This is a genomic window from Agreia sp. Leaf335 (assembly GCF_001423605.1).
Taxonomy (GTDB): Bacteria; Actinomycetota; Actinomycetes; order Actinomycetales; family Microbacteriaceae; genus Agreia.
On the sequence record NZ_LMOQ01000002.1, the window covers coordinates 169,774 to 227,049 of the forward strand.

Sequence of the window (57,276 nt, forward strand, 5' to 3'; positions counted from 1 at the left end):
TCATGGCGATGGCGAGGGTCTCGTGCGCCTCCTGCGAGATGGAGCCGTAGCTCATCGCGCCGGTGGAGAATCGCTTGACGATCGACTCGATCGGTTCGACCTCGTCGAGAGGAACGGGCGGGCGCGCGCCGTTGCGGAGCTTGAAGAGCCCCCGCAGGGTCATGAGGTTCTCGGCCTGCTCGTCGATCAACCGCGTGTAGTCACGGAAGATGTCGTAGCGACGGTTGCGGGTCGAGTGCTGCAGACGGAAGACCGTCTCGGGGTTGAAGAGATGCGGGGGTCCCTCGCGGCGCCACTGGTACTCGCCGCCGGTCGCGAGCGGCTCGTGAGCCGAGGCCGCCTCGTCTTCGGGGTACGCGGCGCGGTGCCGCGACGCGCTCTCGGATGCGACGACGTCGATTCCGATTCCGCCCAGCTTGGTGGTGGTGCCCGTGAAGTACTCGCGCACGAAGTCGGTGCCCAGGCCGACGGCCTCGAAGGCCTGCGCTCCGGCGTAGCTCGACACGGTCGAGATACCCATCTTGGACATGATCTTGAGAACGCCCTTGCCCAGCGCCTTGATGACGTTCTTGACCGCCTTCTCGGGGGTCAGACCGGTCAGGCGACCGCTGCGCACCAGGTTCTCGCAGGTCTCCATGGCGAGGTACGGGTTGACCGCCGACGCTCCGTAGCCGATGAGCAGCGCCACGTGGTGCACCTCGCGCACGTCACCGGCCTCCACGATCAGGCCGACCTTCATGCGGGTCTCCTGGCGGATGAGGTGGTGGTGCACGGCGGAGAGCATCAGCAGCGACGGAACGGGGGCGAGGTCCTTGTTCGAGTCCCTGTCGGAGAGCACGATGAAGGAGGCGCCGTCGTCGATGGCCTGGTCGGCCTCGCGACACATCTCGGCGATGCGCTCCTGCATGGCGAGCGGCCCGTCTTCGACCCTGTACAGACCACGGATCGTCGTCGTGATGCGACTACCCGAGTGGGGATCGATGTGCTGGATCTTGGCGAGCTCGTCGTTGTCGATGACCGGGAAGTCGAGAATGACCTGGCGGGTGTGCTCCGCCGTCGCGGTCAGCAGGTTGCGCTCCGGGCCGAGACCGAGGCGCATCGACGTCACGACCTCTTCGCGGATCGAGTCGAGCGGCGGGTTCGTCACCTGCGCGAACTGCTGGGTGAAGTAGTCGAAGAGCAGGCGAGGTCGCTCGCTGAGCACCGCGATGGGCGTGTCCGAGCCCATGGCGCCCAGCGGTTCGGCACCGTTCTTGGCCATCGGCATCAGGAGGATGCGGATCTCCTCCTCGGTGTAGCCGAAGGTGCGCTGGCGGCGGGTCACCGATGCGGGTGTGTGCACGATGTGCTCGCGCTCGGGAAGGTCGCGGAGGTTGATGCGGCCCGCGTCGAGCCACTCGGCGTACGGGCCGGTTGCAGCGAGCGAGTCCTTGATCTCCTCGTCTTCGATGATGCGGCCGGCGTCGGTGTCGACGAGGAACATGTTCCCGGGACGCAGACGCCCCTTGCGCACCACCCTGGCAGGATCGACGTCGATGACACCGATCTCGCTGGCGAGCACGACGAGGTCGTCGTCGGTGACGATGTAGCGACCGGGGCGGAGGCCGTTGCGGTCGAGCGTCGCTCCGACGAGGTCGCCGTCGGTGAAGACGAGCGCGGCCGGACCGTCCCACGGCTCCATCAGCATCGAGTGGTACTCGTAGAACGCCTTGTGCTCTGGATCGAAATCGGCCTGGTTCTCCCAGGCCTCGGGCACCATCATCATGACGGCATGCGGAAGGGATCGGCCGGCCAGGGTCAGCAGCTCGACGACCTCGTCGAACGACGCGGAGTCGCTGGCGCCGGGGGTGACGATCGGAAGGAGAGGGGCCAGGTCGCCCATGACCTCCGACTCGAGCTGCGACTGACGTGCGCGCATCCAGTTGCGGTTGCCCTGCACCGTATTGATCTCGCCGTTGTGCGCCATCATGCGCAGCGGCTGGGCCAGGGGCCACGACGGGAAGGTGTTCGTGGAGTAGCGCGAGTGCACCAGCGCGAGCTTCGACGCGAATCGCTCGTCGGAGAGATCGGGGTAGAACGGCTCGAGTTGAAGCGTCGTGACCATGCCCTTGTAGGTCACCGTGCGCGAGGAGAGCGACATGAAGTAGACCTCGAGCTCACGCTCCGCACGCTTGCGCAGGCGGTAGGTCAGCCGGTCGAGGACGAGTCCGCTCAGAGGAGTGCCGTCGGCGTCGTGGTGTGTGCTGGTGACGAAGAGCTGCCAGATCGCCGGCATCGCGGCACGGGCGAGGCGACCGAGCTCTTCGGGTCGGATCGGGACCTCACGCCAACCGAGGATGCGGAGGTCCTCGGACTCGGCGATCTCGGCGATGCGCGCCACGATCGTGTCGCGTTCGACCGAGTCCGTCGGGAGGAAGGCATTGCCGACCGCGTACTGGCCGACGGGGGGCAGCTCGGCCGGCCCCACGGCACGGAGGAACTCGTCTGGGATCTGCGTGAGGATTCCCGCCCCATCGCCCGTTCCCGCGTCGGAGCCGATCGCGCCGCGGTGTTCGAGATTGCGAAGCGCGCCAAGGGCGGTGTCGATGATGTCGTGCCCCGCCGTGCCGCGGAGGGTAGCGACCATGGCCAGGCCACAGGCATCCTTCTCTGCGGCGGGGTCGTACAACCCCTGCGCGACCGGGACGGAACTGAAACGGGAGTGCGGGGGCTGTTCGGACTGTGGCTGCTGGGACAAGGAAGTGCCGTCCTCTACGTGATTACTTAAGGATCTGGGACGCCGCTGGCCCATGAAGGAGAGTGCCGCGATGCCCTGTCGGGTCGTGTCGGCTGTAGCGATGTTCGGAAGCTGAGGACGCGAGTTGCGCGACTGTCGAGTTCAGTTCGTGGATGTCGCACCGACGACGCTTGTGGCGTCTGATGCGACGGATTCTTTCTCGCGAGATTCGGTGGCCCCATCGCCTCTGAGCTCGTCGTCCGAGTAAGTGTCGCTCGATTCTACCCCAGCGCCCGCGGGCACCCACTCTGCTCCGGGGCGATACGGTCCGGGCTCGGCGCCCGGGTGCTCTCGGCGCTGGATGAGAATGATGAGGAGGCCGACCAGGATCGCGAGAAGAGCTCCCCACACGTTGGTGCGAACGCCGAAGAAGATCTCGCTCGGGTCGACGCGCATCGTCTCGAAGACGGTGCGTCCGATGCCGTACCAGATGAGGTAGACGCCGAAGGCCTTGCCCCACTGCAGGCGCAGCTTGCGCTCGAGCAGAATGATCACGGCGACACCGGCCAGGTTCCAGATGACCTCGTAGAGGAAGGTCGGGTGGAACAGGGTGCCGTCGGCGAGTCCGACGGGGATCGCCGCATTCGGTTTCGGGATCTCGAGGCCCCACGGCAGATCGGTGGGGGTGCCGAACAGTTCGTGGTTGAAGTAGTTGCCGAACCGACCCGCGGCCTGGGCGAGCAGCATGCCCGGAGCGAGTGCGTCGGCGAAGGTCCAGAAACGGATGCCGCTCAGACGGCACCCGATGTACGCGCCGACCGCTCCTCCGATCAGAGAGCCGAAGATGGCGATGCCGCCCTCCCAGACCGCGAAGACCTTCCACCACTCGATGCCTTCGCCGAAGTAGTCGCCCGGGTGCGTGAGCACGTGGTAGATGCGCGCCCCGATGATGCCGAAGGGAATGGCCCACAGGATGATGTCGAGAACGACGCCCGGCTCGGCTCCACGCGCCGTGAGACGGCGGGAGGTGAGGATGGTGGCGAGCACGATTCCCGCCAGGATGCACAGCGCGTATGCGCGAATCTCCAGCGTGTCTGCGTACTGCGGGAGCCCGAGGCTGTGCAGCCACCCGGTGAATCCGCTGATGTCGATACTGAAGCCCTGCCACGAGGGGCTGGGGATGCTAGTGGGGGCGAAGACCAACGGTTTCGACCTTTCATCGTGTTGTGCTCGTGCGGGCGCCTGTTCGCTCGCCGAAGCGGGAGATCAGACGTAAGAGGGGCTGATGCTTATTGTAGGACGGCGGGAGAGTCGCTCAGCGACCGGTGCCCGTGGCCAGTTGCGCGGCGAGGCGTGCGACCCCGGCGACGCCGTCTTCTGCAAGCGCGCGGACCAGCGCTGATCCGACGATGGCGCCATCGGCATAGCCGAGGATCTCGGCGATCTGATCTGCTGTCGAGACGCCGATGCCCACGCAGGCACTGGTCGATCCGACGGAACGCAGGCGGCCCACGAGCTTCTCTGCCGCGAGGCCGAGTTCGGCACGAGCGCCCGTCGTTCCCATCGTGGAGACGGTGTAGACGAATCCGCGGCTGTTCTCGACCGCGAGCCGCAGGCGTTCGTCTGTCGACGTGGGGGCGGCGAGGAAGACGCGGTCGAGGCCGGTGCGGTCGCTCTCGACCAACCAGTCCGCTCCGGAGTCGACCGTGAGGTCGGGTGTGATGAGTCCGGCTCCCCCGGCGGACAGGAGGTCGTCGGCGAAGCGGGCGACGCCGTACTGCACGACCGGGTTCCAGTACGTCATGAGTAGAACCGGGGCATCGACCCGGGCCCTGATCTTCTCGACGGCAGTGAAGGCATCACGAAGTCGGAAGCCCGCGTCGAGCGATGCTTGCGTCGCCTTCTGGATGACCGGGCCGTCCATGACCGGATCGGAGTACGGGATGCCGAGTTCGAGAACATCGACGCCGTTCTCGACCAGAGCGACGGCTGCGTCGACACTCTCGTCGAGAGTCGGAAAGCCGACCGGAAGGTAGCCGATGAGGGCTCCCGCGCGGGCCTGACGGCTCGCCTCGATAGCGGATGCGACGGGAGATTCGATGACGCCGGCGGCGGTCATGCGCCGGCCCCGGCATCCAGAACGCCGAAGTAGGCGCCCGCGGTCTCGACGTCTTTATCGCCGCGACCGGACAAGTTGATGAGGATGGTCGCCTTCTCGCCGAGCGTGCGCCCGAGCTCGATGGCGCCGGCGAGGGCGTGCGCCGACTCGATGGCCGGAATGATGCCCTCTGTCTGGCAGAGCAGGCGGAAGGCCTGCATGGCCGCGGCGTCGGTGACCGGCGTATACGTGGCACGACCGATCGACGCGAGCCATGCGTGCTCCGGTCCTACTCCCGGGTAGTCGAGACCGGCCGAGATGGAGTGCGAGTCGACGGTCTGGCCGTCTTCGTCTTGCAGCATGATGCTTCGCGACCCGTGCAGCACCCCGGGGCGACCCATGGTGATGCTGGCCGCGTGACGCAGCGTGTCGACCCCGTCGCCGCCGGCCTCGAACCCGTGGAGCGCGACCTCGGGGTCGTCGAGGAACGCGTGGAAGATTCCGATGGCGTTCGACCCGCCGCCGACGCAGGCCACGACGGCGTCGGGCAGAGCACCCGTCATGTCGATGACCTGCTGGCGAGCCTCTTCGCCGATGATCTTGACGAAGTCGCGCACCATGACCGGGAAGGGATGGGGGCCGGCGACGGTGCCCAGGAGGTAATGCGTGTTCTCGACGTTGGCGACCCAGTCGCGGAAGGCCTCGTTGAGTGCATCTTTGAGGGTGCGCGTGCCGGTGGTCACCGGGATGACCTCTGCTCCGAGCAGGCGCATGCGGGCGACGTTCAGCGCCTGCCGTTCGGTGTCGACCTCGCCCATGTAGACGACGCACTCCATGCCGAACAGGGCTGCGGCCGTCGCCGTGGCCACGCCGTGCTGACCCGCACCCGTCTCGGCGATCAGCCGGGTCTTGCCGATGCGCTTGGCGATCAGGGCCTGTCCGAGCACGTTGCAGATCTTGTGCGATCCGGTGTGGTTCAGGTCTTCGCGCTTCAACAGGATGCGGGCGCCACCGGCGTGCTCGGCGAAACGGGGAACCTCCGTGATGATGGAGGGGCGTCCCGTGTAGGTGCGGTGCAGCTCGGCGAGCTCCCGGTGGAACTCGGGGTCTGCCTTCGCGTCATCGTATGCGGCGGAGAGCTCGTCGAGAGCGGCGATGAGGGACTCCGGCATGAACCGCCCGCCGAACTCGCCGAAGAACGGCCCGGTCTCGTCGCGCAGGTGGGTGGGGTTGGCTTCGATCGTCATGAGGATACGCTCAAGAATTCTGTGAGGGTTTCGCGAGGACTGCCGTGAGTGACGAGCGCCTCGCCGATGAGCACCACGTCTGCGCCGGACCGGCGGTAGTGAGCAACGTCGGCGGCGGTCTTCACCGCAGACTCCGCGATGCGGATGGTGCCGTCGGGGATGCTGCCCGCGAGGCGACCGAAGAGATCGGGATCGAGTTCGAAGGTGGTGAGGTTGCGCGCGTTGACCCCGATCACACGGGAGCCCAGGTCGATCGCCCGGCTGAGTTCGTCGGCAGAGTGCGTCTCGACCAACGCGGTCATGCCGAGCTCGGTGATCAGCTTGTGCAGTCGGGTGAGCGTCTTCGTGTCGAGCGCGGCGACGATGAGAAGAACGAGGTCGGCTCCGGCGGCCCGCGCCTCGAACACCTGGTATTCGAGGCCGATGAAGTCTTTGCGCAGAACCGGGATGCCGACGGCAGCGCGCACGGCGCGCAGGTCGTCGAGGGAACCCCCGAAGCGTCGACCCTCGGTGAGCACGCTGACGGCGCTCGCTCCACCCGCCTCGTAGTCACGGGCGAGAGCCTGGGGATCGACGATCTCAGCGAGAGCGCCCTTGGACGGGCTCGAACGCTTGATCTCGGCGATCACCTTGACGCGGTCGGCGGGGGCGAGGAAGGACAGGGCGTCGAGGGGTGCCGGCGCGGAGAGCGCGGCAGCTTCGACGGACGCGAGACTCACGGTCTGCTGTCGCGTCTCAGCATCCTCGATAGCGCCGGCGAGGAGCTGGTCGAGCACCCTCTAGTGTCCTTTGCCGGCGTAGCGCGGGCTGTACGCCCCGAAGCCTGCCACCGAGAGCACCTTGCCGAGGATCGCTCCCACGACGAGAAGGCCGGCAGACGCCCAGACGAGCCACTGCACGTCGAAGAAAAAGGCGACGGTGCCGATGCTGAAAGCGATCAGCATCACGATCACGGCGGTCCAGGCGGCCGGCGAGTGACCGTGTCCAGGTTCTTCAGAAACGTTGCTCATGGAACTCCTCTTGTTCGGGATCAATAGTAGTCGAAAGGAAAAGCGCGTTCCTGTGTCCTCGCGCTACGCGGTAGGGTCTGTCCCCCGGCTCAGGCTGTCCCAGTTGTCGACCGAGGCTGCCTTACGGCGCACCGCCGCGTCATCCGGACTCTCGTCGGCGTGGGGCGAGGCCGAGCCGGCGTCGTCTTCCTCGCTGTCGAGATCCAGCAGGTCGTCGGCGTCGAGAACGCGGCCGTCTTCGGAGGCGAAACGCACTGCCTGGTAGCGGCGGCCCGAGACGGGCCAACGGGTCGTCGTGACGGCCACGGCGACGCCGAGCAGGGCCAGCAAGACGCCCAGCAGGATGGCGACGACGGGCCAGGCCGTGACGGCCTCGCTGCGCGCGATCGTGCGGATCGACTCGGTTCCGGCGACACCGGTCGCGGTGGTCACCACGGGCGCGCCCGAGGAGACCGGGTCGACCAGCGGACCGGTGCCCGAGAGAACGATGCTGGCACCGAGGAGCACCTGGAGGACGCCGAGCACGATGCGGATGACGGGGCCGGCGATGGCGAGGGCCGCGGCGCTGGCCAGGCCGGCCAGGCCGAGTGCGGCCAGGGCGGGCGCGGCGGTCGCCCCGGGGACGTCAAGGCTGCGGGTCGATCCGCCATCGACCGTGACGCCGAGCGTTCCCCACGACTGCGACCACGCGAGGAAGACGAGGCCGCTCACGGCGAGCACGCCGAGGATCATCAGGCCCTTCAGCCGTGCGGATCCCTGCTTCGGCGGCGTGGCAGCGTTGTCGGCGGTCGTCATACGATCCGTCGCATGGCGTTCGCGATGGCGACCGCCCGCAGAGGGGCTGCCGCCTTGTTCTGCGACTCGAGGAACTCGGAATCCGGATCGGAGTCTGCCACCAATCCCCCGCCCGCCTGCACGTGGGCGACGCCCGACTCGATCGTGGCGGTGCGGATGGCGATGGCGAGATCCGCGTCACCGGCGAAGCCGAAGTAGCCGACGACACCCCCGTACACGCCGCGTTGGGCGGGCTCGAGGTCGTCGATGATCTGGAGAGCCCGGGGCTTGGGTGCTCCCGACAGGGTGCCCGCGGGGAAGGTCGCGCTGAACACGTCGATCGCCGTGACTCCGGGCCGGATCACGCCCTCGACGGAGGACACGATGTGCATGATGTGGCTGAAGCGCTCGATGCGCATGAACTCGGTCACCTCGACGGAACCCGGCACGCAGACCTTCAGGAGGTCGTTGCGGGCGAGGTCGACGAGCATGAGGTGCTCCGACTTCTCCTTCTCGTCACCGAGGAGTTCGTGTTCCAGCTCGATGTCGCGCTCGACGGTCGCGCCACGCGGACGCGAACCCGCGATGGGGTGAGTGAAGGCGCGACCGTTGTCGACCTTGACCAGAGCCTCCGGGCTCGACCCGACGATCGTGTACGGGGTGCCGTCCGGGCGCTCGAGGGCCAGCAGATAGAGATAGGGACTGGGATTCAGCGTGCGCAGAACCCGATAGACGTCGATGGACTCTGCGGAGGTCTCGAGATCGAACCGCTGCGAGATCACCACCTGGAACACGTCGCCGTCGCGGATGTGCACCTTGGCGCGCTCGATGGCGTCGAGGAAATCGCCTCGTTCGGTGCGTGCGACGGGCTGGCCGACCGTATCGAAATCGGCGTCGTCGAGCCGGGTGTCGGTGGGTTTCGCCAGCTCGGCCTGCATGTCGTCGAGGCGGGACTGCGCGTCGCGCCATTGTGCATCGGCATCGCCGCGAGGATCCGCGAGCACAGCGGAGATCAGCTGCACGGTGCCCGTCAGATGATCGATCACGGCCAGGTCGCGCACGAATCCCATGGCCTGGCTCGGCACGGAGTAGTCGGCGGGCGGGCGGTGTGGCAGATGCTCGATCTGCCGGATGGTCTCCCACCCGATGAACCCGACGAGTCCCCCCGTCAGAGGCGGGTGGCCGGGGATCATGGGCGTCTGCCAGGTGTGGAAGAGGGAGGAGAGGGCCGAGAGTGGCTGCTCGGGCAGCCCATCGGGAAACGCCTCCGACTCCGAGAGACCGAGGTCGACCCAGACCGCGCGGTCGTCCTCGCTGGTGAGCACCCCGTAGCTCGAGACGCCGATGAACGAGAACCGTGACCAGACGCCGCCCTGTCCGGCGGACTCGAGCAGGAACGAGCCGGCCCGGCCTCGAGCGAGCTTGCGGTAGACGCCCACGGGAGTCTCTCCGTCGGCGAAGAGGGTTCGCAGCACGGGCAGAACACGATGGCTGCCGAGACGTTCGTCGAACTCCTGCCGAGTCGTCGACGCGACGCGCCCGCCGATCATGCCGAGGCTCCGGCCGAGCCGACGACGGGATCGAGCGGATCGACGTCGAAGCATGCCCTTGCACCCGTGTGGCAGGCCGCCCCGATCTGCTCGACCTGCACCAGCAGAGTGTCGTCGTCGCAGTCGAGTGCCGCAGCGCGTACGTACTGCGCGTGGCCGGAGGTGTCGCCCTTCCTCCAGAATTCCTGGCGTGAGCGAGACCAGAACGTGACGCGACCCTCGGTGAGAGTGCGGCGCAGGGCTTCGGAGTTCATGTACCCCAGCATAAGAACGTCCTTGGTGTCCCACTGCTGGATGATCGCGGGGAGAAGGCCGTCCGCAGCGAAGTTCGCGCGAGCGAGGACGGCCTCGACGTCGTCTGCTGTCTGTGTCATCGGATCAGTGCTCCGTCTTGTCTCAGTTCGTCTTTGACCTGGCCTATGGTCAGCTCGCGATTGTGGAAGACGCTCGCGGCGAGCACCGCGTCGGCGCCCGCTCGGATGGCCTCGGGGAAATGCTCGAGACGGCCGGCGCCTCCCGAGGCGATCACGGGCACGCGGCTGATCGAGCGCATCAGGCCGATCAGCTCGAGGTCGAAGCCGTCCTTCGTTCCATCGGCATCGATCGAGTTGACCAGCAGTTCTCCCGCGCCGCGCTGGATGGCGTCGGCGGCCCAGTCGAGTGCGTCGAGTGTCGTCTCTCGTCGGCCTCCGTGCGTCGTCACCACGAAACCGGATGGCACGGTGTCGCTGCGCTTGACGTCGAGCGACAGCACGATCACCTGCGCTCCGAACCTGTCCGCGATTTCGTCGATCAACGCGGGCCTGGCGATGGCGGCGCTGTTCACGCCGATCTTGTCCGCGCCGGATGCGAGGAGTCTCGCCACGTCGTCGGTCGAGCGCACTCCCCCGCCGACCGTCAACGGAATGAAGACCTGCTCCGCGGTCTTTCGAACCACGTCGTAGGTCGTCGAGCGATCGTCGACCGTGGCGGTCACGTCGAGGAAGGTCAACTCGTCGGCCCCCTGCTCCGCGTAGATACGCGCCAGCTCGACCGGATCGCCCGCGTCGCGGAGGTTCTCGAATTTCACGCCCTTGACCACGCGACCGGCAGCCACGTCGAGGCACGGGATCACCCGGATGGCGACGCTCACGGTCAGATCCGGGCGGCGTGGATGGGGCTGACCAGGATCGCGCGCGCGCCGACGTCGTACAGCGCGTCCATCACGTGGTTGGTGTCTGCGAGCGGCACCATCGACCGTACGGCGACCCAGTCGGGGTCGCGCAGCGGCGAGATGGTGGGTGACTCGAGGCCCGGCGTGATCGCAGCCGCCGCATCGAGCTTCGCCAGCGGTACGTCGTAGTCCATCAGCACGTACTGACGGGCGACCAGCACGCCCTGCAGTCGACGCAAGAGGGTATCGGCGCCGGGCTTGTCGATGCCCGACGAGATGACCACGGCTGAGGATTCGAGGATCACGGGGCCGAAGATCGTGAGACCGGCCTTCTTGAGAGTCGAGCCGGTCGACACGACATCGGCGACGGCGTCGGCCACGCCGAGACGAACGGCAGATTCCACCGCGCCGTCGAGGCGCACGAGCTTCGCCGAGACGGAGTGCTGAGCCAGGAACGCCTTGACGAGTCCGGGGTAGCTCGTCGCGACCCGCCGGCCCTCGAGTTCGGACACGCCGGCGAAGCCGCCATCCGGCCCCGCGAAGCGGAACGTCGACTCGCCGAACTGCAGGGAGGCGATCTCCTGGGCGGGCGACTCGGAGTCGAGGAGCAGGTCGCGCCCGGTGATACCGATGTCGAGAGCGCCGCTGCCCACGTACGTGGCGATGTCGCGGGGGCGCAGGTAGAAGAACTCCACTCCGTTCCGCTCATCGACGAGGTGCAACTCGCGCGTGTCGCGTCGGGTCTGGTACCCCGATTCGGCGAGCATCTGAACGGCGGTTTCGGACAGGGAGCCCTTGTTGGGCACCGCGATCTTGAGCATAAGAGTCTTTCGAATTGTCGACTGGCGGGCGAGAGCCGGCGTCAGTCTGAAGAGCTATGAGAACGAACGGATGCGGCCGTGCTCACAGATGTCGGTAGACGTCAGCCGGGGTCAATCCCTTGGCGATGAGGAGCACCTGGAGGTGGTAGAGCAGCTGGGAGATCTCCGCGGCCATATCGTCGTCGGACTCGTATTCCGCCGCCATCCAGACCTCGGCGGCCTCTTCGACGATCTTCTTGCCGATGAAGTGGACCCCGGCGTCGAGCTCGCGAACAGTGCCGGAACCGTCTGGGCGCTCGAGCGCCTTGGCGCTCAGCTCGGAGAACAGCTCATCGAAAGTCTTCACGTGAAGAGTTTAGGCGACGTGGGTGTGCTCGAGTGCCCTCTGGCGGAGCAGCTGCACCTGAGCGCCCGCGTCGTCGGCGCCGAACACGCTCGACCCCGCGACGAAGGTGTCGGCGCCGGCCCTGGCGGCGACCTCGATGGTCTGCTCGTTGATGCCGCCGTCGACCTGCAGCCACACGTCGAGACCGCTGCGCGTGGCTACCTCGCGTGCCGCGACGAGCTTGGACATCGTCTCGGGCATGAACGACTGCCCGCCGAAGCCCGGTTCGACCGTCATGACCAGAAGCTGATCGAACTCTCCGAGCACCTCGAGGTACGGCTCGACGGGGGTGCCGGGCTTGATCGCGAGACCGGCCCGCGCACCGATCTGGCGCAGACGACGGGCCAGAGTGACGGGCTCGTCGGTGGCCTCGGCGTGGAAGGTGACCGAGAAGACGCCGAGCTCGGCGAAGGTCGGTGCCCAGCGGTCGACGTCGGTGATCATGAGGTGCATGTCGAGGGGAAGCTCGGTGACCTGGAGGAGGCGCTCGACCACAGGGATTCCGAACGTCAGGTTCGGAACGAAATGGTTGTCCATCACGTCGACGTGCACCGCGTCGGCCGACGAGATACGGTCGAGTTCCGTTGCGAGGTGGGCGAAGTCGGCGGCCAGGATGCTGGGGTTGATACGCGCGGGCATGGTCCTCAGCTTATCCAGCGTGACGGGGCGTTCGACGGCGGCTCACGGTGTCACGCGGCTTTGCGGAAGAGCGCGATGAACATTGCGTCGGTCGCGTCGATGTGGGGCCACAGCTGCACCTGCGACGCGTCGGACGCCCGCTCGCCGGTCTCGCCGGAGATCTCCGCGACCACCGTGCCGGTGTCGAGGGCTGTGAGCCGATCTCCCCACCGAGAGAGGGCGCCGGCCACCTGGCCTCGTGTCTCGGCCACATGGGGTGAGCAGGTCACGTAGGCGAGGATGCCGCCGGGTCGCAGAGCGTCGACCGCGGAGTCGATCAGTCGTTCCTGCAACTGCACGAGGTCGGCGACATCGCGTGGGCTCTTACGCCAGCGGGCTTCGGGCCGGCGCCGGAGGGCGCCCAGACCGGTGCACGGCGCGTCGACCAGGATGCGGTCGAACGACTCCGGGTGCAGGGCGCCGATGGTCGTGCCGTCGAGCTGCAGGACCTCGGGTGGATCGTCGAGCGCTTCGAGGGCGTTGCGTACGAGTTGTGCCCGGGCCGGAACCGGCTCGTTCGCCGTGAGAACGGCCCCGCCCAGACGTGCTTCGGCCGCCAGCAGCGCGGACTTTCCCCCGGGGCCGGCGCACAGGTCGAGCCATTTCTCGCCCGGGGCGATCGATGCGGCGCGGCTCAGGGCGAGAGCCGCGAGCTGCGATCCCTCGTCTTGCACTCTGATCGTGCCGGCACGCACCTCGGCGATGTCGCTGGGGTCTCCGCCGGTGGCGGAGAAGCCGATGGGAGAACGACGCGTCGGGCGGCCGGGAATGGCGATCTCGTCGCGATCGGCCAGACCGGGGAGAGCGACGAGGCCCAGTCTCGGCGGCACGTTGTCGGCATCGAGAAGATCGCGCAGCTCGTCGTCGAGGGCATCGGCAGACACGCCCGCTGCCGACAGCGAGCGACGGAACGCACGGATGATCCAGGTGGGGTGCGAGTATTCGGCGGCGAGACGCGAATCGTCGTCTTTGGCCTCCCCGATCACACGTTCGCGCCACGCCTCGGGTTCGCTCCGGGTGATGGAGCGCAGGACTCCATTGACGAAGCCGGTCGCCGAGCGGGAGCTCACGAGGCGGGCGAGTTCGACGGACTCGTTGACCGCGGCGTGGCTGGCGGTGCGCATTCCGAGCAGTTGATGGGTCGCGAGTTCGAGCACGTCGAGAACGGCAGGATCGATCTTCTCGACCGGCCGTCCGGCCGCCAACGAGATGACCCTGTCGTAGTAGCCGCGCATGCGGAGCGTGCCGTACGTGAGCTCGGTCGCCAGGGCGGCGTCGTTGGTGTGGAGCTTCGCGCGTGCCAGCTTCGTGGGCAGAAGCAGATTGGCGTAGGCGTCGTCTTCACGAACGGCGGTGATCACCTCGAGGGCGATCCGGCGCGCCGGCTGCACGATCTGAGAGGAGCGGGGCCTGGAGTTCATGGTGTGTCGAATCTGTTCGTAGTCGGGGTGTCTGCGACGTGAGGCTGGGCTGGAGCGAGACCGCGCCACCAGTCGGCCGCGGGCATCGGCTTCTTGCCGGCGGGGTGCACCTGCAGCAGCTCTATGGGCGTCGTCGCCGTGCCGATGAGGATTCTGCCGCCGTCGTTCTCGAGCGAGCCGGGGCTGAGAGACGCGGTGTCATAGGCGGGCGCTGCGCGCAGGATCTTGAGTCTGAGGCCGTCGACGACGGCGAAGGCGCCCGGCTCGGGCGTCGTGGCCCGGATGCGACGGAATACGACGTCGGCGGCCTCGCTCCAGTCGATGCGGGCGTGGTCGAGGGTGATCTTCGGGGCCAGCGTGACCTCGCCCTGCTGCGGTTCGGAGCGGGCGGTGCCGGCCTCGAGGTCATCGACGACCTTCGCGGCGAGTGCCGCTCCCTCATGGGAGAGCGCCTCGAGAAGTTGGCCCGAGGTCTCGTGGGCTCCGATGGGCCGCGAGAGGCGCGCGAACTCCGGACCGGCATCGAGGGCGGCGACCAACTGGAAGACCGAAGCCCCCGCCTCGCTGTCGCCGCTCATGATCGACCACTGCACCGGTGCCGCACCCCGCCACCGGGGCAGCAGAGAGAAGTGCAGGTTGATCCAGCCGAAGCGTGGCGTCTCGAGCAGAGGGCTGCGCACGAGCCCTCCGTACGCGACGATCACCCCGAGGTCGGGCTGCAGATCGGATACCTGTTTCGTGACGTTGTCGTCGAGTTTGTTCGCCCGGATCGTGGGAATGCCGAGTTCGGAGGCCCGGGACGCGACGGGCGAGGGAGTCAGTACGCGCTTGCGCCCGAGCGGGGCGTCCTCACGAGTAATGACCGACACGATCTCGTGACGTGCGGCGAGAATGTCGAGGGTAGGCAGCGCCACGGCGGGAGTGCCGGCGAAGACGAGTTTCATTCCATGATCTCCGTGTCGTCGAATCGAACCCTGAGCACAGGCGGAGGCCTGAAGCTGGTCTTGGTGCCGGTCGCCTTGCTCGTCTGACGCTTCGTTCGCCCGGTGGAATTGCGGATGATCGACGAGCGCAGACTTCGGGCGACATCGGCCCCGAACGCGTAGTCGAAACGGATCGTGGCACGAACGAGGCCGTCGCCGGCGTCGACCGGGCCGAGCACGTCAATTGTCGCTGATTCGTGCCCCTCCACCGAATCGGGCAGGGTGGAGATGGCCTGTTCGACGGTCTCGGGGCGCCCCGTCACCGTGGCGAGCCGCACCATGGGGGGAAACCGCAGAGATCGCCTGTCGGGCAGTTCGGCCGCAGCGAAACGGTGCTGGCTCCATGTGACGAGTGCGCGGGCGAGGGCTCCTCCGACGCCGACGATGATGGCCGGTGCGCGGGGAGCGGCCAGCGCGATGGCGTTCGACCACCAGCGCAGGCAGTCTTCGGCCACGGTCAGGGACTCCCGAGCGAGCATGCGCTCGCCGTCGAGGAGGAGGACGGCTCGGTATCCCCCGGCTGCCACGGGCTCGGCCCCTCGAGTGGCGACGACCAACGCCGGTCGCGCATCGACCGTGAGGTGGGGCCTCTCGCCGTCGGAGACGATGACGCGGATTCCGGGGAACGCGCGGCCCAGCTCCTCGGCTGTGCGGCCGGTGCCGGCGGTGACGAGCCGGATGCGCGTGGATTCGCAGTGTCGGCAGTGCCAGTCGGCGGCGATCGCCCCGCATAGCTCGCACGACGGGGTCTGCCGGGCGCCGCCGATACGGAGGGTGCCCTCGCAGACGCGGCAGCGCGCGGGAGTGCGGCAATCCTGGCACGCGAGCACCGGGGCGTATCCCGGTCGGGCCACCTGAACGAGAACGGGCCCGTCTTCGAGCGCGCGCCGTGCGGTGTTCCAGGCCGTGGACGGAATGCGGGCGTGAGCCGCGGCATCGGCGCCCGGTTGGTCTGCGGTGGGGACAACGTGCGGGAGGACGGCGGGATCGGGTGCACGCGGCGTCACATAGCCGATCTCGACGAGCCTCTCGAGCCAGGTACTGCGGGAGTGCGAGGCGAAGAGCAGAGCGCAGCCGGACTGCTCCTGGCGCACCAGCGCGACGTCGCGGGTGGAGGCATACGGGCTCAGGGGCTCGTTGTGCAGGGGGTCGGCGTCGTCCCAGACCGCGATCAGGCCGAGATCTGATGCGGGAGCGTAGACGACCGAGCGATTGCCCACGATCACGCGTGGGGCCGCTTCGAGACAGCGCAGGAAGGCGCGATAGCGGTCGGCATTCGGCTGACGCGCGTCGAGCTGTGAGATGCGGTCGAGCGGCACGAGGACGGCGAGGGCTTCGATGAGCTGTTGCTGATCGCGATAGTCGGGAACGGCGACGATGGCGCTGCGCCCGGACGCGAGCGTGCGGGCTGCCGCTTCGGCGAGCGTCACGGCCCACCGTCCGACCCAGACGCCGGGAGACACCTCGTGCACGGCCGGTATCGCGGCCAGGGCGACGCGATCGCCCGAGTCGACAGCGGAGTCGACGACGCGCTCGCCATACCCGGTCACCGTGGGATTCGCACGGTACTCGACGGGAGGATTGCCGGACTGCTGTTCGAGCTGCCAGGTCTTCTCGACCCGCACTTGACGGGGAGGAACGGCCAGGCGCACCACGTCGCTCGCGCTTCCTGCTGCGCGTTCCGACACACGACGGGCGAGATTCCAGACCTCCGGCGTCAGCACGGGGACCGTCGACGTGACCTCGTCGATCTCGCTGAGGGTTCCCGAGTACTCGACGGCCTCGGTGATCTCGACGATGTAGCCGCGCGCGATGCGTCCGGCAGACCGCAGGGGCACTTTGACGCGCACGCCGGGTTTCGCCTGCTCCCGCAACCCGGGTGGCACGGCGTAGTCGAAGAGCCTGTCGAGCTGTGGAAGGGGCGATTCGAGCATCACCCGCGCGATGAGCAGGTGCTCCGGCGCGGTCTGCGCGGCCATCACCTAGATGCGAGCGGCGGCCTGCAGGTCTGCGACACGGTCGAGCTTCTCCCACGTGAAGTCGGGAAGCTCACGACCGAAGTGACCGTACGTGGCCGTCGCGCCGTAGATGGGGCGCAGCAGATCGAGGTGCTGGATGATGGCCGCCGGGCGAAGATCGAAGACCTCGTTGATGGCATCGATGATCTGGTCGTCGGGGAGCTTTCCGGTTCCGAAGGTCTCGACGTAGAGGCCGACGGGTGCGGCCTTGCCGATGGCATAGGCGACCTGAACCTCGAGTCTGTCGGCGAAGCCGGCGGCGACCGCGTTCTTCGCGACCCAGCGCATGGCGTAGGCGGCCGAGCGGTCGACCTTCGACGGGTCTTTGCCCGAGAAGGCTCCGCCGCCGTGGCGGGAGGCTCCCCCGTAGGTGTCGACGATGATCTTGCGACCCGTGAGGCCGGCGTCGCCCTGAGGACCGCCGACGACGAATCTGCCGGTGGGGTTGATGAGCAAGTCCGCGGAGCGGGAATCGAGATCGCTGTCGGCCAGAACCGGCTTGATGACGAGTTCCTCGATGTCGTGGAACAGATCGGCGTTCGTCACCGACTCGGTGTGCTGGGTCGAGAGCACGACCGTCTCGATGGTCTTCGGCACGATGCCCTCGTAGCCGATGGTGACCTGGGTCTTGCCATCGGGACGCAGATAGGCGAGCTCCCCGGACTTGCGCACCTCGGCGAGCCGCTCGGCCAGTCGGTGCGCGAGCCAGATGGGCAGCGGCATGAGCTGAGGGGTCTCGGTGGTGGCGAAGCCGAACATGATGCCCTGATCGCCGGCACCCTGCAGGTCGAACGGGTCGGTGCGCGTCTCGCCCTGTCGGTTCTCCCATGCGTTGTCGACACCGGCGGCGATCTCGGGCGATTGGGCGCCGATCGAGACAGAGACTCCGCAGCTCGCGCCGTCGAACCCGACGTCGCTCGACGTGTAGCCGATCGACGACACCTTGTCGCGCACGATCGTGGGGATGTCGACGTAGCCGGAGGTCGTGACCTCGCCCGCGACGTGCACGAGGCCTGTGGTCACGAGGGTCTCGACGGCGACCCGGCTCGCGGGATCTACCTCGAGGAGGGCGTCGAGGATGCTGTCGGAGATCTGATCGCAGATCTTGTCGGGGTGTCCTTCGGTGACGGACTCGGACGTGAAGAGGCGAAGGCTCGTCATGGTGCTCCAGGGAGGTCTGAGGGGGTGCGGTGCATGTCTTCGGGCAGTCGCTCGGTCAGCACAGACAGGATCTCATCGGCCACCGACAGCTTGCTGCCCTGGGCCTCGATCACTATAGACCCGGCCCGGTCGAGGACCATGACCGTGTTTCCTTGCGTGGCGAAGCCCTCGTTCCAGCCGACCCGATTGACCACGAGATAGTCGCAGCCCTTGCGCGTGATCTTGGCCCGCCCCAGTTCGAGCAGGGCCTCATCGGTATCGGCCGTCTCGGCGGCGAAGCCCACGACGAGCTGGTCGGCGGAGGCACGCGCTGCGACGCCGGCGAGGATGTCGGGATTCTTGACGAGTTCGAGCGTCAACGTGTCGCCGACGGTCTCTTTCTTGATCTTGGCGTTCGACACGGTGGCCGGCCTGTAATCGGCAACCGCCGCCGCCATGATGACGATGTCGTTCCCGCGAGTGTGCGCCTCGACGGCGTCGGCCAGCTGGGCTGTCGTCTCGACCGACACGACGGTGGCCCCGCCGGGAAGCGGTACCTCGACGTGGGCCGCGATCAGGGTCACCTGCGCGCCTCGGGCGAGCGCCGCCTCTGCCAGCGCCGCACCCTGCCGACCGCTCGAGCGATTGCCGATGAAGCGCACGGGGTCGAGTGGCTCGCGGGTTCCGCCGGCGGTGATGAGCACACGCACCCCGTCGAGATCGCGGCGGGGTTCCGGGTGTGCGGCCGCGGCGACGGCCAGGGATGCGGCGACGATGTCGTCGACCTCGGCCATCCGACCGGCACCGGAATCGGCGCCCGTGAGCTGGCCGCTCGTCGGCCCGACGAAGTGGATGCCGCGGGAGGCCAGAAGGGCGGCATTCGCCACGGTGGCCGGGTTCTGCCACATCTCGGTGTGCATCGCGGGAGCCACGACGATCGGCGCCTTCGAGGCGAGCACGGTGTTGCCGAGCAGATCGTCGGCGAGACCGGCCGCCATCTTGGCGAGCGAATTCGCCGTGGCCGGGGCGATGACGATGAGGTCGGCCGATTGGCCGATCGACACGTGTCGCACCTCCGCCACCGCCTCGTAGAGGTCGGTGTGCACGACGTTGCGGGAGATCGCCTCGAGTGTCGGCTTGCCGACGAAGCGCAGGGCGTGCTCGGTGGCGACGACCTGCACGTCGTGACCGGCCAAGACGAAGGCGCGCACGACGCCCACGGCCTTGTACGCCGCGATGCCACCGGTGATTCCCACCACGATGCGCAGCCGTTTCTGCGGGTGTGTCACGTCAGTCCTGCCCCTTCGCCATGCATGCTCGCGCCCTTAACGAACGAATCCGCTCCCCGGCCGTTCGGGCGCTGGCCCGACGACAGCCCGGGGAACGGACCTGCATTCGCTGCTGCTATTCGGTTGCCGCGATCGGCTTGACCGTGAGCTTGTCCTCGTTGATCTCGTGCATCGCGACCGAGAGGGGCTTGTCGTCGATCGTCGAGTCGACCAGCGGTCCGACGTTGTCGAAGAGGCTTCCCTCGTGCAGGTCGGCGTAGTAGTCGTTGATCTGTCGGGCGCGCTTCGATGCGAAGATCACGAGCGCGTACTTGGATTCAACCTTCGACAGCAGTTCGTCGATGGGGGGATCGATGATGCCCTGAGCCCTGTTGACCATGGTGATACTCCTTGAGTGGCCTCGCCGGCCGGATTGAGAAAAGATCGTGCGGTGATCGTGCGGGGTTCACCGTGCACAAGTAGACAAGTCTACCTCGAATAAGCCGCTAATCTCTCGGATTCACTTCATGAGCTCCACGACGTCGCGTGCGGCTGTCTCGACATCGTTGTTGACGATCAGGTAGTCGAACTCGTTCTGCGCGGCCAATTCGACCTCGGCCGTCGCCAATCGACGCTCCTGCTCCTCGGCCGTCTCCGTACCGCGGCCGGTGAGCCGTCGCACGAGTTCTCCCCAGCTCGGAGGCAACAGGAACACGAGTCGGGCCTCGGGCATAGCCTCGCGTACCTGACGTGCACCCTGGATGTCGATCTCGAGCAGCACGCTCTTGCCCTGTGCCAGCGCCTCGTCGATCGGTGCGCGCGGGGTGCCGTAGCGCGAGGAGTTGTGCACGACGGCCCATTCGAGGAACTCGCCGGCAGCGATCATGCGATCGAACTCGGCGTCGTCGACGAAGTAGTAGCTGACGCCGTCGATCTCCCCCGGTCTTGGGGCCCTGGTCGTGGCCGAGACCGAGAGCAGCACGCCCGGCACGTTCTCCCGGATCCATGTCGAGACAGTGCCTTTGCCGACGGCCGTGGGACCGGCGAGCACGACCAGTCGCGACGCGTTCTCATCGCCGGAGAAGGGCGCGCGTTTCTCGAGGTAGGCCCGCAGACGATCACGCTGAAGCGCGCCGAGGCCACCCAGACGCTTGCTGGGTGAGATCGACAGTCGCTCGATGACCCGCTCGATCCGAACGCGGCCGAGTCCAGGGATTCCCTGAAGCAGCTCCGTGACGCGCATGCCGGCCTCGAGGCTGTCTGGATGCTTCGCGGCGCGGTCGAGAACACCGGTCGCGCTGCGGCGCTGCTCGGTCACCGCCTTCTTGATGGCTGCGCGGGCACGTCGAGCGGCGATGGCCGCCCGGGATCCGGCCGCACGATCGACGTCGGGAACGGTCATGACAGGGCTCCGGCTAGTTGGGTCGACTGATCGGCGAGCGTGTCTCTGAGGGCGGAGGGCCCGGCGGCGAGGGCGGCCCTCGATGTGCTCACGACGGTGCCGGCCGAGAGGGGCCCGTAGATCGAGCGGATGTCGTCGAAGCGAGCGCCCTGGTGCCCGAAACCCGGTGCGAGAACGGGCATCAGCGGAGTCGCCTCGCCGAGCGAGAGCGCGTCGACGCCGTAGTCGAGAAGGTTCTTGGTCGCACCGAGCACGACTCCGATGCTACCGAGTTCGGGGCCCTCGCCGTCGCCACGGGATTCGTGTGAGCGGTTCCACTCGTCTATCTCGGCTGCGACGAGACCGGCGACGCTGAGACCCGCTCGTTCTCCCCCGGTCACCGTCGCGGTCTGCAGCGTCTGCGACTCCGGATTCGAGGTGGCGGCGAGCACGAACGCGCCCTTGCCGTGACGCTCAGCGAGATCGAAGACTCCGGCGAGTGCGCCCGTTCCCGTGTACGCCGCCAGGGTGACGGCGTCGGCTTCGAGCGGAGAGCCCGGCGTGAGCCAGGCGTCGCCGTATGCCTCGACGCTCGACCCGATGTCGCCGCGCTTCGCATCGGCGATCACGATCAGCCCGGCGGCACGTGCAGCCGCCAGCACCTCTTCGAGTGCAGAGAATCCGGCCGAACCGAACACCTCGAAGAAGGCGACCTGCGGCTTGACGATTCCGATCGTGCCGCTCGCGGCATCGATCACCCTCAGCCCGAACTCGCGCAGGCCGGCCGCCGTGCGGGGCAGACCCCAGGCATCCAGGAGGAAACCGTGGGGATCGATGCCCACGCACAGCGGACCGAGCTGGTCGATGCTCTCGTGCAGACGCTGGCCGAACGTGCGGGTCACAGGCGACCGGCCCTGGCGATGGCGTATTCCTGCAGGCTCGACACGTCGAAGCCCTCCCGGGTCGCCTCGAACGATGCGACCGCCGCACCCAGCTGGGCGATGGTCGTGAACAGGGGCTTGTCGGCCGCCACGGCCGCCGCCCGGATCTCGTATCCGTCGGCTCGCGCGCTCGACCCGCTGGGGGTGTTCACGACGATGTCGACCTCGTTGCGGTTGATGAGATCGACCACCGTCGGCTCATCGCCATCGGTCGAGGCTCCCTCGCTGTACTTGCGCACGATGCGGGCGGTGATGCCATTGCGGTTGAGGACCTCGGCGGTTCCCGCCGTCGCGAGGATGTCGAAGCCCAGCTCGAGCAGTCGGAGCACGGGCAGCACGATGGCACGCTTGTCGCGATCGGAGACCGAGACGAAGACCGTGCCCGATGTCGGCAGGCCGCCGTACGCCGCTTCCTGGCTCTTGGCGAACGCTCGGGGGAAGTCGCGGTCGATGCCCATGACCTCGCCCGTCGAGCGCATCTCCGGGCCGAGCAGCGAGTCGACGATCAGCCCGTCTTTCGTGCGGAAGCGCTTGAACGGGAGCACGGCCTCCTTCACGGCGATCGGCGAGTCCATGGGCACGATCGAGCCGTCGACGACGGGCAGCATGCCCTCGGCCTTCAGCTCGGCGATCGTCGAACCCACCATGATGCGCGACGCTGCCTTGGCGAGCGGGATTCCCAGAGCCTTCGCGACGAACGGCACGGTGCGCGACGCGCGCGGGTTGGCCTCCAGAACGTAGAGGATGCCCTGACCGATGGCGAACTGCACGTTGAGCAGGCCCTGCACACCGATGCCCTGGGCGATGGCGAGCGTCGCGATGCGCACGCGATCGATCACCTCTCGGCCGAGGGTGACCGGGGGCAGCGTGCAGCTCGAGTCGCCGGAGTGGATGCCCGCCTCCTCGATGTGCTCCATGATGCCGCCGACGTAGAGCTCGTGGCCGTCGTAGAGCGCGTCGACATCGATCTCGATCGCGTCGTCGAGGAACCGGTCGACGAGCAGCGGGTGGCTCGGATCGATGATTCCCTGACCGGCCATGCGCGAGAAGTAGTCCTCGAGCGAGGGAGAGTCGTAGACGATCTCCATGCCTCTGCCGCCCAGCACGTAGGACGGGCGCACGAGAACCGGGTATCCGATGTCTTCGGCGATGGTGACGGCGCCGGTGAAGTCGCTCGCCGTTCCGTTTTTCGGGGCGAGGAGGTTGGCATCGTCGAGGATCTTCGAGAAGAGTCCGCGTTCTTCTGCGAGGTCGATGGCCTCGGGCGTGGTGCCGAGGATCGGGACTCCCGCCGCCTTCAGCCCCTTCGCGAGGCCGAGGGCGGTCTGGCCGCCCAACTGCACCACGACGCCGACGAGTTCGCCGGACTGACTCTCGGCGTGGATGACCTCGAGCACGTCTTCGAGCGTGAGCGGCTCGAAGTACAGTCGGTCGCTCGTGTCGTAGTCGGTCGACACGGTCTCGGGGTTGCAGTTGATCATGATCGTCTCGAAGCCCGCGTCGGAGAGGGCGAACGACGCGTGCACGCAGGAGTAGTCGAACTCGACTCCCTGGCCGATGCGGTTCGGGCCCGAACCCAGGATGACGACCTTGCGGCGTTCGGAGGGCTCGACCTCCGTCTCTTGGTCGTAGCTCGAGTAGTGATACGGCGTGAGCGCAGGGAACTCCCCCGCGCACGTGTCGACCGTCTTGAACACGGGACGCACGCCGAGGATATGGCGGACCTCGCGCACCTCCTTCTCGCCGAAGCCGCGGAGGGCGGCGATCTGGGCGTCGGAGAATCCGTGCTCCTTCGCGAGGAGGAACATGTTCGTGTCGGCGTTCTCACTGGAGGCGATGGCCTCGGCCACCTCGTTGATGAGCACGATCTGGTCGATGAACCAGGGGTCGATCTTCGTGGCCTCGAAGGCCTCCTCGGCCGTCGCACCGGCGCGAAGCGCCTGCTGCACGGTGACGATACGGCCGTCGGTGGGCACGCTGGCCAGGGCCAGAAGCTCGTCTTTGGATGCGTCGAGCGGCTCCCAGTGGAACGACGAGCCGCGCTTCTCGAGCGACCGCAGAGCCTTCTGCAGGGCCTGCGTGTAGTTGCGGCCGATGGCCATCGCCTCGCCGACCGACTTCATGGTCGTGGTCAGCGTCGTGTCGGCGGCGGGGAACTTCTCGAAGGCGAAACGGGGAACCTTGACGACCACGTAGTCGAGCGTCGGCTCGAACGACGCGGGCGTCACCTTGGTGATGTCGTTCGGGATCTCGTCGAGGTGGTACCCGATCGCCAGTTTGGCGGCGATCTTGGCGATGGGGAAGCCGGTGGCCTTGGACGCGAGGGCGCTCGAGCGGGAGACGCGGGGGTTCATCTCGATGACGATGACCCGACCGTTCGCGGGGTCGATGGCGAACTGGATGTTGCAGCCGCCCGTGTCGACGCCGACGGCCCTGATGATGTCGATTCCGATGTTGCGCATGTTCTGGTACTCGCGGTCGGTCAGCGTGAGCGCCGGCGCCACCGTGATCGAGTCGCCGGTGTGCACACCGACCGGGTCGACGTTCTCGATCGAGCACACCACGACCGTGTTGTCTGCCGTGTCGCGCATGAGCTCGAGCTCGTATTCCTTCCAGCCGAGGATCGACTCCTCGAGCAGCACCTCCGTGGTGGGGCTCTGGTGCAGACCGTCGCCGACGATCCGGCGCAGCTCCGTCTCGGTGTAGGCGAATCCGGATCCCAGCCCGCCCATGGTGAAGGAGGGGCGCACGACCAGGGGATAGCCGAGGTCGAGGGCGAATTCCACGGCCTCCTCGACCGTGTGCGCGATGTGGGAGCGCGCGACGTCGGCGCCGGCATCCAGGACCAGCTGCTTGAAGATCTGCCGATCCTCGCCCTTGTTGATCGCCTCGAACGACGCGCCGATGAGCTCGACGTCGTACTTCTCGAGGATGCCGTGCTTGTGCAGATCGATGGCCGCGTTCAGCGCGGTCTGGCCACCCAGCGTGGGCAGGATGGCGTCGGGCTTCTCTTTGGCGATGATGGTCTCGATGACCTGCCAGGTGATGGGCTCGATGTAGGTCGCATCGGCGAAGTCCGGGTCGGTCATGATCGTGGCCGGATTCGAGTTCACCAGGATGACGCGCACGCCCTCCTCGCGGAGGACGCGGCACGCCTGGGTTCCGGAGTAGTCGAACTCGCACGCCTGGCCGATGACGATCGGCCCGGAGCCGATGACCAGGACGCTCTTGATGTCTTCCCTGCGAGGCATTACTGGTTCTTCCCGTCGATGATGGAGTGGATCTCTGTCTGCGGCTCGCCCTTGTCGATCGCGAGCACCATGTCGCGGAAGCGATCGAAGAGGTACATGGAGTCGTGCGGACCTGCAGCCGCCTCGGGGTGGTACTGCACGCTGAACGCGTCGATGTCGAGGCAGCGGATGCCCTCCACCACGTTGTCGTTCAGGCTGAGGTGGCTGACCTCGACACGGCCGAAGCCGGCCGGGCTGTCGACGACGCCCTCGCGCGGCGCATCCACGGCGAAGCCATGGTTCTGGCTGGTGATCTCGACCCTGCCGGTGGTCTTGTCGAGCACGGGCTGATTGATTCCGCGGTGACCGAAGGGCAGCTTGTAGGTGCCGAAGCCGAGGGCACGCCCGAGGAGCTGGTTTCCGAAGCAGATGCCGAAGTACGGGATCTTCTCGGCGAGAACGTCGCGCAGCAGCTGCACGTGGCGTTCGGATGCCTCCGGGTCGCCGGGTCCGTTCGAGTAGAAGAGGGCACTCGGCTCGAGGGCCACGACCTCCTCTGTCGTCACCGACTCGGGCAGGACGACGACATCGAAGCCGCGCTGAGCGAGATAGCGCAACGTCGAGGTCTTCACGCCGAGGTCGAGGACGGCGACGCTTCCGATGCGCTCCCCCACCGCGTCGATCGTGTACCGCTCAGGGGTCGACACCTCTTTCGAGAGGTTGCGACCGGCCATGTCCTCGGCGTCGCGCACGATGGCGAGCTGTTCCGAATCGCTCAGCTCGAAGTCGTCGCCAGAGAAGATTCCGGCGCGCATGGCGCCGAGTGAGCGGAGGTGGCGAGTGATAGCCCGAGTGTCGACCCCGGAGATGCCGACGATGCCGCCGGAGACGAGGTCGTCGTCGAGGCTGCGGGTGGCGCGGAAGTTCGAGACCATGCGAGAGGGATCGCGCACCACGTACCCCGCGACCCAGATCTTCGCGGATTCGAGGTCGTCATCGTTCGTGCCCGTGTTGCCGATGTGCGGCGCGGTCTGCAGAACGATCTGGCCGGCGTACGACGGATCGCTGAGGGTCTCCTGGTATCCGGTCATGCCGGTGGCGAAGACGGCCTCTCCCAGGGTGCGTCCGCGGGCGCCGTAGGCGCGACCTGCGTAGCGCTTGCCGTCTTCGAGTACGAGGACGGCGGGTTCTGTTGAGATCACGCGAGGGATCCTTCCTGGTGGGGGTTGGCGGGGCCGTTCGACGGCGCGAGTGCGGTGATCGCCTCGATGAGGCGGGAACTCTGTTGGGGATTCTCGATGCGGAAGAAGCTCTCGACATCGGCGGACGGCATGGCAGATGCGGATTCGAGGGTCCAGTCGAGGCGGACGAGGCCGCCCTCTTCCACCACCCTGTCGATCGTCCAGGTCGAGGTGCCGACCGAGCGGATGCGATCGGCCGCGACGAAGATCTGCGGCTCGCCGGTCACGGCGATGACGACCCCGGCGTCGAAGACGGACACTGCTGCGCGGCCCCGGAAACCGAGGCCGGCCAGCGTGACTCTGTCGAGGGGCGCCCCGGCGGTCGTGGTCGAGACGTAGAGACCGGTGACGGCGACACGCAGCTCGCCGAGCAACTCGTCGGTGGGAACGGCCGCGGTCGAGAGGGCCGACTGGCGGCGGCCGCGGGCGCGCCACCCGAGCACCATGAGGATCAGGAGTCCGATGACTCCGACGATGATGATCGAACCGGGCAGGATCCTATCCACGGGACACCCCCGCGAGGGCTGCGGCGGCGACCTCGGATGCTTCCACGACGACGCCGTCGAGCACCGTCGGGTATCCGCGGTGGAAGGTGTGCCGCACCGATCCGGGAAGGGTCATTCCGAGGTACGGCGAGTTGTGGCTCTTGCCCGCGAGTCTGTCTATCGAGAAGGTGCTCGACGAGGCAGGGTCGATCAACACGAGGTTGGCACTCGCACCGATCTCGAACGAGTGGCTGTGACCCTCGAGCCGGCCGATCGCGGCCGGTGTGTGCGAGAACACGCGAGCGACATCCGCCCAGTCGAAGAGGCCGGTGTCGACCATCGCGGCCTGCACGACGGACAGCGCGGACTCGAGGCCCACCATGCCGAACGACGCGTGGTCCCACTCGCAGTCCTTCGACTCCTCTGGATGCGGCGCGTGGTCGGTGGCCACGATGTCGATCGTGCCGTCGACCAGACCCTCGCGGAGCGCACGTACGTCGTCGTCGCGGCGAAGCGGTGGGTTCACCTTGTAGCGCGCGTCGTAGCTGCGGATCAGTTCCTCGGTGAGCAGGAGGTGATGCGGCGTGACCTCCGCCGTGACCTCGATGCCGCGGGCCTTGGCCCAGCGCACCACGTCGACCGAGCCTGCCGTCGACAGGTGGCAGATGTGCAGACGCGCTCCGACGTGCTCGGCGAGCAGTACATCGCGGGCGATGATCGACTCCTCGGCGACGGCCGGCCAGCCCTTGAGTCCGAGCTCGCTCGAGAGAGCGCCCTCGTTCATCTGCGCGTTCTCGGTCAGCCGCGGATCCTGGGCGTGCTGGGCCACGACGCCGTCGAAGGTCTTCACATACTCGAGGGCGCGTCGCATCAGCAGCGAGTCGTGAACGCACTTGCCGTCGTCGGAGAACACCCTCACGCCGGCGCGGGAGTTCGCCATCGCACCGATCTCCGAGAGTCGCTCCCCCGCGAGACCGACGGTGACGGCGCCGATGGGGCGCACCGTGGCGTACCCCGCTGCGTCTCCCAGAGCCTGCACCTGCTCGACGACCCCGGCGGTGTCTGAGACGGGCATCGTGTTGGCCATGGCGAACACGGCAGTGAAGCCGCCCGCCGCCGCGGCCCGCGTTCCCGACAGCACGGTCTCGCTCTGTTCGAATCCGGGCTCGCGAAGGTGTGTGTGCAGATCGACGAGACCCGGGAGCGCGACCAGGCCCGCGGCCTCCAGAACGCGCGCGCCGGCGGGCGCGGTGAGCCCGGCCCCGCGCTCGGCGATCACGCCGTCTGCGATCAGAAGATCGGTCGTGGTTCCGTCGGGCAGTGTCGCCCCACTGATCAGGGTCGTTGTCATGATCTGGCCTCCCGGTCGCCGGACAGCAATGAATACAACACGGCCATGCGGATCGACACCCCGTTGGCCACCTGCTCGATGACGGTGGACTGTGCCGAGTCGGCTGCCCGAGACGAGATCTCGAGTCCACGGTTCATGGGGCCGGGGTGCATCACAATGCTATCGGGGCGCAGGGCCAGCAGACGCTCGTCGTCGAGGCCCCACTGCCGCGCGTATTCGCGGGTCGTGGGAAAGAATGCGGCGTTCATGCGCTCCTGCTGGATGCGCAGCATCATCACGACGTCCGGCCGCACCTCCGCGAGGGCCGCGTCGAGGTCGTACCGGATGTCCGCCGGCCACGTCGACGCTCCGACGGGAACCAGAGTGGCCGGCGCCACGAAGGTGACGTGGGCTCCGAGGGTCTCGAGCAGCCAGAGGTTGGAACGCGCTACCCGGGAGTGCAGAACGTCGCCGACGATCATCACGCTCACGCCGTCGAGGTCGCGACCGCGCGCGGCGTCGCCGTGGATGCGCCGCCTCATCGTGAATGCGTCGAGCAGAGCCTGGGTCGGATGCTCGTGGGTGCCGTCGCCCGCGTTGACCACGCCGGCATCGATCCAGCCGCTCTGAGCGAGCACCTGCGGGGCGCCGGATGCGGAGTGTCGGATGACGACGCCGTCGGCTCCCATCGCGGCGAGGGTCTGTGCCGTGTCTTTCAGGCTCTCGCCTTTCGACACGCTCGACCCCTTGGCCGAGAAGTTGATGACGTCTGCCGAGAGGCGCTTCGCTGCCACCTCGAACGAGGTGCGGGTGCGGGTGGAGTCCTCGAAGAAGAGGTTCACGACCGTCTTGCCGCGCAGAGTGGGAAGCTTCTTGACCTCGCGGTTCTGCACCTCGCTCATGTCTTCTGCGATGTCGAGCAGGCCGATGGCGTCATCCCGGAGCAGGTCTCGAGTCGAGAGCAGGTGCCTCATGCGCCGGCTCCTGTCGCGAGGTCGATGCTGACCTCTTCGCTGCCGTCGATCTCCGCGAGACGGACGTTGATGCGCTCGTCGGTGGAGCTGGGCAGATTCTTGCCCACGAAGTCGGCTCTGATGGGAAGTTCGCGATGACCGCGGTCGACGAGCACCGCGAGACGCACGGCGCGGGGTCGGCCGAGGTCTCCGATGGCGTCGAGCGCGGCGCGGATGGTGCGTCCGGAGTACAAGACGTCGTCGACGAGCACGACCGTCTTGCCGTCGATCCCCCCTGCGGGAACGCGGGTGGGCTGCGGCGCCCGGGTCGGGTGATGCGCGAGATCGTCGCGATACATCGTGACGTCGAGAGAGCCCACGAGATCTGCCGGAGCTCCGGTCTCGATCTGGCGGATCTGCGCGCCGATCCGATCGGCGAGGATCACTCCGCGGGTCGGGATCCCGAGGATCACGAGGTCGTCGGCCCCCCGATTGGACTCGAGGATCTCGTGCGAGATCCGAGTCAACGCTCGGGTGATGTCAGAGTCCTGCAGCACTATTCGAGCCACGAGCCTGACCTCCTTCCCCGTCTCACAGGACGGATGGTTAAAGGATGTCTGTTTCGCCGATGAGCATATCAGCCGCGTCCTTCGCGACCGGCTGGATGCCCCCACGTCACGGCCAGCGCTCAGCCTTTGGACTGCTGCACGCGCCCCAGGATTCCGTTCAGGAAGCTGCCCGAGTCGTCGGTACTGAGCAGCTTGGCCGCGTCGACGGCCTCGTTGATGGCCACGCCGTCGGGAACGTCGTCGTTGAAGAGGACCTCCCAGATGCCGATGCGCAGGAGAGCGCGGTCGATGATCGGCATCCGCGCGAGCGTCCACCCCTGGGCGTAGGTCTCGATGAGTTCGTCGATCTCATCGCCGTGGTCGACGACCCCGTCGATGATCTCGCGGGCGTAGAGCCACGATGCCTCACGGGCGGGTTCACTCAGCGCCCGGGTGGCCTCGGCGGCGAGGGCCTCGTTGATCGAGATCTGCCGGACATCGGCGACGTAGAGCACGTCGAGGGCGCGCTTGCGAGCTTTGGTGCGTGCACTCATGTCGTTACCGCTCCGGGTCAGTCGTTCACGCGGCCGAGGTAGTCCCCCGTGCGCGTGTCGACCTTGACGCGGGTGCCCTGCTCGAGGAACAGCGGAACCTGGATCTGGTAGCCGGTCTCGACGGTGGCGGGCTTGGTGCCACCCGTCGAACGGTCTCCCTGGAGACCGGGCTCGGTGTAGGTGATCTCGAGCGTGACGCTCGCGGGCAGTTCGACGTAGAGCGGGAGACCCTCGTTGAGCGCGACCGTGACGGCCTGGTTCTCGAGCATGAAGTTGGCCGCGTCGCCGACGACGGCAGCCGTTACGGTGAGCTGGTCATAGTCTGCGGTGTCCATGAAGACGAAGTCGTTGCCGTCTTTGTACAGGTACTGGAAGTCGCGACGGTCGACATTGGCCGTCTCGATCTTCGCCCCCGCGTTGAACGTCTTGTCGACGACCTTGCCGGTGAGTACGTTCTTCATCTTGGTGCGCACGAACGCGCCGCCCTTACCAGGCTTGACGTGCTGGAAGTCGATGACCGCCCAGAGCTGGCCGTCGATCTTGAGGACGGCGCCGTTTCTGATGTCGCTGGTTGAAGCCATGGAAAAACTGTTCCGTTCGAGTGAAGAATTGTGTGAGGCGCGGAAAATGGCCCTCAGTGAGTGTACCGTCTGCCGGCTCGCGGCCTAGTTGAAGCCGATGACAGCCTTCAGCGCCAGCCTGTAGGAATCGAATCCGAAGCCCGCGATGACGCCGGTCGCGACGCCGGAGATGACGCTCGTGTGACGGAACGTCTCCCTGGCATGGGGGTTCGAGATATGCACCTCGATGAGAGGAATGCCCGCTTTCGTCACCAACGCGGCGGCGTCGCGCAGTCCATAGCTGTAGTGCGTGAAGGCGGCGGGATTGAGGATCACCGGCGTCGAAGAGTCGACCGCCTCGTGGAGCCAGTGGATGAGTTCGGCCTCGTCATCGGTTTGGCGCAACTCGATGGTTGCCCGATCGGCCGCATCCTCCGTGAGCACGGTGCGAAGGGCCTCGAGATCCTGTGATCCGTAGACGTCGGGCTCCCTGCTGCCGAGACGCGAGAGGTTTGGTCCGTTCAAGACGAGCACAGTGGTCATGACGCCTAACTCTAGCGACGAGCAGACAGCCGCGCCTTCATCATGCGGAGCCCATCGTCGTGTACGAGATAGATCGCGAACACGTCGACCGCTTCGTCCTCGGCCGCGGAATGCAGGCCGTCGGCCCACAACTCGTCGAACCCGTGGGGCGTCTCGTCACCCGGCCGCTCGAGGGCGAAGAGGATGCTGCCGCCCGGGCCGTACTCGTCGAGCACCTGCCCGAGACTCGACACGATCGAACGCAACTCTTCGTCGCTCGGACTGGCCGGAATGCCGTCGATCGGAATCACGATAGGCAATTGGCGTCCGTTCGAGGCCAGCAGGAACGCCCAGAGCTGGCGTCTGAGCGCGGGGCCGAGCAGTGTCGAGAGCAGCTCGCGCGCATCGGCGTCGGTCGCGATGATCGCGTCGGGGTCAGGTGTCGAGGAGGGAGTCGTCATGCAGACACCCTCTCGCCTTTCACGCGTCGCGGTCTGGGCTTCTCCCCAGGAGGGGCGTCCTCTCCTGCACAGCCCGCGTCAGGAGCCGATCTCCTGGTAGGCCGCGAAGAGAAGCGCCGTCTCCGGGCCGGCGAGAACGGACGGTTTCGCGAGATCGTCGAGAACGATGAACCGCAGCATTCCTGCCCGGGCCTTCTTGTCGCGCTGCATGGTCGCGAGCAGGGTCTGCCACCGACCGACCGGGTAGCTGACCGGCAGGGTCAACGAGGTCAGGATGCGTCGGTGGCGCTCGACGACCTCGTCCGACAGCGCTCCGGTGAGACGCCCCAGCTCCGCGGCGAAGACCATGCCCACGGAGATCGCGGCGCCGTGCCGCCATTGATAGCGCTCGGCGTGCTCGATCGCGTGCCCCAGCGTGTGCCCGTAGTTCAAGATCTCGCGGAGGCCCTGCTCGGTGAAGTCTTCACCGACCACGCGGGCCTTCATGGCGATAGAGAGTTCGACGACCCGCCTGAACTCGGGGGTCGACGGGTCGGTGGCGCGGTCGACGTCGGCCTCGATGATGTCGAGGATCTCCGGCTCCGAGATGAACCCGGCCTTCACGATCTCGGCAAATCCAGCGAGGATCTCGTTGCGCGGAAGGGTGTCGAACGTGTCGAGGTCTCCCACGACGGTGCTCGGCGCGTAGAACGTGCCGACGAGATTCTTTCCCTCGGCCGTGTTGATCCCGTTCTTTCCCCCGACGGCGGCGTCGACGAGGCCGAGAACGGAGGTCGGTACCTGCACGAGCCGCACACCGCGCAGCCAGGTCGCCGCGACGAAGCCGGCGAGATCGGTGATCGCTCCCCCGCCGAAGCCGATGACGGCATCGGAACGCGTGAAGTCCGACTGGCCCATGACCTGCCAGCAGAACGCCGCGACCTCCACGCGTTTGGCCTGCTCGGCATCCGGCACCTCGGCGAGAAGCACCTCGTAGCGATCGAGCAGACTCTCTCGCATCGCGGCGGCCTTCGCCGCCAGCGTGGGGGCGTGCACGATCAAGACTTTTCGAACACCCTGGCCGAGGAACTCCGCGAGGTCGTGCGTCTGCCCTCGCCCGATCACGACGTCGTACGGGTCGGTGCCCGAGACGGAGATCCGGGTGACGGGGGTGCTGTCGGTCATGGGGTGTCCTTCTGGGTTCTGTATTCGCGCGCCCACCGGGCGATATCGGTCGCGATGACGTCGGTCGGGCGGCGAGAGGTGTCTATCGAGAAGTCGGCGAGGGATTCGTAGAGCTCACGCCGCGAGTCGACGAGTGCCTGCCACGATTCGATCGACGAGATGAGAGGCCGCTTGCCGTTCGCCAGCCGCGCCGCGACAGCCGAGGCCTCGACGGTCAGCAGCACCACGGGCAGCGCCGCGATGTCCGCCTGAGTTCTCGGATCGAGCACCGCTCCCCCGCCGAAGGCCACGACGCCTGTCTTCGTGAGCGCGTGTTCGACGGCGATGCGCTCGAGCGTTCTGAAGTGGGCTTCGCCGTGGGCGGCGAACAGCTCGGAGATCGCACCGTGCTGGCGCACGATCTCTGTATCGGTGTCGATGAACGGCACGCCCAACGTGCGGGCGACCTTCTTGCCGATCCGAGACTTTCCGGCCGCGGGCGCGCCGATCAGCACGAGGAGCATGGGCGCGGCCTCAGTCGGAGCCGTCGATACCGGCGGATGCGAGACGGTCGGGGATGTGCGCCAGGTACGACTCGAGGTTGCGCTTGGTCTCGGCCACGGAGTCGCCCCCGAACTTCTCGAGCACCGAGTTGGCGAGCACGAGCGCCACCATGGCCTCGGCGACGACGCCCGCCGCCGGGACGGCGCACACGTCGGAGCGCTGGTGATGGGCGGCCGCGGCCTCGCCGGTGGCGACGTCGACGGTGCGGAGCGCATGGGGAATCGTTGCGATCGGCTTCATTCCGGCGCGAACACGCAGCACGGTGCCCGTGCTCATGCCGCCTTCGGTGCCACCGGCCTTGTCGCTGAGTCGCGTGATGCGGCCGTCCGACTGCACGAGCTCGTCGTGGGCATCCGATCCGCGGCGCGTCGTCGTGAGGAACCCGTCGCCGACCTCGACGCCCTTGATCGCCTGGATGCCCATCAGAGCGGCAGCCAGCGCGGAGTCGAGGCGTCTGTCCCAGTGCACGTACGATCCCAGGCCGGGCGGAACGCCATAGGCCAGAACCTCGACGACGCCACCGAGCGTGTCGCCGTCTTTGTGCGCCGCATCGACCTCCGCCACCATGAGGGCGCTGGTCGTCTCATCGAAGCAGCGCAGAGGATCGGCGTCGAGCGCCGCGACGTCGCGAGGCACAGGCAGCGGGCTGTCTTCGGGAACGCGCACCGGGCCGATGGAGAGCGTGTGGCTGACCAGGGAGATGCCGAGTTCCGACAGGAAGCTTCTCGCGACGGCGCCCAGGGCGACCCGCGCCGCGGTCTCCCGGGCGCTGGCGCGCTCGAGAACAGGCCGGGCCTCGTCGAAGCCGTACTTCTGCATGCCCACCAGATCGGCGTGACCGGGGCGCGGACGCGTGAGTGGCGCTCCGCGGCCGCGACTCGCGAGATCGGCGTCGACGGGCTCGGGGCTCATGACCTCTACCCATTTCGGCCACTCGGTGTTGCCGATGCGGATGGCGACAGGGCTGCCGAGCGAGTAGCCGTGTCGGACGCCGGCCGAGATCGTCAGCTCGTCTTGTTCGAACTTCATCCGTGCCCCGCGGCCGTAGCCGAGCTTGCGCCGCGCGAGGTCTGCGCGGAGCGCGTCCATCAGCACGGGAACGCCGGCGGGCAGCCCCTCGATGGTGGCGATGAGTTCGGGGCCGTGCGATTCTCCGGCGGTGATCCAACGAAGCATATGAGGGCTGTTCCTTCAGGCGGCAGGATGGGCGACGGCGGCCGGTGACCGGCGGCCAGACGTGTCGGCGTGCGGACAGCCGACAATCGATCCTCCCATAGATCGCCTCCGGCCTCCGGCGGGGAGCTACCGCTCTCGTGGCCCGTCGACGCTCTCGACCGACGACTCCATCGCCGCCAGCACGGCGGACTCGTCCGGCAGGGGAAGCGCCGGGTCGGAGTTCGCGAAGATGCGGATCTGAAGGAGCGCCTGATGGAGCAGCATGCGCAATCCCGAGACGACCGTCCGATCCGAGGCGCTCCAGATCGCGCCGAGCGCGCTCGGCCACGGATGGTAGGCCACGTCGAGCAGATCGGATCGGCCGGGAAGCGTGCTGTCGCAGAGAAACCCAGCGGCCTCCGCGGTCCCCGGAAGAGTCGAGATCACGAGCGACGCGTCGATGACGTCCAACGACGCGACGGTGAGCGGAAGGATCGCGATCGAGGTGCCGGCGGCGTGGCCGATCTGCTCGAGGTCTGCCGCCTTCTCCGGACTGCGCGCGAGGATGCTCACGTGCTCCGCCCCGAGTTGGGCCGCGGCCACGACGGCGGACGCTGCTGTCGCGCCCGCGCCCAGGATGGCGACGTGCCGGGCCGACGCGATCGCTTTCTCGTCGAGCGCCCGCACGATGCCCCCTACATCGGTGTTGAAGCCGTCGAGGCGGCGTTCGCCACCGCTGAGGCTGAAGCGCACCGTGTTGGTCGATCCGGTGAGCACGCTCAACTCGTCACGACTGTCGAGCAGGGGCCGGATGCTGCTCTTCAGTGGCATGGTCAGCGAGAGTCCGAGCCACTCGCCTCCACGGCCGGTGACGAAGGGGGCGAGATCGCTCTCGGAGACGTCGATGGCGTCGTAGCGCCAGTCGAGCCCGAGAACGGCGTAGGCGGCCGCGTGCAGACGTGGAGACAGGGAATGCGCGATCGGCGAGCCGAGGACGGCCAGGCGCCTCGACGATGCCGCGGGCGCGTTCACGTGGGTCATCGGCGTCAGTGGTTGGCCTGGTACTGCTGGACGGCCTCGTCGTGCTCCTCCTGCGTCACCGAGAACACGGTCTCGCCGGTGTCGAGGTTGACGGTGACGAAGTACCGCCAATCTCCCTCGGCGGGGTGCAGGGCGGCATCGATCGCGTCGTCGCCGGGGTTGGAGATGGGTCCGACGGGCAGGCCCGCATTCGCGTACGTGTTGTACGGGTTCGACGCGTCTTCGCGTTCGGCCTCCGTGGTGTCGACTTCCCCACCGCCTGCGCCGTACCGCACGGTCGCATCCGACTGGAGGTTCATGCCGTCGGCGATGCGATTCTGGAAGACCCGCGACACCTTGTACATGTCGTCCTTGCTGCCGGACTCGCTCTGGATGAGTCCGGCGAGAGTCAGCACGTACAGACGCTGATCGGGCGCGACGCCCGCGGCATCGAGGGCCTGATACGTGCGGTCGACCATCGTCTTGAGCATCTCGGCGGCCGTCTGTCCGGGCTGGAACTCGTAGGTGGCCGGGAACAGGAACCCTTCCACGCTCGGCGCCTCGGCCGGCACCCCGAGCGAGACGAAGTCGGCTCCTGCCGCCTTGAAATCGTCGAACGACAGCCCGGTCACGTCGGCCAGCGACTGGTAGATGCCCGAGGCCGTGGTGCCCTCGGGGATCGTCACGGTGTAGTCGACCTTGTTCGCCGGGTCGAGTAGCGCGGCGAGTGCGGACTTCGAGCTCATCTTCGCTGCGAGCTTGAATGTGCCGGTCTGAAAGACGGGCTGCGGGTTCTCTTTGAGCAGAAGCGAGTAGAAGGTGTCCGAGTTCTTCACCACGCCGGCCTCTTGCAGCTTCACACCGATGGCGTCGCCGAATTCGCCGTCGGCGATCTTCACCATGACCTCGCCCGATCCGTTGCCGCTGTAGTCGTCGGTGGATTTCGGGCTGAGCATGGCGGTGATCTGGGGCTCGAACGTCGAGTAGACGAACGCACCTCCTCCGGCGAGGAGACCGAGGATGACGACCGTCACGATCACGCCTGTGAGCGCTCGCCGCCGTCGCCGCGGCGTCTTCGCCGTGTGCTGCACGGAGCCGTGCGTCTCGCGCCGCTCCCTGCGAGAGTTCGGCTGGGCCCCGGGCTTCGACGTCGAAGCGGGCTCACGCAGGAACTCGGAGAACGGGTGGTCTTCTGGTGGCTGACGGTCAGTCACGGTAATCCCCCTGTGGATCGGGTCCCAACTCGGATGCGGCGATCCCGGGCGGGTTTCCCGTGGACGCCTCCGAATCGAGGGCATGCTGCAAAAGTATAACCGCGGCGATCTGGTCGATCACGGGACGCGAACCTTTCACGGCGCGGCCGGAGGTGTGCAACGCGGCCTGAGCCGACACCGTCGTGAGTCTCTCGTCAATCATCCGCACGGCCCTGCCCGTGGCGATCGCGAGTCGGCCCGCGAACGCGATCGCGTCATCCGTCGAGGGCGTCGTGCCCCCCGACAGCGACAGTGGCAGGCCCACGATGATCTCCGCACAGTCCAGTTCGTCGCAGAGGACCGTCAGCCGATCGAGGTCTGCCGTGCTGTCGCCTGTCGCTCGAGCAACGGTCTCGAGCGGAGTCGCCAGCATGCCGTGGAAGTCGCTGCGCGCGACGCCGATGCGGGCCTTGCCCACATCGACGCCGAGGCGAACGCCTGACCGCACCCGATCAGCCCAGAACCGTCTGCGACACCGCCGCGAGGGCGCTGTCGATGGCGCTTGCGTTCGTGCCGCCACCCTGGGCGAGGTCGTCCTTGCCGCCGCCCCCACCGCCGAGAACGGATGCGGCCTGCTTGGCGAGAACACCGGCCCGGTGTCCGAGCGCGCGAGCCGCATCGTTGGTCGCAACGATGACGACAGGCTTCTCGGCGACGACAGCCGCGAGGGCCACGACGGCCGGAGCCGATCCGAGCCGCTCGCGAACCCCGGTGACGAGGGCTCGCAGGTCGTCGGACGACGACAGCGCTCCCGCGTCGGCGGCCACGAGCCGGAGCTCGCCGACCGTACGGGCGGTGTCGACCAGCGAGGGAACCCGAGCGCTCAGGGCGCTCGCCTCGTAGGCCGCGAGCTTCTTCTCGGCGGCCTTGAGGTTCGCGACCAGATCCTGGATTCGTGCGGGCACGTCTTCGCGGGGAGCCTTCAGTGTGGTCGCCAGCTGCGTCACCACGCTGCGCTCGGCCGTGAACTGGCGGAACGCCTCGATACCGACCAGCGACTCGACTCGACGGTTGGTCGAGCCGATCGACGATTCGCCGAGGATGTTGATCATGCCGATCTCGGAGCTGTGCTGCACGTGCGTTCCGGCGCAGAGCTCGCGCGACCAGGGGCCTCCGATGTCGACGACACGCACGACGTCGCCGTACTTCTCGCCGAACAGGGCCATGGCGCCCAGAGCCTTCGCCTCGTCGAGGGGCAGCTCACGCGTGACGACCTCGAGGTCGCTGCGGATCGCGAGATTCGAGATCTCTTCGATCTCGGAGCGGGTCTCGGTCGACAGCGGCTGGTTCCACGAGAAGTCGAGACGCAGGTATCCCGCCTTGTTGTACGAGCCCGACTGGTGAGCCTGCGGGCCGAGCGTCTGGCGGAGTGCTGCGTGCACGAGGTGGGTACCGGAGTGGGCCTGGGTAGCACCGCGGCGCCACTCGGGATCGACCACGGTGGTCGCCGCGTCGTCGACCGACACCTGGCCGCTCGTGACGTGGACACGGTGGCTGATGAGCCCCTTGACGGGCTTCTGCACGTCGAGCACCTCGAGTTCGAAGCCGTCGCCCCGGATCGTGCCGGAGTCGGCCTCCTGCCCACCGGACTCGGCATACAGCGTGGTCTCGGCGAGGATGACTTCGAGTGTCTCACCGGCGACGGCGCTCGTCACCGACTGTCCGTCGATGATGAGGCCGAGAATCTTCGATTCGGTGACGAGCTCGTCGTAGCCGAGGAACGTGGTCTCTCCGATGGCGCGGAACTGGCTGTACACGCCGAGGTCGGTGATACCCAGCTTCTTGGCCTTGGAATCGGCCTTGGCGCGCTGCTTCTGCTCGCTCATCAGCGACTCGAAGGCCACGCGATCGACGGCGAGCCCGGCCTCTTCCGCCATCTCCATCGTGAGATCGATCGGGAATCCGTAGGTGTCGTGCAGCTGGAACGCGGTGTCGCCCGCCAGAGCCTTGGCGCCCTTGTCCTTGGCCGAGTTCACGGCCAGGTCGAGGATGTTGATGCCGCCGCTGAGGGTGCGCAGGAACGACTCCTCCTCGGCGTATGCGGTTCGCGATATGCGGTCGAAGTCGGTCTCCACCTCGGGGTAGGCGGCCTTCATGGCGTCGCGAGATGCCGGGAAGAGCTCGGGGAAGACCGCCGTGTCGACGCCCAGTAGACGCATGGAACGGACCGAGCGGCGCAGCAGGCGCCGCAGGATGTATCCCCTGCCCTCATTCGACGGCATCACGCCGTCGGACATCAGCATCAACGCGCTCCGAACGTGGTCGGCGACCACGCGCATCCGGACGTCGTCTTCGTGGTCGGCGCCGTACCCTCGGCCGGAGATCTGCGACGCGGTGTCGAGCACGGGGCGCACCTGATCGATCTCGTAGAGGTTCTCGACGCCCTGCTTGAGGAAGGCGACGCGTTCGAGGCCCATACCCGTGTCAATGTTGCGGCTGGGCAGATCGCCGAGGATCTCGAAGTCGTTCTTGCCCGTGCCCTCGCCGCGCAGGTACTGCATGAAGACGAGGTTCCAGATCTCGATGTAGCGATCGTCGTCGGCCGCCGGTCCTCCCTCGCGTCCGTAGGCGGGACCGCGGTCGAAGAAGATCTCCGAGCAGGGACCTGCAGGTCCCGGCTGGCCGGTCGACCAGTAGTTGGAGTCCATTCCGAGCCGCTGGATCCGCTCGTCGGGCAGGCCGGCCGTCTTCTTCCAATACTCGATGGCCTCGTCGTCGTCTTCGTAGACGGTGACCCAGAGGTCTTTCTCGTCGAAGCCGAGTCCGCCGTCGGCCTCGGGAGTGACGAGCAGCTCCCAGGCGTAGCGGATCGCCTGCTCTTTGAAGTAGTCGCCGAAGGAGAAGTTGCCGTTCATCTGAAAGAACGTGCCGTGACGGGTTGTCTTGCCGACCTCTTCGATGTCGAGGGTCCGAATGCACTTCTGCACGCTCGTCGCGCGCGGATACGGCGCGGGCACCAGGCCGCTCAAATATGGGATGAACGGCACCATGCCCGCGACGGTGAAGAGCAGGGTCGGGTCGTCGCTGACGAGCGATGCGCTCGGAACGACCGTGTGCCCTTTGTCTGCGAAGAAGGTGAGCCAGCGTTGGCGGATGTCGGCGGTGTTCATGAGTTCCGTTGCGTTCGGTGCGTCGGACTGCGATCGATCGCAGTGTTCGACGCGGAAGGGAAAAGTCTTAGCGGCCGGTCGAGGCGATGGTATCGCCGGCGTCGGAGAGGACGGCGCGGAGCTCGGACTCCCGTTCGCGGTACCCGTCGACGACCGACTCGGTGAACCCCTTGGTGCGCTTGTCGAGATCGGAGAAGAACCTCTTGCCCTCAGCGGTCTGGTTGACCTGATGGGCGACAACGAATCCGAGGGCGACTCCGAAAGCGAGCCACAGAATGTTCTTCATTGTTCTCTCCTCGAGAAGCGGATTGGGCTTGTGGATGAAGTCGAGTTTAGTCGGCACGCACGGCCAGAGCCGTTGCCCGCCGGGAGACCTCGTCGTCGAGTCTCTGTCGCCACACGGCGTCGAGCGTCGAGTCGTCTGTGTCGTCGTCGAGAATCGTCAGCCATGCAGACAGCTCCGCATCGAGCCATTCGAATTGGCGAACGGATGCCGCCAACACGTCACGCGGGGCGCCGTAGCTCTCCCACGACACGGCGATGCGATTCAGCACCACATAGATCCACACCTGGTCGAGTACGGCGTCATCGGGGTCGCCGCCCGCGCTCTCGGCGAGAACCGCTTCGAGCGTCGCGACATCGTCTCGCAGGGCTGCGACCCGGGCCGCTGAGTCGAGACGCGCATCGCTGGAGCCGGCCTTTCCGGCCGCGACGATGCTGCACGCCTCGTCGCCGGTCACGAGCTCGCGGCGGAGGCCCTGCAGAAGCTCTGGCAGTGTCAGGCGCAGCCCATCCGGGATGTCGTAGCGGGTGATCGGATGCCGTCCGCCCGGATTGCCGAACACCATTCCGACCTCCATGGGAGCGACCGCGGGCGCTGCCTGGTCGCCGAAGGGCGCGTCGACGACGGCGGGAACGGTGTCGGTCTCGACGGGCGTCCCCCGGGCCCCCACGCGCCCGAAGATGTAGTCGGCCTGGGGATTCACTCCCACATCGGGGTCGGAGGAGGCATCGCTGTACCGGATGTAACGCACCGTGGAGCGCACGATGAAGAACAGGCCGACGGCGAGGCCGATGGCGAGGACGATCAGAAAGAACGTCACTGACCGACTACTTCGACCTGCGGCTGCGGGCGGACGGCTTCTTAGGGCCTCGGAAGCTCAGGATGCCGGCTCTGACGGCGGCGCTGAATCCGGCCACCTTGATGAGCGGTCCGCCGACGGAGGCCGCGAAGAGGGCGACGAGGCTCGTGACGTTTCCGGTGACCTCGGCGACGTTCTTCGTGATCGTGTCGACGCGGGCGATCTGCTTGTTCGCCTCCTGGATCGTCACCGTCGATTCCTCGAGGATCGGGGTGACGTTGTCGCTCAGCTCCTTGATGGCGGAGCGCGTCTCGTCGAAGACGCCGCCCAGCTTGATGAGCGGCAGCGCGAGGAACGCCACGAGGATCGCGAAGACTCCGGCTGCGATGAGTCCGGCGATGTCTCCACCTGACATAGAAAACCTCCTGCTTGTTTCGCTGCACCATGAGCGAACGATGTGTCTGAGTTCGCCCGTGAACGACGAAAGGCGGGCCACCGAAAAATCGGTGACCCGCCCTCAGCGTACCCAATGGGCACGCGATGAATCAGCGTGCGGCGTAGTACTCGACGACGAGCTGCACTTCACAGGTCACGGGGACCTCGGCGCGCAGCGGACGACGGAGCAGGCGAGCCTGCAGCTTGTCGATCTCGACCTCGAGGTAACCCGGGACCTTGGGGAGCACGTCGAGGTGACCACCGGCGGCGGCTACCTGGAACGGCTCGGTTCCTTCGCTCTTGGGCTTGACGTGGATGAGCTGTCCCGGCTTGACGCGGAAGGAGGGACGGTCGACGAGCTGGCCGTCGACGAGGATGTGACGGTGCACGACCAGCTGGCGAGCCTGCGCGGTGGTGCGGGCGAGGCCAGAACGCACGACGAGGGCGTCGAGACGCATCTCGAGCAGCTCGACGAGGTTCTCACCGGTCAGGCCCTTGGCGCGGCGTGCCTCTTCGAAGATGATCTTCAGCTGGGCTTCACGGATTCCGTACTGGGCGCGCAGACGCTGCTTCTCCCGCAGACGCACGGCGTAGTCGGAGTCGGTCTTGCGCTTGGTGCGACCGTGCTCGCCCGGAGCGTAGGGACGCTTCTCGAGGTAGCGTGCGGCCTTCGGGGTCAGGGCGATGCCGAGGGCTCGCGAGAGGCGGGTCTTGCTGCGTGTACGTGACTTGGTAGACATGTACATCCTTTCAGTGAATCGTCGTGCTGGATGAGGTGCGAACAGAGTGTCTGTCCGCACAGAGAAATCGCCGCGATCGGAGACTCGATCCGTGGGGATCAGCCTCGTCTGCGGAGGAAAATGAGGGGATTGTGCCGAGGTCGGTTCGGCTACAGAACACGACCATCTTCGCTGAATGGATTCGCAGCCGCACGAAAGCCACCCGGAACAGGCGTATCGACACTACCACAGACGAACAGGGAAGCACGGCTCCCGGCGGCCGGTGGGTGCAAGGATTTATCGGCCGCGGGTGATCTGACGGATCTTGGCCAGGCGAGCCGACACGTCTCGCTCGTTTCCGTGCTCCGTAGGTCGGTAGTACTCGGTCTGGCCCAGTTCGTCTGGCAGGTACTGCTGGGTGAGCACTCCCCTGTCGTCGTCGTGCGGATACTTGTAGCCCTTGCCGTGGCCGAGTCTCTTCGCGCCCGGGTAGTGCGCGTCGCGGAGATGCTTCGGCACGCGCCCGAACTTTCCCGCTCTGATATCGCCGATGGCCTGGTCTATCGCCAGGTACGAGGCGTTCGACTTGGGTGCGGTCGCCAGATAGACCGTGGCCTCGGCGAGCGGGATCCGACCCTCGGGCATTCCGATGAACTGCACGGCGTCGGCCGCAGCTACAGCTACGACCAGCGCCTGCGGGTCTGCCATGCCGATGTCTTCGGAGGCGGAGACGATGAGCCGGCGGCAGATGAAGCGCGGGTCCTCGCCGGCTTCGATCATGCGAGCCAGGTAGTGCACAGATGCGTCGACGTCGGACCCCCTGATCGATTTGATGAACGCGCTGATGACGTCGTAGTGCTCGTCGCCGTTGCGGTCGTAACGCAGGAGGGCACGGTCGACCGCCTGCGCGACTGTCTCCTCGGTGATGAGGGGAGCCGCGTCGGCGTCGGCGTCGGCTTCGGCTTCGGCTTCGGCTTCCTCATCGTCATCGGCGTCGCTCGCGCTCGGCGGGACCGACGCGAGAATCGACCCCGCGGAGGCCTCGAGGGCTGTGAGCGCGCGACGCGCGTCTCCGGATGCTAGGCGCACGATGGCCGAGCGCGCGTCGGGATCGAGACGGACGCGGCCGGCGAGACCGCGGGCATCCGTTACCGCACGATCGACGACGATGCCGAGATCGTCGTCGCTGAGCTGCTCGAGAGTGAGGAGTAGGGACCGGGAGAGCAGTGGCGAGATGACGGAGAACGACGGATTCTCGGTCGTGGCGGCGACCAGGATGACCCAGCCGTTCTCGACGCCGGGAAGGAGTGCGTCTTGCTGCGCTTTCGTGAAGCGGTGGATCTCGTCGAGGAAGAGAACGGTCGACAGCCCATAGAGATCGCGGCTGCGAAACGCCTCCTCCATGACTTGACGCACGTCTTTCACGCCAGCGGTGACCGCGGAGAGTTCGACGAACTTGCGACCGGAGCTGTGCGCGATCGCTTGAGCCAGCGTGGTCTTGCCCGTACCGGGAGGACCCCACAGGATGACGGAGACGGAGCCCTGCGTGCCCTCGGTGTCTGACGCCAGGTTCACCAGGGGCGAGCCAGGGCGCAGAAGGTGCTTCTGCCCGGCCACCTCGTCGAGCGAGCGGGGGCGCATGCGCACGGCGAGGGGAACCGATCCGCTGTGCAGACCGGGCTGAGAGGTGACCATCAAATAAGGCTACCGGCAGCATCCGACAGTGACCCCGCGAGCTCCGGGTTGGGGCGGAGGGGCCGTGGCCCGTAAAGTTCAGGAGGGATTCACGCGCGCGACGCGATCCCGTCGAACCCAACATACGAGTGTTCGTCCGATCCGTCGGGCGATGGAGGATCCGTGGCACCGAGGAATCAGGACCGAGAGGCCCGCGCCGCACGTCAGCGTCTGCGCGACTACCAGGCGCGGCAGACTATGCACGCCTCGAAGATCGCCCGACGCAGGCGCGACAACGTCGTGGCCGTGCTCGTGGCGGTCCTCGTCATCGCCGCCGCGGTCGTCGTGCAGGTCTTCTACTTCTCGGGCGGCCCGGGAACGCCCACGCCGTCGCCCAGCTCGACCGCGGCATCCACCGACACGCCCGCACCGACGTCGACCCCGAACTCGGCCGACGTGCCCGACCCCGCAGCGGCCGAGGGCCGGACGTGGACCGGCGAGATGACGGTCAACGACGTTCCCCTCGGAATCTCCCTCGACGGCGCCGCCGCTCCCCAGGGCGTTGCCAACTTCGTGACCCTGGCCCAGAAGGGCTTCTACAACGGACTCACGTGTCACCGGCTGACCACCTCCCCCGGATTCGGCGTACTGCAGTGCGGCGATCCGAACGGCGACGGCTCCGGCGGCCCCGGCTACAGCTTCGGCCCCATCGAGAATGCCCCTAAGGGCGACGTGTACCCGGCGGGAACCATCGCGATGGCGCGCCAGGGAGGCAACGGCTCCAGCATGGGAAGCCAGTTCTTCATCGTCTATGAGGACACCACGATCCCCTCCGATGCCGCCGGCGGCTACACGGTGCTCGGAACGGTCACGAGCGGGCTCGACGCTCTCAAGGCCGGAGTCGTCGATGCCGGTACGGCCGACGGTTCCGCCGACGGCAAGCCCGCGATTCCCGTTACCATCGGCTCTATTGCAGTTCAGTAACCTCCTGCCACCGTGCAATAGGGTTGAATAGCGCATTCCGAACAACGTCGACAGGGTGAATTTCGTGACCAGTAGTGCTGAGCATCCATTTGGACGCGTAGATGAGACCGGAACGGTCTATCTCCGCGAGGCGTCCGGCGAGCGTGTGATCGGGCAGTATCCCGACGGCACGGCCGAGGAGGCCCTCGGGTACTTCGAACGCAAATACACCGATCTCGCCGGCCAGGTGACCCTGCTCGAGCAGCGCGCCAAGCGTGGCGCCTCTGCCGCGGACATCGGCAAGGCCGTCAAGGCTCTGAGCGAGGCCGTGTCGAGCGCGAACGCGCTCGGTAATCTCGAGGCCCTCTCCACCAGGCTCGCGGCGCTCACAGAGACGCTGGGCGCACTGAACGAGCAGCAGTCCGCCGAGGCGAAGGCGCAGCTGGCCGAGGCCGTCGAGTACCGCACCGCGATCGTCGTCGAGATCGAGGCCCTGGCCGCCGAAGACCCCGCCAAGGCTCAGTGGAAGCAGGTCACGAGCACGCTGGACTCGCTCTTCTCCCGTTGGCAGAAGCATCAGCAGGAGGGCCCGCGCCTTCCGCGTGCCGAGGCCAACGAACTCTGGAAGCGATTCCGCGACGCTCGCACGATCATCGAGCAGCACCGCAAGGCGTTCTTCTCCGAGCTCGACAATGCCCACCGCGACGCGCGCACGAAGAAGCAGCAGCTCGTCGTCGCGGCCGAGGCCCTCGCAGAGAAGGGTGCCGACGGCGTCAACGCCTACCGTGACCTCCTCGACGAGTGGAAGAAGGCGGGCCGGGCCGGCAAGCGCTACGACGACTCCCTCTGGGAGAAGTTCAAGGCGGCTGGCGACGTCGTCTATGGCGCACGCAGCGAGATCATCGCGAAAGACGATGAGGAATTCGCCGGAAACCTGCAGCTGAAGCTCGCTCTCCTCACCGAGGCGGAGCCCCTGCTGACCGAGACCGACCGTACGCGGGCGAAAGACGTCCTCACCGGCATCCAGCGTCGATGGGACGAGATCGGCAAGGTACCCCGCGACCAGGTGAAGCCGATCGAAGATCGACTTCGCAAGGTCGAGGCGGCGGTGCGCAAGCTCGACGAGGATTTCTGGCAGCGCAACAACCCCGAGAAGAAGGCCCGGGCCGAGGGCCTCGCCGGCCAGCTGCACGATGCCATCGAGAAGCTCGAGGTGGAGATCGCCGCGGCGAAGGACGCCGGAGACGCCCGCAAGGCGAAGGAACTCCAGGAGTCCCTCGACGCGCGGAAGGTCTGGCTCGACGCTCTGGGCTGATGACTCTGGGTTGACGACTCCGGGTTGATCACGAGTTCTCCACAGATCTGCGACGACTTCGATCGCTCGGCCGTCGGGCGCTCACACTGGGCGTATGACGCGCCTCGAATCCGTTCTCACCGAAGACGATCTGCCCTTGAGCGAGTTGTGGGCGGCCTGTCGCGACGGTGAACTCGTGCCGCTGTCGTCGTCGGCCTTCGTCTTTGCCGACGTTCCCCAGACTCCGGTCGTCCGTGCACTCGCCGTACGACCGGTTCTGGCGCGTCGCACGATCATCGAGCGCCACAGCGCAGCCTGGGTGCACGGGGCTCTGACGACCCCACCGCGACTGCACACGATCGCCGTGAGGTACGCCAACAGGTCGAGTGCCTCTCGTCGGCTGGCCATCGTGCGCGAGGTGGCACTGAGGCCCGGCGACACGATGTCGATCGGGGGAATCGAAGTCACCACTCCCCTGCGTACGGCTATCGACCTCGCGCGCGATCGGGCGTTCGACGCGCAGCGCGACTCCGCCGTGATCGCGAGGCTGCTGGCGTCGTCAGGGCTGCCCCAGTGTCGCTCCTATTTCGAAGCCGCCCGCAACCTTCCCCACAAGGCGCGCGCGCTCGATCGCATCACGGACGCTCTGCTCGTCGAAGCGATGTCGCTGATGCCACCGAACAGCGCTCCGATCAACCGTCGCTGACCCGGTAGACGTCGTACACGGCGTCGATGCGGCGCACAGCGTTGAGCACGCGGTCGAGGTGGGTGGTATCGCCCATCTCGAAGACGAACCTGCTGATGGCCAGACGGTCGCTCGACGTGTTGACCGTGGCCGAGAGGATGTTCACGTGGTGCTCGGAGAGAACTCGCGTCACATCCGACAGCAGCCCCGAACGGTCGAGCGCTTCGACCTGGATCTGCACGAGGAAGAGACTCTTCGACGAAGGTGCCCATTCCACGTCGATCATGCGCTCGGGCTCGTTCAGCAGCGAGGCCACGTTGTGGCAATCGGCCTGATGCACCGACACACCGGATCCGCGGGTGACGAAGCCCACGATCTTGTCGCCCGGCACGGGAGTGCAGCACTTGGCCAGCTTCACCAGGATGTCGGGGGCGCCCCTGACGAGCACGCCCGAATCGCTGAGTTTGCTGCGGCGACGACCGTGCACCACCACGTCGAGATCGGAGTCCTCGCTGATGGCCTCGTTCTGCAGGCCGGCAAGCACCTTCTCGATCACGGACTGGGTGGACACGTGACCCTCGCCGATGGCCGCGTAGAGACCCGACACGCTGTCGTATCGCATCTGCGATGCGACCTCGGCGAAGGAGTCCTGACTCATGAGCTTCTGCAGGGGCAAATTCTGTTTGCGCATGGCCCGAGCGATGGCATCCTTGCCCTGCTCGATCGCCTCGTCGCGTCGCTCCTTGGTGAACCACTGGCGGATCTTGTTGCGGGCACGAGGGCTCTGCACAAACGAGAGCCAGTCCTGACTCGGGCCGGAGTCGGGGTTCTTCGATGTGAAGACCTCGACCGAGTCACCGCTGTTGAGCGTCGACTCGAGTGGAACGAGACGGCCGTTGACCTTGGCACCCATCGTGCGGTGTCCGACCTCGGTGTGGACCGCGTAGGCGAAGTCCACCGGTGTCGCGCCGGCGGGAAGGCCGATGACCTTTCCCTTCGGCGTGAAGACGTAGACCTCCTTCGCGCCGATCTCGAATCGGAGCGAGTCGAGGAACTCCCCCGGGTCGACCGTCTCCGCCTGCCAGTCGGAGATGCGCGCGAGCCAGGCCATGTCGTTGTCGGCGGTCTGATCGACCTGAGCTGTGCGCCCGCCGTTCACCCGCTCCTTGTACTTCCAGTGAGCGGCGACTCCGTACTCGGCCTGGCGGTGCATCTCGTGGGTTCGGATCTGGATCTCGACCGCACGCCCGTCTGGACCGATCACCGTGGTGTGCAGCGACTGATAGAGATTGAACTTCGGCGTCGCGATGTAGTCCTTGAACCGTCCGGGAATGGGGTTCCATCGTGCGTGGATCGATCCGAGGACCGCGTAGCAGTCTCGAAGCGAGTTCACGAGAACCCTGATTCCGACGAGGTCGTAGATCTCGTCGAAGTCACGACCGCGAAGAATCATCTTCTGGTAGATCGAGTAGTACTGCTTCGGGCGACCGACGACTTTGCCCCGGATCTTCGAGCTCTTGAGGTCGTCGTTCACCGAGTCGATGACCTGCTGCACGTAGGCCTCGCGTTGAGGCGTGCGCTGGCGAACGAGGTTCTCGATCTCGACGTAGAGCTTGGGATAGAGCACCGCGAAGCTCAGGTCTTCGAGTTCCCACTTGATGGTCTGGATTCCGAGACGGTGCGCCAAAGGCGCGTAGATCTCGAGAGTCTCCTTGGCTTTGCGTTCCGCGGATGCCGCGGGCACGAATCCCCAGGTTCGAGCGTTATGCAGGCGATCGGCGAGCTTGATGATGAGAACTCGGATGTCTCTCGACATCGCGACGATCATCTTGCGCACGGTCTCGGCTTGTGCACTGTCGCCGTATTTGACCTTGTCGAGCTTCGTCACACCGTCGACCAGCATCGCGACTTCGTCGCCGAAATCCGCACGCAACTGATCGAGCGAGTACTCCGTGTCCTCGACCGTGTCATGAAGGAGGGCAGCGGCCACGGTCTTCGACCCGATACCGAGTTCGGCGAGGATCTGAGCCACGGCGACGGGGTGCGTGATGTACGGCTCGCCGCTGCGTCGCTTCTGGCCGTCGTGTGCCCGCTCGGCGACCGCGTAGGCCCGCTCGATGACGGTGAGGTCGGCCTTGGGATGGTTCAGTCGAACCGTGCGAATGAGGGCATCGACGGCACCCGTTGGCTGGGCCCGCGAGAAAATGCGGGGAACCAGACGGCGCAGGCTGGCATTCGACGTCGTTGTGCTGTCCGTCATAGTGGGGCCTCCGCTGTCAATTATCCCCCGTGCCGGACCCTGTCGAGAACCAGGCCGTTACGCCGTGGGCTGACCTTCCACCACGGCATCCGCCGGACGGCCCGCTGCGGTCGCGCGTGCGCGCTCGGCGAGCGTCCGTTCGTTCTGCTTCGCGATCTTCGGCTCACGCTCCCTCAGCTGCGCATAGAGCGGTGCGGCGACGAAGATCGTGGAGTAGGTTCCCACGAGGATTCCGACGAGAAGAGCGAGCGAGATGTCGCGCAGCGTGTCTGCACCGAGCACAAAGGCGCCGATGAAGAGAATCGCCGCAACAGGCAGCGCAGCGACCACCGCGGTGTTGATGGAGCGAACGAGCGTCTGGTTCACCGCCAGATTCACGGCCTCGCCGAAGGTCAGATGGGAGTCCTTGCCGAGGCGGGCGGTGTTCTCACGAACCTTGTCGAACACGACGACCGTGTCGTACAGCGAGTATCCGAGGATGGTGAGGAAGCCGATGACCGCCGCGGGCGTGATCTCGAACCCGGTCGCGGCGTACACACCGGCGGTGAGCACGAGGTCGTGCAGAAGCGCGAGCATGGCGGCGGCCGACATCTTCCAGGTGCGGAAGTAGATGGCCATGGCGATCCCGGCGAGGATCAGGAACACGACGAGGCCGCGGATGGCCTGGCCCGTCACATCGGATCCCCACGAGGCGCCGATGAACGAGGCGGTGATCTCTGTTTCGGGAACCTTGTAGGCCTCGGCGAGTGCCGTGCGGACCTCGTTGGTCTCGGCACCGGTCAGCTGATCGGTCTGAACGCGAACGCCGGACGCGCCCAGGGTCGAGACGCGGGCCACGGCCTGAGGAACGACGGAGGCGACGGCGTCTTCAGCCGCGGACTGCGGGGTATCGGCCACATCACTGACGACGAACTGCGAGCCACCCCGGAATTCGATTCCGAAGTTGAACCCACCCTTGGCCAGCGGTATGGCCACCGAGGCGACCATCAGCACAATGGCGATCGTGTACCAGATGCGTCGGTGTTTGATGAAGTCGAAGGAGCGCTTGCCTGTGTAGAGGTCGTTTCCGAACTGCGCGAAACTGGCCATCAGGAGTCCTTCCCGTCTTTCTTGGTATCGGCGGGTTTCTCGGCCGTGAGTTGAGCAGCCTTGCGCTCTGCGATGGTCTGGCGAAGGGCAGCCTCGCGACCGGCTCCGGTCTTCTTGGTGGAGACCGAGTCGACCGGCTTGCGGAATTCGGCGCGTCCCCGGTAGATGGCCCCGAGGGCCGTCGGGTCGAGACCCGAGGCCTTGTGTCCGCTCGAGAAGAACTTCGTCGCCGCAAGCAGACGCAGCACGGGGTGGGTGAAGAGGATGACGACGAGCACGTCGATCACGGTCGTCACGCCGAGCGTGAGCGCGAATCCGCGGACGTTGCCGACGGCGAGCACGTAGAGCACCACCGCAGAGAGGAGGTTGACCGCCTTGGCCGCGTAGATGGTGCGCTTGGCGCGGCGCCATCCTGCCTCGACCGCAGACGCGAGTCCCTTGCCATCTCTGAGCTCATCTCGGATGCGCTCGAAGTAGACGATGAACGAGTCGGCCGTGAAGCCGATCGCCACGATCAGACCCGCGACGCCGGCGAGCGACAGTCGGAAGTCGATTCGCCACGACATGAGCGCGATCACGAGATACGTCATGATGCCGGCCACCACGAGCGATGCCACGGTGACGAGGCCGAGCGCGCGGTACTGGAAGAGCGAATAGATCACCACGAGGATGAGACCGATCAGCCCGGCGATGAGGCCGCTGAGCAGCTGCGACGATCCGAGGGTGGCCGAGACAGAGTCGTTGCTCTGCACGGTGAAGCCGATCGGCAGCGCGCCGAACTTCAGGTTGTCGGCGAGGGTCTTGGCGGAATCCTGCGTGAACGACCCCGAGATCTGCGGACGACCGTCGGTGATGACCGCATTGGTCGTGGGGGCGGAGATGACCTTGCCGTCGAGAACGATGGCGAACTGGTTCTGGCTGCCCTGAAGAGCGTTGAGGCGGGTGGTGACGTCGGCGAACTTCGACGTTCCCTCGTCGTTGAAGATGATGTTGACGACCCACTGGCCGGTCGAGGCTCCGGTCTGCGTCTGAGCGACACCGCTCGTCGCATCGGAGATCATCTCGCCCGTCACCTCGACGGGGCCGAGGATGTACTTCGCGGCGTTGTTCTCGTCGCAGGCGAGCAGCGGCTTGTCGGCGGGTGCCTGACCGGCGTCCTTCGCCCCGTCCGAATCGCAGCTGAAGTTCGTGAACTGATCCTGCAGAGCGGGCGTGACCCAGTTGAGGTCGCTCGCGTTCGTCGGTGCGACGGTCGGGGTGTCCGACAGGCCTTCAGCGGGCGTCGCCGTGGGGGTGACCGCAGCGGTCGGCGCCGCATCGGCGACGAGCACCGGACGGAACTCGAGCTTGGCCGACGACTCGATGCGGTTCAGCGTGTCCTGATCGGGCGTACCCGGAATCGAGACGACGATGTTCTGGCCGCCCTGAGTGCTGATCTCCGCCTCGGACACTCCCGACGCGTCGACTCTCTGCCGGATGATCGACACGGCCTGCGAGAGCTGGTCCGAGTTGACCTGCTGGCCGCTCTCGAGCTTGGGCGCGAGGATGATCTGCGTTCCGCCCTCGAGGTCGAGACCGAGCTTGAGTCCCCACCCCGCGCCCGGCGCGCTGAACAGCACACCGCCGGCGATGGTTCCTGCGAGCACTGCGAGGACTACGACGAGCCAGATGAGCGTTCGCCACGCCTGCTTGACCGCGGAAAGAGTTGATGCCACCGGCGAACTCAGCTTTCTTTAGCGCACGCCCGACGCCGGAGCGGTCAGGTGGTGTGCGCGAGGGGTTGGAAAAGAGGGAGGTTACTCGTCGACTTTGTCGGTCTTCGACAGGGTCGGGCCCGAGGTGGCGGGCTTCGAGCCGGGAGTGGTCTCCGCGCTCTCCTCGAGACGCTCGCCGAAGGCGGGCTCGGTCGTCGAGGCAACGGTATCGGTCTCGTCGTTCTCGGCCACGACGTCGTGGTCGTCGATGACCCGCGTGACGACCTGGCGGTGCACCGTGATGACGGTACCGGGCGACGTCTCGAGCTGAACCTTGTTGTCTTCTTCATCGATGTCGATGATCGTTCCGAAGAGGCCGAAGTTGGTCATGACATCGGCACCGACCTGCACCTTCTGCTGCAACTCTGCAGTTTCGCGCTGGCGCTTGCGGCTGTTGCGGAACATGAAGAACACGAGGATGGCCAGTACCGCCAGCATGCCGATGGTGAGGGGATCAAGAACCATGAAAAAGTCGTGCCTTCCAGCAATGGGGGGTGATTGTCGGCTTCATACTAGTGACGCCGCCTGAAGACGGGCCTATGGGCCACAGTGAATTATAGGTCATCGCCGAACAGCGAGTCGGACGGGCGTCCGATTCCCATGTGCCGCCATCCCGCGGGAGTGGCCACGCGGCCTCTCGGCGTGCGGGTGATCAGACCGACCCGCACGAGGAAGGGTTCGACGACGCTCTCGATGGTCTCGGCCTCCTCCCCGACCGAAACGGCGAGGGTGCTGAGGCCGACGGGGCCGCCGTTGAAGCGCGTGATCAGGATGTTCATCACGGCCCGGTCGAGCCGGTCGAGTCCCAGAACGTCGACGTCGTAGAGTTCGAGCGCCGCGTCGACGACCGACGTGCTGGCCCGCCCGCCGTGCACCAGCGCGTAGTCGCGCACACGCCGCAGGAGGCGGTTGGCGATGCGCGGCGTTCCTCGCGATCGCTGAGCGATCTCGACGAGCGCCGACTCGTCTATCGACAACTCGATGAGAGCTGCCGCGCGGCGGAGGACGTGGACGAGCTCGTCCGTCGAATAGAACTCGAGATGCGCGGTGAAACCGAAGCGGTCGCGAAGCGGATTCGGCAGCAGACCCGAACGCGTGGTCGCCCCCACCAGGGTGAACGGTGCGAGATCCAGCGGGATCGACGTTGCGCCCGCACCCTTGCCGACCATGATGTCGATGCGGAAGTCCTCCATGGCGAGGTACAGCATCTCTTCTGCCGTGCGCGCCATGCGGTGGATCTCGTCGACGAAGAGCACCTCACCCGGTACCAGCGACGACAGGACCGCTGCGAGATCGCCGGCATGCTGGATGGCCGGACCGCTCGTGAGTCGGAGCGGACGGTCGCTCTCGTGCGCGACGATCATGGCGAGGGTGGTCTTGCCGAGGCCGGGCGGCCCGGCGAGCAGGATGTGGTCGGGGGTGCGATTCTGGATGCCGGCCGCTTCGATCAGGAGCTGCAGCTGTCCTCGCACGCGGGCCTGGCCCACGAATTCTGCGAGGCTCTTCGGCCGGAGCGCGCCCTCGAAGGCGATCTCGCCTTCGGAGAGCGGTTCGGGGTTCACGATCGGACTCGCGTCGCGCGGCATCCCCGAGTCGGCGGCCGTCATCGCGAGCCACCCGGATTGCGCGGGCCGAGTTCGGTCAGCGCGAGTCGCAGCAGAGCCTGAACCGACGCCGTCTCGTCGTCGGATGCATGCAGCAGTACGGCATCCAGGCCGGCCTCAGCCGCCTTCTCGTTCCACCCGAGCCCGACCAGAGCGGCGAGCACATCGTCGCGAATGCTGCCGGAGACGTCTTTCGCGACCGCGGGCGCCGCGGCGAAGACGCTGACCTTGCCCGCAAGAGAGAGAACGATGAGCTTCGCGGTCTTCGGCCCGATTCCCGATACTTTGCGGAACACGGCGTCGTCTTCCTGCGAGACGGCGACGGCGATCTGGGCGGGCGACAACTCGGCGAGCACCCCCATGGCCGACTTCGGTCCCACGCCCGTCACTCCGGTGAGAAGGGTGAAGAGATCGAGGGAGTCGTGGTCGACGAAGCCGAACAGCGAGAGCGAGTCCTCACGCACGATGAGGCTGGTGACGACGGATGCCTCGTGCCCCACCCGCAGAGACAGGGTGTGGGCGGGGGTCAGGGTCACATCGAATCCCACTCCCCCGACCTCGATGACAGCGGACGAGCCGCTCACGCGGAGGACAGTTCCTCGAAGGGCAGAAATCACCGTGTCAGCCTACGGGCAGTGCCCGCCGCTTTCTCCGCGGCGCGCCACGCCTGTTGGGCGCGGGTCATTCCCGAACCGGATGCCGAGCCGTCGGGCGCGTGGGCGCTCCGCGTGGCGGGCGAGCGCCACGCGTGACAGATGGCGAGAGCGAGAGCATCCGCTGCGTCGGCGGGCTTTGGAATCTCGGCTAGACCGAGGATCTTGGCGACCATGGTGCCCACCTGTTTCTTCTCCGCCTGCCCGTAACCGGTGATCGACGCCTTCACCTCGGTCGGCGTGTGCAGGCTGACCGGGATCCCGTGGCGGGCTGCCGCGAGGAGGGCGATCCCGCTGACCTGAGCCGTGCCCATCACCGTGCTCACGTTGTGCTGGGCGAACACGCGCTCGATCGCGATGCTCTCGGGGCGGTGCTCGCCGATGAGCTCGTCGAGGCCGAGCGCGATCCCGAGGAGCCGCTGATCGAGATCCATCGTGGGAGGGGTGCGCACCACGGTGACCGCGACGAGCGTCGCCACCCGGTTCGCCGTGACATCGACGACGCCGACGCCGCAGCGCGTGAGCCCTGGATCGATACCGAGAACACGCACGTCGAGGTAGGCCCTACTCCTCGTCGGTGTCGAGTTCGGCGCGGACCTCGTCGCTCAGATCGACATTGCTGTAGACGTTCTGGACGTCATCGCTGTCTTCGAGGGCGTCGATGAGCTTGAAGACCTTGCGGGCGCCCTCCGCGTCGACGTTGACCTTGAGCGAAGCGACGAACTCGACGTCAGCGGAGTCGTACTCGATGCCCGCGCTCTGCAGAGCCTCGCGGTTGGCCACGAGCTCGCTGGGGTCGGTGACGATCTCGTACTGTGCGCCGTGGTCGATGACCTCTTCGGCGCCGGCGTCGAGCACCGCGACGAGAACGTCGTCCTCGGTGAGCGCGTCCGCGTGGGGAACGGCGATGACGCCCTTGCGGGCGAAGTTGTACGCGACGCTTCCGGGGTCGGCCATCGCGCCGCCGTTGCGGCTCATGGCCGTGCGCACCTCGGCCGCGGCCCGGTTGCGGTTCTCGGTGAGGCACTCGATCAGCAGTGCGACGCCGTTGGGGCCGTAGCCCTCGTACATGATCGTCTGGTAGTCGACCGACTCGCCGGTGAGGCCCGCGCCGCGCTTGACCGCGCGGTTGATGTTGTCGATGGGCACCGAGGTCTTCTTGGCCTTCTGGATGGCGTCGACGAGGGTGGGGTTGCCGTTGAGGTCAGCGCCGCCGATCTTGGCGGCGACCTCGATGTTCTTGATCAGCTTGGCGAACGACTTTGCTCGGCGCTGGTCTTTGACGGCTTTTTGGTGCTTGGTGGTCGCCCACTTGGAATGCCCGGACACTGTTCTGCTCCCTGCGTGCTCTATTCGATCAACGTCCAGTCTAAGTGAGCGCCGTGTTCTGCCTCGGAGAACCGCCGCTCAGGACATCCGTACACCCGATGCGCGCAGCTCCAGTGCCGCGAGAGCCCTGATGGCTGCAGCGTCCTGGCGGCGCCAGGCTCCGGCCGGATCGGGGTGCGCCGCGAGCAGAAGTGTGAGCTTCCTCCTCGAGAGGGCGCGGCAGGCCAGCAGATCCCTCCCGGCCGCCGACATCGCTGCGTCGCGCGCGAGGCGGGCGCGGCGGGCGAATCTCATTCGGGGAATCAGCCAGCACAGCAGGATCGCCACGACAGGCAGGATCGCGGTGATCAGGCCCGCGGCGACGGCGAGCTGCTCCGTCGCCTGCTGCTGCCACAGCCCGACCTCGTTGAGCGTGCCGCCGGCTCCCGACGCCTCGTCGAAGGGGCCCCGGATACCGGAGCCGATCAGCGGTACATGGCTGAGACGGTCGCTGATCTCCGTCATCGTCGATTCGAATCCGCTGCCGGCATCCGCCAACCGCGCGCCGATGGCCTGAAGAGACAGGATTGCGTCGTGCACGATGACGCCCAGCACGATGAAGAGGGCGATGCCGAGGATGGCAGCCGCGTCGGCAATCATCTGGCGTGCTCTGCGGAACGGGAAGTCGGAGTAGAGGATCATCCGACTATCTTGGCGACGATCGCTCGCCGCCGGGCTCAAACGTGCGCGCGCTCCATGTGGTCTCGCACCTTGTCGAGGAAATACCGGTGGAATCTGGTGTCTCCCGTGACCTCCGGGTGGAAGGCCGTTCCGAGGAGATGAGCCGACTCGACGGCCACGACCCGTCCGTCCGTGAGGCTAGCTAGCACCGTCACGTCGTCGCCGACAGACTCCACGACGGGGGCGCGGATGAACACGGCGTGCACGTCCGGCGCTCCCAGCTGAGGGATGTCGAGATCCGTCTCGAAGGAGTCAAGCTGGTTACCGAAAGCATTGCGGCGAACCGCGATGTCGAGGCCGCCGAGACTCCGTTGCCCGGGAATCGCGTCGAGGACGGTGTCGGCGAGCATGATGAGCCCGGCGCACGTTCCGTAGACGGGCAGTCCGGTATCGATCGCGTGACGCAGGGGCTCGGCCAGACCGAACGTCCGAGACAGCTTGTCCATGACGCTCGACTCCCCGCCGGGGATCACCAGCGCGTCGACCGACGCCAATTCCTCGGGTCTGCGAACCGAGACGGGCTCGGCACCGAGGGCGCCGACCACGCGCAGATGCTCCCGAAAGTCACCCTGGAGGGCGAGAACACCGACGCGCGGAGCGGCGGACCGACTACCAGCCACGCTCGGAGAGACGGTGCGGCGCGGGCACGTCGGCGACGTTGATGCCCACCATCGCCTCACCGAGACCACGCGAGACCTCGGCGACCACGGTGGGGTCGTCGTAGAAGGTCGTCGCCTTGACGATGGCAGCCGCGCGCTCTGCCGGGTTGCCCGACTTGAAGACACCCGATCCGACGAAGACGCCGTCGGCGCCGAGCTGCATCATCATCGCAGCGTCGGCGGGAGTCGCCACTCCGCCGGCGGTGAACAGCACGACCGGAAGCGTTCCGGTCTCGGCGATCTCGACGACCAGATCGTAGGGAGCCTGCAGTTCCTTTGCGGCCACGTAGAGCTCGTCTTTCGACATCGACGACAGGGCGGCGATCTCGGACTTGATCTTGCGGATGTGCTTGGTGGCTTCGGAGACGTCTCCGGTGCCCGCCTCGCCCTTGGAGCGGATCATGGCCGCGCCCTCGTTGATGCGGCGAAGGGCTTCGCCGAGGTTGGTGGCGCCGCAGACGAAGGGAACCTGGAACTTCCACTTGTCGATGTGGTTCACGTAGTCGGCGGGGCTCAGGACCTCGGACTCGTCGATGTAGTCGACACCGAGGACCTGGAGCACCTGCGCCTCGACGAAGTGGCCGATGCGCGCCTTCGCCATGACGGGGATGGAGACGGCGCCGATGATCCCGTCGATGAGGTC

The 57,276-nt window shown here is 66.9% G+C and carries 57 protein-coding genes (2 of these 57 cut by a window edge); 3 read left to right on the forward strand and 54 right to left on the reverse strand.

Features of this window, described 5'->3' with window-relative positions:
• The 43 genes from gltB to ASF79_RS07070 form a co-directional block, all read right to left on the reverse strand.
• Positions 1-2,791, reverse strand: partial view of a glutamate synthase large subunit gene (gene gltB, locus ASF79_RS06860; RefSeq protein ID WP_082466283.1) — the 5' portion only. 1,856 nt of this gene lie to the left of the window's left edge; 2,791 of the gene's 4,647 nt are visible here — the first part of the coding sequence; the start codon lies at positions 2,789-2,791; its stop codon lies off the left edge, out of view.
• An 87-nt stretch (positions 2,792-2,878) separates the two neighbouring features.
• On the reverse strand, positions 2,879-3,841 hold the full coding sequence (gene lgt / locus ASF79_RS06865; RefSeq protein ID WP_235480643.1) for a prolipoprotein diacylglyceryl transferase: 963 nt from the start codon (positions 3,839-3,841) through the stop codon (positions 2,879-2,881).
• Between the two features lie 190 nt (positions 3,842-4,031).
• Positions 4,032-4,835 carry a tryptophan synthase subunit alpha gene (gene trpA, locus ASF79_RS06870; RefSeq protein ID WP_055853371.1) on the reverse strand — a complete coding sequence of 268 codons (804 nt, stop codon included), beginning with the start codon at positions 4,833-4,835 and terminating at the stop codon, positions 4,032-4,034.
• The gene (gene trpB, locus ASF79_RS06875) at positions 4,832-6,061 is read right to left on the reverse strand and encodes a tryptophan synthase subunit beta (protein WP_055781345.1); all 1,230 of its coding nucleotides are present in this window, start codon (positions 6,059-6,061) and stop codon (positions 4,832-4,834) included. The genes trpA and trpB overlap by 4 nt, the downstream gene beginning before the upstream one ends.
• Positions 6,058-6,837: an indole-3-glycerol phosphate synthase TrpC gene (gene trpC, locus ASF79_RS06880; protein WP_055781342.1), complete on the reverse strand. Its 780-nt coding sequence runs from the start codon at positions 6,835-6,837 to the stop codon at positions 6,058-6,060. The genes trpB and trpC overlap by 4 nt, the downstream gene beginning before the upstream one ends.
• A 3-nt stretch (positions 6,838-6,840) precedes the next feature.
• Positions 6,841-7,071, reverse strand: a complete 231-nt coding sequence (locus tag ASF79_RS06885) for a DUF6704 family protein (RefSeq protein ID WP_055781339.1) — start codon at positions 7,069-7,071, stop codon at positions 6,841-6,843.
• A 63-nt stretch (positions 7,072-7,134) separates the two neighbouring features.
• Complete coding sequence (locus ASF79_RS06890; RefSeq protein ID WP_055781337.1) at positions 7,135-7,866, reverse strand: Trp biosynthesis-associated membrane protein; 732 nt, start codon at positions 7,864-7,866, stop codon at positions 7,135-7,137.
• Positions 7,863-9,395, reverse strand: coding sequence for an anthranilate synthase component I (locus ASF79_RS06895; protein ID WP_055853374.1), 1,533 nt, complete (start codon positions 9,393-9,395; stop codon positions 7,863-7,865). Before ASF79_RS06895 ends, ASF79_RS06890 begins: the two co-directional genes overlap by 4 nt.
• Entirely contained in the window at positions 9,392-9,769 is a 378-nt protein-coding gene (hisI, locus tag ASF79_RS06900; RefSeq protein ID WP_055781332.1) for a phosphoribosyl-AMP cyclohydrolase, read from the reverse strand. Before hisI ends, ASF79_RS06895 begins: the two co-directional genes overlap by 4 nt.
• Entirely contained in the window at positions 9,766-10,527 is a 762-nt protein-coding gene (gene hisF / locus ASF79_RS06905; protein WP_055853376.1) for an imidazole glycerol phosphate synthase subunit HisF, read from the reverse strand. The genes hisI and hisF overlap by 4 nt, the downstream gene beginning before the upstream one ends.
• 2 nt (positions 10,528-10,529) lie before the next feature.
• Positions 10,530-11,369, reverse strand: coding sequence for an ATP phosphoribosyltransferase (gene hisG / locus ASF79_RS06910; RefSeq protein ID WP_055853378.1), 840 nt, complete (start codon positions 11,367-11,369; stop codon positions 10,530-10,532).
• Positions 11,370-11,451: 82 nt separating this feature from the next.
• Positions 11,452-11,715 carry a phosphoribosyl-ATP diphosphatase gene (locus ASF79_RS06915; RefSeq protein WP_055853380.1) on the reverse strand — a complete coding sequence of 88 codons (264 nt, stop codon included), beginning with the start codon at positions 11,713-11,715 and terminating at the stop codon, positions 11,452-11,454.
• Between the two features lie 9 nt (positions 11,716-11,724).
• The gene (rpe, locus tag ASF79_RS06920) at positions 11,725-12,393 is read right to left on the reverse strand and encodes a ribulose-phosphate 3-epimerase (protein WP_055853382.1); all 669 of its coding nucleotides are present in this window, start codon (positions 12,391-12,393) and stop codon (positions 11,725-11,727) included.
• A gap of 50 nt (positions 12,394-12,443) precedes the next feature.
• A complete protein-coding gene (locus tag ASF79_RS06925) occupies positions 12,444-13,853 on the reverse strand; it encodes an RsmB/NOP family class I SAM-dependent RNA methyltransferase (RefSeq protein ID WP_055853384.1) in 1,410 nt (469 codons plus the stop codon).
• On the reverse strand, positions 13,850-14,797 hold the full coding sequence (gene fmt, locus ASF79_RS06930; protein ID WP_055853385.1) for a methionyl-tRNA formyltransferase: 948 nt from the start codon (positions 14,795-14,797) through the stop codon (positions 13,850-13,852). The genes ASF79_RS06925 and fmt overlap by 4 nt, the downstream gene beginning before the upstream one ends.
• A complete protein-coding gene (locus ASF79_RS06935) occupies positions 14,794-16,815 on the reverse strand; it encodes a hypothetical protein (RefSeq protein ID WP_055854523.1) in 2,022 nt (673 codons plus the stop codon). The genes fmt and ASF79_RS06935 overlap by 4 nt, the downstream gene beginning before the upstream one ends.
• A 3-nt stretch (positions 16,816-16,818) precedes the next feature.
• Positions 16,819-18,015 carry a methionine adenosyltransferase gene (gene metK / locus ASF79_RS06940; RefSeq protein WP_055853387.1) on the reverse strand — a complete coding sequence of 399 codons (1,197 nt, stop codon included), beginning with the start codon at positions 18,013-18,015 and terminating at the stop codon, positions 16,819-16,821.
• Positions 18,012-19,262, reverse strand: coding sequence for a bifunctional phosphopantothenoylcysteine decarboxylase/phosphopantothenate--cysteine ligase CoaBC (gene coaBC, locus ASF79_RS06945; protein WP_055854526.1), 1,251 nt, complete (start codon positions 19,260-19,262; stop codon positions 18,012-18,014). Before coaBC ends, metK begins: the two co-directional genes overlap by 4 nt.
• 136 nt (positions 19,263-19,398) lie before the next feature.
• Positions 19,399-19,662 (reverse strand): DNA-directed RNA polymerase subunit omega, encoded by a 264-nt coding sequence (gene rpoZ, locus ASF79_RS06950; RefSeq protein ID WP_044438377.1) that lies wholly within the window; start codon positions 19,660-19,662, stop codon positions 19,399-19,401.
• 120 nt (positions 19,663-19,782) lie between these two features.
• Positions 19,783-20,664: a guanylate kinase gene (gene gmk / locus ASF79_RS06955; protein ID WP_055853390.1), complete on the reverse strand. Its 882-nt coding sequence runs from the start codon at positions 20,662-20,664 to the stop codon at positions 19,783-19,785.
• Positions 20,661-21,545: an orotidine-5'-phosphate decarboxylase gene (gene pyrF, locus ASF79_RS06960; RefSeq protein ID WP_055853393.1), complete on the reverse strand. Its 885-nt coding sequence runs from the start codon at positions 21,543-21,545 to the stop codon at positions 20,661-20,663. The genes gmk and pyrF overlap by 4 nt, the downstream gene beginning before the upstream one ends.
• Positions 21,542-24,835, reverse strand: coding sequence for a carbamoyl-phosphate synthase large subunit (gene carB / locus ASF79_RS06965; RefSeq protein WP_055853395.1), 3,294 nt, complete (start codon positions 24,833-24,835; stop codon positions 21,542-21,544). The genes pyrF and carB overlap by 4 nt, the downstream gene beginning before the upstream one ends.
• Positions 24,835-26,016, reverse strand: coding sequence for a glutamine-hydrolyzing carbamoyl-phosphate synthase small subunit (gene carA / locus ASF79_RS06970; RefSeq protein WP_082466282.1), 1,182 nt, complete (start codon positions 26,014-26,016; stop codon positions 24,835-24,837). Before carA ends, carB begins: the two co-directional genes overlap by 1 nt.
• Positions 26,013-26,561: a PH-like domain-containing protein gene (locus ASF79_RS06975; protein WP_055853398.1), complete on the reverse strand. Its 549-nt coding sequence runs from the start codon at positions 26,559-26,561 to the stop codon at positions 26,013-26,015. Before ASF79_RS06975 ends, carA begins: the two co-directional genes overlap by 4 nt.
• The gene (locus ASF79_RS06980; RefSeq protein ID WP_055853400.1) at positions 26,554-27,891 is read right to left on the reverse strand and encodes a dihydroorotase; all 1,338 of its coding nucleotides are present in this window, start codon (positions 27,889-27,891) and stop codon (positions 26,554-26,556) included. Before ASF79_RS06980 ends, ASF79_RS06975 begins: the two co-directional genes overlap by 8 nt.
• Positions 27,888-28,844, reverse strand: a complete 957-nt coding sequence (locus tag ASF79_RS06985; protein WP_055853402.1) for an aspartate carbamoyltransferase catalytic subunit — start codon at positions 28,842-28,844, stop codon at positions 27,888-27,890. The genes ASF79_RS06980 and ASF79_RS06985 overlap by 4 nt, the downstream gene beginning before the upstream one ends.
• Positions 28,841-29,392, reverse strand: a complete 552-nt coding sequence (gene pyrR / locus ASF79_RS06990; RefSeq protein WP_055853404.1) for a bifunctional pyr operon transcriptional regulator/uracil phosphoribosyltransferase PyrR — start codon at positions 29,390-29,392, stop codon at positions 28,841-28,843. The genes ASF79_RS06985 and pyrR overlap by 4 nt, the downstream gene beginning before the upstream one ends.
• A 119-nt stretch (positions 29,393-29,511) precedes the next feature.
• Positions 29,512-29,925, reverse strand: a complete 414-nt coding sequence (gene nusB / locus ASF79_RS06995) for a transcription antitermination factor NusB (protein ID WP_044438391.1) — start codon at positions 29,923-29,925, stop codon at positions 29,512-29,514.
• Positions 29,926-29,942: 17 nt separating this feature from the next.
• Positions 29,943-30,506 (reverse strand): elongation factor P, encoded by a 564-nt coding sequence (gene efp, locus ASF79_RS07000; protein ID WP_055781292.1) that lies wholly within the window; start codon positions 30,504-30,506, stop codon positions 29,943-29,945.
• Between the two features lie 84 nt (positions 30,507-30,590).
• Positions 30,591-31,028 (reverse strand): type II 3-dehydroquinate dehydratase, encoded by a 438-nt coding sequence (locus ASF79_RS07005; RefSeq protein ID WP_055853406.1) that lies wholly within the window; start codon positions 31,026-31,028, stop codon positions 30,591-30,593.
• An 11-nt stretch (positions 31,029-31,039) separates the two neighbouring features.
• Complete coding sequence (locus ASF79_RS07010) at positions 31,040-31,468, reverse strand: hypothetical protein (RefSeq protein ID WP_055781286.1); 429 nt, start codon at positions 31,466-31,468, stop codon at positions 31,040-31,042.
• A 78-nt stretch (positions 31,469-31,546) separates the two neighbouring features.
• Positions 31,547-32,632 carry a 3-dehydroquinate synthase gene (aroB, locus tag ASF79_RS07015; protein ID WP_055853408.1) on the reverse strand — a complete coding sequence of 362 codons (1,086 nt, stop codon included), beginning with the start codon at positions 32,630-32,632 and terminating at the stop codon, positions 31,547-31,549.
• The gene (locus tag ASF79_RS07020; protein WP_055853411.1) at positions 32,629-33,135 is read right to left on the reverse strand and encodes a shikimate kinase; all 507 of its coding nucleotides are present in this window, start codon (positions 33,133-33,135) and stop codon (positions 32,629-32,631) included. The genes aroB and ASF79_RS07020 overlap by 4 nt, the downstream gene beginning before the upstream one ends.
• A 10-nt stretch (positions 33,136-33,145) precedes the next feature.
• Positions 33,146-34,351 (reverse strand): chorismate synthase, encoded by a 1,206-nt coding sequence (gene aroC / locus ASF79_RS07025; protein WP_055853412.1) that lies wholly within the window; start codon positions 34,349-34,351, stop codon positions 33,146-33,148.
• A gap of 126 nt (positions 34,352-34,477) precedes the next feature.
• On the reverse strand, positions 34,478-35,371 hold the full coding sequence (locus ASF79_RS07030) for a shikimate dehydrogenase family protein (protein ID WP_055853414.1): 894 nt from the start codon (positions 35,369-35,371) through the stop codon (positions 34,478-34,480).
• A gap of 5 nt (positions 35,372-35,376) precedes the next feature.
• Entirely contained in the window at positions 35,377-36,564 is a 1,188-nt protein-coding gene (gene mltG / locus ASF79_RS07035) for an endolytic transglycosylase MltG (protein WP_235500680.1), read from the reverse strand.
• Positions 36,557-37,051 carry a Holliday junction resolvase RuvX gene (gene ruvX, locus ASF79_RS07040; protein WP_055853416.1) on the reverse strand — a complete coding sequence of 165 codons (495 nt, stop codon included), beginning with the start codon at positions 37,049-37,051 and terminating at the stop codon, positions 36,557-36,559. Before ruvX ends, mltG begins: the two co-directional genes overlap by 8 nt.
• 4 nt (positions 37,052-37,055) lie before the next feature.
• Positions 37,056-39,713, reverse strand: a complete 2,658-nt coding sequence (gene alaS, locus ASF79_RS07045) for an alanine--tRNA ligase (RefSeq protein WP_055853417.1) — start codon at positions 39,711-39,713, stop codon at positions 37,056-37,058.
• Positions 39,714-39,780: 67 nt separating this feature from the next.
• A complete protein-coding gene (locus ASF79_RS07050) occupies positions 39,781-39,999 on the reverse strand; it encodes a hypothetical protein (protein ID WP_055854532.1) in 219 nt (72 codons plus the stop codon).
• A gap of 46 nt (positions 40,000-40,045) precedes the next feature.
• Positions 40,046-40,816 carry a hypothetical protein gene (locus tag ASF79_RS07055; protein ID WP_055853419.1) on the reverse strand — a complete coding sequence of 257 codons (771 nt, stop codon included), beginning with the start codon at positions 40,814-40,816 and terminating at the stop codon, positions 40,046-40,048.
• A 7-nt stretch (positions 40,817-40,823) separates the two neighbouring features.
• The gene (locus ASF79_RS07060) at positions 40,824-41,210 is read right to left on the reverse strand and encodes a DUF948 domain-containing protein (RefSeq protein ID WP_055781267.1); all 387 of its coding nucleotides are present in this window, start codon (positions 41,208-41,210) and stop codon (positions 40,824-40,826) included.
• A gap of 130 nt (positions 41,211-41,340) precedes the next feature.
• Positions 41,341-41,970, reverse strand: a complete 630-nt coding sequence (gene rpsD / locus ASF79_RS07065; protein ID WP_044439195.1) for a 30S ribosomal protein S4 — start codon at positions 41,968-41,970, stop codon at positions 41,341-41,343.
• Positions 41,971-42,246: 276 nt separating this feature from the next.
• Complete coding sequence (locus ASF79_RS07070; RefSeq protein WP_082495745.1) at positions 42,247-43,644, reverse strand: replication-associated recombination protein A; 1,398 nt, start codon at positions 43,642-43,644, stop codon at positions 42,247-42,249.
• 162 nt (positions 43,645-43,806) lie between these two features.
• Here ASF79_RS07070 and ASF79_RS07075 point away from each other — a divergent pair, with 162 nt between their 5' ends.
• The 3 genes from ASF79_RS07075 to ASF79_RS07085 all read left to right on the forward strand — a co-directional run bounded on the left by ASF79_RS07075 (position 43,807) and on the right by ASF79_RS07085 (position 46,586).
• Positions 43,807-44,607: a peptidylprolyl isomerase gene (locus tag ASF79_RS07075; protein ID WP_055853422.1), complete on the forward strand. Its 801-nt coding sequence runs from the start codon at positions 43,807-43,809 to the stop codon at positions 44,605-44,607.
• Between the two features lie 64 nt (positions 44,608-44,671).
• Positions 44,672-45,901: a DUF349 domain-containing protein gene (locus tag ASF79_RS07080; RefSeq protein WP_055854539.1), complete on the forward strand. Its 1,230-nt coding sequence runs from the start codon at positions 44,672-44,674 to the stop codon at positions 45,899-45,901.
• A gap of 94 nt (positions 45,902-45,995) precedes the next feature.
• Positions 45,996-46,586, forward strand: a complete 591-nt coding sequence (locus ASF79_RS07085) for a type IV toxin-antitoxin system AbiEi family antitoxin (protein WP_055853424.1) — start codon at positions 45,996-45,998, stop codon at positions 46,584-46,586.
• Here the strand turns inward: ASF79_RS07085 and ASF79_RS07090 are convergent.
• The 11 genes from ASF79_RS07090 to pdxS form a co-directional block, all read right to left on the reverse strand.
• Positions 46,573-48,825 (reverse strand): RelA/SpoT family protein, encoded by a 2,253-nt coding sequence (locus ASF79_RS07090; protein WP_055781258.1) that lies wholly within the window; start codon positions 48,823-48,825, stop codon positions 46,573-46,575. The genes ASF79_RS07085 and ASF79_RS07090 overlap by 14 nt on opposite strands.
• A gap of 57 nt (positions 48,826-48,882) precedes the next feature.
• Complete coding sequence (secF, locus tag ASF79_RS17305) at positions 48,883-49,914, reverse strand: protein translocase subunit SecF (protein ID WP_055853427.1); 1,032 nt, start codon at positions 49,912-49,914, stop codon at positions 48,883-48,885.
• Positions 49,914-51,629 carry a protein translocase subunit SecD gene (secD, locus tag ASF79_RS07100; protein ID WP_055853429.1) on the reverse strand — a complete coding sequence of 572 codons (1,716 nt, stop codon included), beginning with the start codon at positions 51,627-51,629 and terminating at the stop codon, positions 49,914-49,916. Before secD ends, secF begins: the two co-directional genes overlap by 1 nt.
• An 81-nt stretch (positions 51,630-51,710) precedes the next feature.
• Positions 51,711-52,133: a preprotein translocase subunit YajC gene (yajC, locus tag ASF79_RS07105; RefSeq protein WP_055853430.1), complete on the reverse strand. Its 423-nt coding sequence runs from the start codon at positions 52,131-52,133 to the stop codon at positions 51,711-51,713.
• Positions 52,134-52,222: 89 nt separating this feature from the next.
• Entirely contained in the window at positions 52,223-53,254 is a 1,032-nt protein-coding gene (gene ruvB / locus ASF79_RS07110) for a Holliday junction branch migration DNA helicase RuvB (protein WP_235480642.1), read from the reverse strand.
• Between the two features lie 17 nt (positions 53,255-53,271).
• Positions 53,272-53,889, reverse strand: coding sequence for a Holliday junction branch migration protein RuvA (ruvA, locus tag ASF79_RS07115; RefSeq protein ID WP_055781244.1), 618 nt, complete (start codon positions 53,887-53,889; stop codon positions 53,272-53,274).
• A complete protein-coding gene (gene ruvC / locus ASF79_RS07120) occupies positions 53,886-54,476 on the reverse strand; it encodes a crossover junction endodeoxyribonuclease RuvC (protein WP_055781241.1) in 591 nt (196 codons plus the stop codon). The genes ruvA and ruvC overlap by 4 nt, the downstream gene beginning before the upstream one ends.
• 13 nt (positions 54,477-54,489) lie before the next feature.
• Entirely contained in the window at positions 54,490-55,254 is a 765-nt protein-coding gene (locus ASF79_RS07125) for a YebC/PmpR family DNA-binding transcriptional regulator (RefSeq protein WP_055781239.1), read from the reverse strand.
• Between the two features lie 78 nt (positions 55,255-55,332).
• On the reverse strand, positions 55,333-55,935 hold the full coding sequence (locus ASF79_RS07130) for a hypothetical protein (RefSeq protein WP_055853431.1): 603 nt from the start codon (positions 55,933-55,935) through the stop codon (positions 55,333-55,335).
• A gap of 35 nt (positions 55,936-55,970) precedes the next feature.
• A complete protein-coding gene (pdxT, locus tag ASF79_RS07135; RefSeq protein WP_055853432.1) occupies positions 55,971-56,594 on the reverse strand; it encodes a pyridoxal 5'-phosphate synthase glutaminase subunit PdxT in 624 nt (207 codons plus the stop codon).
• Positions 56,584-57,276, reverse strand: the 3' portion of a protein-coding gene (gene pdxS / locus ASF79_RS07140; RefSeq protein WP_055781230.1) for a pyridoxal 5'-phosphate synthase lyase subunit PdxS. Its footprint extends 225 nt past the window's final position; the window shows 693 of its 918 coding nt (coding positions 226-918); its start codon lies beyond the right edge, outside the window; it ends in the stop codon at positions 56,584-56,586. The genes pdxT and pdxS overlap by 11 nt, the downstream gene beginning before the upstream one ends.

Excerpts from the sequence above, each read along its gene's own strand:
- trpA (WP_055853371.1), bottom strand. The coding sequence starts at position 4,835 with ATGACCGCCGCCGGCGTCATCGAATCTCCCGTCGCATCCGCTATCGAG.
- trpB (WP_055781345.1), bottom strand. The coding sequence starts at position 6,061 with ATGACGATCGAAGCCAACCCCACCCACCTGCGCGACGAGACCGGGCCG.
- ASF79_RS06885 (WP_055781339.1), bottom strand. The coding sequence starts at position 7,071 with ATGAGCAACGTTTCTGAAGAACCTGGACACGGTCACTCGCCGGCCGCC.
- ASF79_RS06890 (WP_055781337.1), bottom strand. The coding sequence starts at position 7,866 with ATGACGACCGCCGACAACGCTGCCACGCCGCCGAAGCAGGGATCCGCA.
- ASF79_RS06895 (WP_055853374.1), bottom strand. The coding sequence starts at position 9,395 with ATGATCGGCGGGCGCGTCGCGTCGACGACTCGGCAGGAGTTCGACGAA.
- hisI (WP_055781332.1), bottom strand. The coding sequence starts at position 9,769 with ATGACACAGACAGCAGACGACGTCGAGGCCGTCCTCGCTCGCGCGAAC.
- hisG (WP_055853378.1), bottom strand. The coding sequence starts at position 11,369 with ATGCTCAAGATCGCGGTGCCCAACAAGGGCTCCCTGTCCGAAACCGCC.
- rpe (WP_055853382.1), bottom strand. The coding sequence starts at position 12,393 with ATGCCCGCGCGTATCAACCCCAGCATCCTGGCCGCCGACTTCGCCCAC.
- ASF79_RS06925 (WP_055853384.1), bottom strand. The coding sequence starts at position 13,853 with ATGAACTCCAGGCCCCGCTCCTCTCAGATCGTGCAGCCGGCGCGCCGG.
- fmt (WP_055853385.1), bottom strand. The coding sequence starts at position 14,797 with ATGAAACTCGTCTTCGCCGGCACTCCCGCCGTGGCGCTGCCTACCCTC.
- ASF79_RS06935 (WP_055854523.1), bottom strand. The coding sequence starts at position 16,815 with ATGGCCGCGCAGACCGCGCCGGAGCACCTGCTCATCGCGCGGGTGATG.
- metK (WP_055853387.1), bottom strand. The coding sequence starts at position 18,015 with ATGACGAGCCTTCGCCTCTTCACGTCCGAGTCCGTCACCGAAGGACAC.
- rpoZ (WP_044438377.1), bottom strand. The coding sequence starts at position 19,662 with ATGGTCAACAGGGCTCAGGGCATCATCGATCCCCCCATCGACGAACTG.
- gmk (WP_055853390.1), bottom strand. The coding sequence starts at position 20,664 with ATGACCGTTCCCGACGTCGATCGTGCGGCCGGATCCCGGGCGGCCATC.
- carB (WP_055853395.1), bottom strand. The coding sequence starts at position 24,835 with ATGCCTCGCAGGGAAGACATCAAGAGCGTCCTGGTCATCGGCTCCGGG.
- ASF79_RS06980 (WP_055853400.1), bottom strand. The coding sequence starts at position 27,891 with ATGACAACGACCCTGATCAGTGGGGCGACACTGCCCGACGGAACCACG.
- ASF79_RS06985 (WP_055853402.1), bottom strand. The coding sequence starts at position 28,844 with ATGAGGCACCTGCTCTCGACTCGAGACCTGCTCCGGGATGACGCCATC.
- nusB (WP_044438391.1), bottom strand. The coding sequence starts at position 29,925 with ATGAGTGCACGCACCAAAGCTCGCAAGCGCGCCCTCGACGTGCTCTAC.
- efp (WP_055781292.1), bottom strand. The coding sequence starts at position 30,506 with ATGGCTTCAACCAGCGACATCAGAAACGGCGCCGTCCTCAAGATCGAC.
- ASF79_RS07005 (WP_055853406.1), bottom strand. The coding sequence starts at position 31,028 with ATGACCACTGTGCTCGTCTTGAACGGACCAAACCTCTCGCGTCTCGGC.
- ASF79_RS07010 (WP_055781286.1), bottom strand. The coding sequence starts at position 31,468 with ATGACGACTCCCTCCTCGACACCTGACCCCGACGCGATCATCGCGACC.
- aroB (WP_055853408.1), bottom strand. The coding sequence starts at position 32,632 with ATGACCGACAGCACCCCCGTCACCCGGATCTCCGTCTCGGGCACCGAC.
- ASF79_RS07020 (WP_055853411.1), bottom strand. The coding sequence starts at position 33,135 with ATGCTCCTCGTGCTGATCGGCGCGCCCGCGGCCGGAAAGTCTCGGATC.
- aroC (WP_055853412.1), bottom strand. The coding sequence starts at position 34,351 with ATGCTTCGTTGGATCACCGCCGGAGAATCGCACGGCCCCGAACTCATC.
- ASF79_RS07030 (WP_055853414.1), bottom strand. The coding sequence starts at position 35,371 with ATGACCCACGTGAACGCGCCCGCGGCATCGTCGAGGCGCCTGGCCGTC.
- alaS (WP_055853417.1), bottom strand. The coding sequence starts at position 39,713 with ATGAACACCGCCGACATCCGCCAACGCTGGCTCACCTTCTTCGCAGAC.
- ASF79_RS07050 (WP_055854532.1), bottom strand. The coding sequence starts at position 39,999 with ATGAAGAACATTCTGTGGCTCGCTTTCGGAGTCGCCCTCGGATTCGTT.
- ASF79_RS07060 (WP_055781267.1), bottom strand. The coding sequence starts at position 41,210 with ATGTCAGGTGGAGACATCGCCGGACTCATCGCAGCCGGAGTCTTCGCG.
- rpsD (WP_044439195.1), bottom strand. The coding sequence starts at position 41,970 with ATGTCTACCAAGTCACGTACACGCAGCAAGACCCGCCTCTCGCGAGCC.
- ASF79_RS07070 (WP_082495745.1), bottom strand. The coding sequence starts at position 43,644 with ATGGTCACCTCTCAGCCCGGTCTGCACAGCGGATCGGTTCCCCTCGCC.
- ASF79_RS07085 (WP_055853424.1), top strand. The coding sequence starts at position 45,996 with ATGACGCGCCTCGAATCCGTTCTCACCGAAGACGATCTGCCCTTGAGC.
- ASF79_RS07090 (WP_055781258.1), bottom strand. The coding sequence starts at position 48,825 with ATGACGGACAGCACAACGACGTCGAATGCCAGCCTGCGCCGTCTGGTT.
- secF (WP_055853427.1), bottom strand. The coding sequence starts at position 49,914 with ATGGCCAGTTTCGCGCAGTTCGGAAACGACCTCTACACAGGCAAGCGC.
- yajC (WP_055853430.1), bottom strand. The coding sequence starts at position 52,133 with ATGGTTCTTGATCCCCTCACCATCGGCATGCTGGCGGTACTGGCCATC.
- ruvB (WP_235480642.1), bottom strand. The coding sequence starts at position 53,254 with ATGCCGCGCGACGCGAGTCCGATCGTGAACCCCGAACCGCTCTCCGAA.
- ASF79_RS07130 (WP_055853431.1), bottom strand. The coding sequence starts at position 55,935 with ATGATCCTCTACTCCGACTTCCCGTTCCGCAGAGCACGCCAGATGATT.